Source organism: Pseudomonas sp. CAU 1711, assembly GCF_039888625.1.
Classification (GTDB): Bacteria; Pseudomonadota; Gammaproteobacteria; order Pseudomonadales; family Pseudomonadaceae; genus Aquipseudomonas.
Map to the genome: position 1 here is coordinate 1 of NZ_JBDQQT010000011.1, position 57671 is coordinate 57671.

41 protein-coding genes, 2 tRNA genes and 1 pseudogene (1 of these 44 running past the window's edge) are annotated in these 57671 nt (G+C 67.0%); 23 read left to right on the top strand and 21 right to left on the bottom strand.

Annotated elements, in window-relative coordinates; genetic code table 11:
- Nucleotides 1–545: 545 nt before the first annotated feature.
- Complete coding sequence (locus AAFN46_RS13500; protein ID WP_347809218.1) at nucleotides 546–803, bottom strand: hypothetical protein; 258 nt, start codon at nucleotides 801–803, stop codon at nucleotides 546–548.
- Between the two features lie 184 nt (nucleotides 804–987).
- Here AAFN46_RS13500 and AAFN46_RS13505 point away from each other — a divergent pair, with 184 nt between their 5' ends.
- The 16 genes from AAFN46_RS13505 (at nucleotide 988) to AAFN46_RS13580 (ending at nucleotide 16225) form a co-directional block, all read left to right on the top strand.
- Complete coding sequence (locus AAFN46_RS13505) at nucleotides 988–2976, top strand: conjugal transfer protein TraG (RefSeq protein ID WP_347809219.1); 1989 nt, start codon at nucleotides 988–990, stop codon at nucleotides 2974–2976.
- Nucleotides 2973–3407 carry a CopG family transcriptional regulator gene (locus tag AAFN46_RS13510; protein ID WP_347809220.1) on the top strand — a complete coding sequence of 145 codons (435 nt, stop codon included), beginning with the start codon at nucleotides 2973–2975 and terminating at the stop codon, nucleotides 3405–3407. Before AAFN46_RS13505 ends, AAFN46_RS13510 begins: the two co-directional genes overlap by 4 nt.
- Complete coding sequence (gene trbB / locus AAFN46_RS13515; RefSeq protein ID WP_347809221.1) at nucleotides 3404–4411, top strand: P-type conjugative transfer ATPase TrbB; 1008 nt, start codon at nucleotides 3404–3406, stop codon at nucleotides 4409–4411. Before AAFN46_RS13510 ends, trbB begins: the two co-directional genes overlap by 4 nt.
- Nucleotides 4408–4749 carry a TrbC/VirB2 family protein gene (locus tag AAFN46_RS13520; protein ID WP_347809222.1) on the top strand — a complete coding sequence of 114 codons (342 nt, stop codon included), beginning with the start codon at nucleotides 4408–4410 and terminating at the stop codon, nucleotides 4747–4749. Before trbB ends, AAFN46_RS13520 begins: the two co-directional genes overlap by 4 nt.
- Nucleotides 4746–5018 (top strand): VirB3 family type IV secretion system protein, encoded by a 273-nt coding sequence (locus AAFN46_RS13525; protein WP_347809223.1) that lies wholly within the window; start codon nucleotides 4746–4748, stop codon nucleotides 5016–5018. Before AAFN46_RS13520 ends, AAFN46_RS13525 begins: the two co-directional genes overlap by 4 nt.
- 10 nt (nucleotides 5019–5028) lie before the next feature.
- Nucleotides 5029–7458 carry a conjugal transfer protein TrbE gene (gene trbE, locus AAFN46_RS13530; RefSeq protein WP_347809224.1) on the top strand — a complete coding sequence of 810 codons (2430 nt, stop codon included), beginning with the start codon at nucleotides 5029–5031 and terminating at the stop codon, nucleotides 7456–7458.
- Complete coding sequence (gene trbJ / locus AAFN46_RS13535; RefSeq protein WP_347809225.1) at nucleotides 7455–8189, top strand: P-type conjugative transfer protein TrbJ; 735 nt, start codon at nucleotides 7455–7457, stop codon at nucleotides 8187–8189. The genes trbE and trbJ overlap by 4 nt, the downstream gene beginning before the upstream one ends.
- A gap of 12 nt (nucleotides 8190–8201) precedes the next feature.
- Entirely contained in the window at nucleotides 8202–8387 is a 186-nt protein-coding gene (locus AAFN46_RS13540; RefSeq protein ID WP_347809226.1) for a hypothetical protein, read from the top strand.
- A complete protein-coding gene (gene trbL / locus AAFN46_RS13545; protein WP_347809227.1) occupies nucleotides 8384–9544 on the top strand; it encodes a P-type conjugative transfer protein TrbL in 1161 nt (386 codons plus the stop codon). Before AAFN46_RS13540 ends, trbL begins: the two co-directional genes overlap by 4 nt.
- Nucleotides 9545–9556: 12 nt before the next feature.
- Complete coding sequence (gene trbF, locus AAFN46_RS13550; protein WP_347809228.1) at nucleotides 9557–10264, top strand: conjugal transfer protein TrbF; 708 nt, start codon at nucleotides 9557–9559, stop codon at nucleotides 10262–10264.
- Nucleotides 10261–11247 (top strand): P-type conjugative transfer protein TrbG, encoded by a 987-nt coding sequence (gene trbG, locus AAFN46_RS13555; RefSeq protein WP_347809229.1) that lies wholly within the window; start codon nucleotides 10261–10263, stop codon nucleotides 11245–11247. Before trbF ends, trbG begins: the two co-directional genes overlap by 4 nt.
- Nucleotides 11248–11249: 2 nt before the next feature.
- Nucleotides 11250–12512, top strand: a complete 1263-nt coding sequence (locus tag AAFN46_RS13560) for a TrbI/VirB10 family protein (RefSeq protein WP_347809230.1) — start codon at nucleotides 11250–11252, stop codon at nucleotides 12510–12512.
- A complete protein-coding gene (locus AAFN46_RS13565; RefSeq protein ID WP_347809231.1) occupies nucleotides 12509–12736 on the top strand; it encodes a DUF2274 domain-containing protein in 228 nt (75 codons plus the stop codon). The genes AAFN46_RS13560 and AAFN46_RS13565 overlap by 4 nt, the downstream gene beginning before the upstream one ends.
- Before the next feature lie 178 nt (nucleotides 12737–12914).
- Entirely contained in the window at nucleotides 12915–14240 is a 1326-nt protein-coding gene (locus AAFN46_RS13570) for a HipA domain-containing protein (RefSeq protein ID WP_347809232.1), read from the top strand.
- Nucleotides 14241–14510, top strand: coding sequence for a helix-turn-helix transcriptional regulator (locus AAFN46_RS13575; protein ID WP_160017776.1), 270 nt, complete (start codon nucleotides 14241–14243; stop codon nucleotides 14508–14510).
- Between the two features lie 515 nt (nucleotides 14511–15025).
- Nucleotides 15026–16225 (top strand): tyrosine-type recombinase/integrase, encoded by a 1200-nt coding sequence (locus AAFN46_RS13580; RefSeq protein ID WP_347809233.1) that lies wholly within the window; start codon nucleotides 15026–15028, stop codon nucleotides 16223–16225.
- Between the two features lie 95 nt (nucleotides 16226–16320).
- Here the strand turns inward: AAFN46_RS13580 and AAFN46_RS13585 are convergent.
- The 10 genes from AAFN46_RS13585 to AAFN46_RS13630 all read right to left on the bottom strand — a co-directional run bounded on the left by AAFN46_RS13585 (nucleotide 16321) and on the right by AAFN46_RS13630 (nucleotide 24074).
- Nucleotides 16321–16397: transfer RNA gene (locus AAFN46_RS13585), tRNA-Pro, on the bottom strand.
- An 82-nt stretch (nucleotides 16398–16479) separates the two neighbouring features.
- Nucleotides 16480–16836, bottom strand: coding sequence for a MerR family transcriptional regulator (locus AAFN46_RS13590; protein WP_277691760.1), 357 nt, complete (start codon nucleotides 16834–16836; stop codon nucleotides 16480–16482).
- Complete coding sequence (ihfA, locus tag AAFN46_RS13595) at nucleotides 16817–17119, bottom strand: integration host factor subunit alpha (RefSeq protein WP_002553164.1); 303 nt, start codon at nucleotides 17117–17119, stop codon at nucleotides 16817–16819. The genes AAFN46_RS13590 and ihfA overlap by 20 nt, the downstream gene beginning before the upstream one ends.
- 3 nt (nucleotides 17120–17122) lie before the next feature.
- On the bottom strand, nucleotides 17123–19501 hold the full coding sequence (pheT, locus tag AAFN46_RS13600; RefSeq protein WP_347809234.1) for a phenylalanine--tRNA ligase subunit beta: 2379 nt from the start codon (nucleotides 19499–19501) through the stop codon (nucleotides 17123–17125).
- Nucleotides 19502–19544: 43 nt separating this feature from the next.
- Nucleotides 19545–20561 (bottom strand): phenylalanine--tRNA ligase subunit alpha, encoded by a 1017-nt coding sequence (pheS, locus tag AAFN46_RS13605; RefSeq protein ID WP_347809235.1) that lies wholly within the window; start codon nucleotides 20559–20561, stop codon nucleotides 19545–19547.
- Between the two features lie 95 nt (nucleotides 20562–20656).
- Nucleotides 20657–21013: a 50S ribosomal protein L20 gene (gene rplT / locus AAFN46_RS13610; RefSeq protein WP_044874620.1), complete on the bottom strand. Its 357-nt coding sequence runs from the start codon at nucleotides 21011–21013 to the stop codon at nucleotides 20657–20659.
- 31 nt (nucleotides 21014–21044) lie between these two features.
- The gene (rpmI, locus tag AAFN46_RS13615) at nucleotides 21045–21239 is read right to left on the bottom strand and encodes a 50S ribosomal protein L35 (protein ID WP_021701550.1); all 195 of its coding nucleotides are present in this window, start codon (nucleotides 21237–21239) and stop codon (nucleotides 21045–21047) included.
- A gap of 60 nt (nucleotides 21240–21299) precedes the next feature.
- The gene (infC, locus tag AAFN46_RS13620; RefSeq protein WP_347809373.1) at nucleotides 21300–21851 is read right to left on the bottom strand and encodes a translation initiation factor IF-3; all 552 of its coding nucleotides are present in this window, start codon (nucleotides 21849–21851) and stop codon (nucleotides 21300–21302) included.
- Nucleotides 21851–23773, bottom strand: a complete 1923-nt coding sequence (gene thrS, locus AAFN46_RS13625; protein WP_347809236.1) for a threonine--tRNA ligase — start codon at nucleotides 23771–23773, stop codon at nucleotides 21851–21853. Before thrS ends, infC begins: the two co-directional genes overlap by 1 nt.
- 224 nt (nucleotides 23774–23997) lie before the next feature.
- A tRNA-Val gene (locus AAFN46_RS13630) sits at nucleotides 23998–24074 on the bottom strand.
- Nucleotides 24075–24259: 185 nt separating this feature from the next.
- Between AAFN46_RS13630 and AAFN46_RS13635 the strand changes: the two genes are divergently transcribed.
- Nucleotides 24260–25543, top strand: a complete 1284-nt coding sequence (locus AAFN46_RS13635) for an FAD-binding oxidoreductase (protein WP_347809237.1) — start codon at nucleotides 24260–24262, stop codon at nucleotides 25541–25543.
- Nucleotides 25544–25598: 55 nt separating this feature from the next.
- On the opposite strand, the gene AAFN46_RS13640 is transcribed toward AAFN46_RS13635, so the two are convergent.
- From AAFN46_RS13640 to AAFN46_RS13660, 5 genes and pseudogenes are all read right to left on the bottom strand, one after another.
- Nucleotides 25599–25904, bottom strand: a complete 306-nt coding sequence (locus AAFN46_RS13640; protein WP_347809238.1) for a DUF2388 domain-containing protein — start codon at nucleotides 25902–25904, stop codon at nucleotides 25599–25601.
- A gap of 147 nt (nucleotides 25905–26051) precedes the next feature.
- Complete coding sequence (locus tag AAFN46_RS13645; protein ID WP_347809374.1) at nucleotides 26052–27479, bottom strand: diaminobutyrate--2-oxoglutarate transaminase; 1428 nt, start codon at nucleotides 27477–27479, stop codon at nucleotides 26052–26054.
- Nucleotides 27480–27677: 198 nt separating this feature from the next.
- Nucleotides 27678–28190: pseudogene (locus AAFN46_RS13650) on the bottom strand (4'-phosphopantetheinyl transferase superfamily protein); the annotation flags it as partial.
- Nucleotides 28177–28953, bottom strand: a complete 777-nt coding sequence (locus AAFN46_RS13655; RefSeq protein ID WP_347809239.1) for an alpha/beta fold hydrolase — start codon at nucleotides 28951–28953, stop codon at nucleotides 28177–28179. The pseudogene AAFN46_RS13650 and the gene AAFN46_RS13655, both read right to left, overlap by 14 nt.
- Nucleotides 28953–29168, bottom strand: coding sequence for an MbtH family NRPS accessory protein (locus tag AAFN46_RS13660; protein WP_347809240.1), 216 nt, complete (start codon nucleotides 29166–29168; stop codon nucleotides 28953–28955). Before AAFN46_RS13660 ends, AAFN46_RS13655 begins: the two co-directional genes overlap by 1 nt.
- A gap of 179 nt (nucleotides 29169–29347) precedes the next feature.
- On the opposite strand from AAFN46_RS13660, the gene AAFN46_RS13665 reads away from it, so the two are divergent.
- The 6 genes from AAFN46_RS13665 to AAFN46_RS13690 are packed head-to-tail and all read left to right on the top strand — an operon-like array spanning nucleotide 29348 to nucleotide 52884.
- Nucleotides 29348–30334 (top strand): TauD/TfdA family dioxygenase, encoded by a 987-nt coding sequence (locus AAFN46_RS13665; protein ID WP_347809241.1) that lies wholly within the window; start codon nucleotides 29348–29350, stop codon nucleotides 30332–30334.
- A gap of 2 nt (nucleotides 30335–30336) precedes the next feature.
- Nucleotides 30337–39234 carry an amino acid adenylation domain-containing protein gene (locus tag AAFN46_RS13670; RefSeq protein WP_347809242.1) on the top strand — a complete coding sequence of 2966 codons (8898 nt, stop codon included), beginning with the start codon at nucleotides 30337–30339 and terminating at the stop codon, nucleotides 39232–39234.
- A gap of 53 nt (nucleotides 39235–39287) precedes the next feature.
- Nucleotides 39288–42401, top strand: a complete 3114-nt coding sequence (locus AAFN46_RS13675) for an amino acid adenylation domain-containing protein (RefSeq protein ID WP_347809243.1) — start codon at nucleotides 39288–39290, stop codon at nucleotides 42399–42401.
- Nucleotides 42398–47149 (top strand): amino acid adenylation domain-containing protein, encoded by a 4752-nt coding sequence (locus AAFN46_RS13680; RefSeq protein WP_347809244.1) that lies wholly within the window; start codon nucleotides 42398–42400, stop codon nucleotides 47147–47149. Before AAFN46_RS13675 ends, AAFN46_RS13680 begins: the two co-directional genes overlap by 4 nt.
- The gene (locus AAFN46_RS13685; RefSeq protein ID WP_347809245.1) at nucleotides 47146–48264 is read left to right on the top strand and encodes a TauD/TfdA family dioxygenase; all 1119 of its coding nucleotides are present in this window, start codon (nucleotides 47146–47148) and stop codon (nucleotides 48262–48264) included. The genes AAFN46_RS13680 and AAFN46_RS13685 overlap by 4 nt, the downstream gene beginning before the upstream one ends.
- Nucleotides 48265–48276: 12 nt before the next feature.
- Entirely contained in the window at nucleotides 48277–52884 is a 4608-nt protein-coding gene (locus AAFN46_RS13690) for an amino acid adenylation domain-containing protein (RefSeq protein ID WP_347809246.1), read from the top strand.
- Nucleotides 52885–52943: 59 nt separating this feature from the next.
- Here the strand turns inward: AAFN46_RS13690 and AAFN46_RS13695 are convergent, their stop codons facing one another.
- From AAFN46_RS13695 to AAFN46_RS13715, 5 genes are all read right to left on the bottom strand, one after another.
- A complete protein-coding gene (locus tag AAFN46_RS13695; protein ID WP_347809247.1) occupies nucleotides 52944–53087 on the bottom strand; it encodes a hypothetical protein in 144 nt (47 codons plus the stop codon).
- Between the two features lie 115 nt (nucleotides 53088–53202).
- On the bottom strand, nucleotides 53203–54735 hold the full coding sequence (locus AAFN46_RS13700; RefSeq protein WP_347809248.1) for a PepSY-associated TM helix domain-containing protein: 1533 nt from the start codon (nucleotides 54733–54735) through the stop codon (nucleotides 53203–53205).
- A complete protein-coding gene (locus tag AAFN46_RS13705; RefSeq protein WP_347809249.1) occupies nucleotides 54735–55034 on the bottom strand; it encodes a hypothetical protein in 300 nt (99 codons plus the stop codon). Before AAFN46_RS13705 ends, AAFN46_RS13700 begins: the two co-directional genes overlap by 1 nt.
- Before the next feature lie 126 nt (nucleotides 55035–55160).
- Nucleotides 55161–57323 carry a TonB-dependent siderophore receptor gene (locus tag AAFN46_RS13710; protein ID WP_347809250.1) on the bottom strand — a complete coding sequence of 721 codons (2163 nt, stop codon included), beginning with the start codon at nucleotides 57321–57323 and terminating at the stop codon, nucleotides 55161–55163.
- Between the two features lie 87 nt (nucleotides 57324–57410).
- A protein-coding gene (locus AAFN46_RS13715) for a cyclic peptide export ABC transporter (RefSeq protein ID WP_347809251.1) crosses the window boundary here: on the bottom strand, nucleotides 57411–57671 show its 3' end. It continues 1395 nt past the right edge of the window; the window shows 261 of its 1656 coding nt (coding positions 1396–1656); its start codon lies off the right edge, out of view; its stop codon occupies nucleotides 57411–57413.

The window sequence follows — 57671 nt, forward strand, 5'->3', positions numbered from 1 at the left end:
GGTCTGCTTGCGCTTGCCGGCGTACTCGGCATCGGCGAAGGTCATCTGCTTCATCGGGAAACTCGGGCAACGGGATCGGCGTATTTCACCAGATTCGGGAAGTCTTCTTCAGAATTTCCTTAGCAGCATATCCTTGGCGCGACGCCTCCCCTCCCACCGAGGTCCAGTACCAAGCCAAAACCTGCCCTACGGAAGAGTCAATTCGCCCCGCAGAATCTGTATCGTCCTCGACGCATCAATCGAAACGCGCACATTGCCGCGCTCCACGCGATTGATTTCGACGGTGATTCCATCGCGCAGGTCTTATGAAGGGCTTGCTCGGAGTCGGCTCCAGGGGCAACAGTGAGCACAATGGGTTGGCCGACACGGCGGGTGAGTAGGAGGTGGGACATGGCGATACCTTCCTTGGTAGTGAACTCAGCCTGAGCATAGTTGCTAACTCAGGAAACGCCCGCCTCCTTGTACACGCGCACCGAAGCAATCTCCAACTCCTCGACCAGAAACTCCCGTTCCTCCCGGCCGGCAATGCGTCCGATCAGTTCCCACTAATGATCCAGCTCTTCACTGATGGCCTGCATGCGCTCGATCATCTGCCGGGCAGGGGCTTGCAAAGCCTCGTCCTTGCACCTGAGTTGCTCGAACGCCTTGGCGGTAACAGACGCGGTCATACTGGTCGTGCTGCGGGCCATCAGGCCCAGCAGGTAGGTAAACTGCTCTTCCCTAGCAGACATAGGTTGCTCCTTTGATAGTGATTCTGAGCGTAGATTGACCTCCGCTGCGAGTTGGCCGATGCGGATCGACACCTACCGGTCGTGTACACCATACCCTGCTGAGCTTATCCGCCAACCGCCACAGCCTGCTGTGTTGTTCCATCCTCACTTAATCCCCCGCCGAAACGGTCTTTGACCCCTCGTCCCCCAGCACCGAACCTCTCGCCCGCGGCACCGCTACGTGCCGTGCGTTTTGCCAGGGAGGTTGGGTTCAGGGATGCAAGCGACGACGGTGCTGTACGGCCAGGTGCTGGTGGTGTTGGCCATTACCCTGTCCGGGGTGTGGGGTGCCACGCAGTGGACGGCGGCCGCGCTCGGCTATCAGGCTCGCCTGGGAGCACCTTGGTTCGAGTTGCTGGGTACACCGGTCTATCACCCCTGGCGTCTGTTCGAATGGTGGTTCGTCTTCGATGCCTATGCGCCGGACATTTTCAACGTTGGCGGCAGCATCGCCGCCTGCAGCAGCCTGCTGGCATTGGTGGTGTCCATCGGCATGGCTATCTGGCGGGCGCGCCAGGCACGCCGAGTTACCACCTACGGCTCAGCGCGCTGGGCCGATGCCGATGAGTTGCGTAAGGCTGGCCTGACCCGGCCTGCGGGTGTGTTCCTCGGCCAGTTCGACGCTCAGTACCTGCGTCACGAAGGCCCCGAGCATGTGCTGACCTTCGCTCCGACGCGCTCGGGCAAGGGCGTCGGCCTGGTGGTACCGACCCTGCTCTCCTGGCCGGCCTCGGCGGTCATCCACGACATCAAGGGCGAGAACTGGAGCCTGACCGCGGGATGGCGCTCGCGCTTCTCCCACTGCCTGTTGTTCAACCCCACCGACCTGGCCTCGGCCGCCTACAATCCGCTGCTTGAAGTGCGTCGCGGCGCCCATGAGGTGCGCGATGTGCAGAACATCGCCGACATCCTCGTCGACCCGGAGGGTGCGCTGGAGCGGCGCAACCACTGGGAGAAGACCAGCCACGCGCTGCTGGTCGGCGCCATCCTGCACGTGCTCTATGCCGGCCAGGACAAGACCCTGCGCGGCGTCGCCAACTTCCTCTCCGATCCGGCCTGCACATTCGAACTGACGCTGCACCGGATGATGACCACGCCGCACCTGGGCGATGCACCGCATCCGGTGGTGGCCTCGGCGGCGCGAGAAGTGCTGAACAAGAGCGACAACGAGCGCTCGGGCGTGCTGTCCACGGCCATGTCCTTCCTCGGCCTGTACCGCGATCCGACAGTGGCCGAAGTCACCTCGCGCTGCGACTGGCGCATCGCCGACCTGATCTCGGCCGAGCATCCTGTGTCGCTGTACCTGGTGGTGCCGCCCTCGGATATCAGCCGCACCAAGCCGCTTATCCGCCTGATCCTCAACCAGGTCGGCCGCCGCCTGACCGAGTCCCTCGACGGCTCCGACGGCATCGAGCGGAGGCACAAGCTGCTGCTGATGCTCGATGAGTTTCCGGCGCTGGGACGGCTGGATTTCTTCGAGACAGCACTGGCCTTCATGGCCGGCTATGGGCTGCGCGCCTTCCTGATCTCGCAGTCGCTGAACCAGATCGACAAGGCCTATGGCCAGAATCACTCGATCCTCGACAACTGCCATGTGCGGGTGACCTTCGCCACCAACGACGAACGCACCGCCAAGCGCATCTCCGAGACCCTGGGCACTGCCACCGAGTTGCGCGCGCAGCGCAACTACGCCGGCCACCGCCTGGCGCCCTGGCTGGGCCACCTGATGGTGTCGCGCCAGGAAACCGCACGCCCGCTGCTGACCCCGGGCGAGGTCATGCAACTGCCCAGCGACGAGGCCGTGGTGATGCTCTCGGGCCTGGCGCCGATCCGCGCGAAGAAGCTGCGCTACTTCACCGATGCCAACTTCCAGAACCGGGTACAGCCAGCGCCGCGCTTGCAGCCGGGCCGCTACGCCGACGCACCGGCGCCGCGCGCGGACGACTGGAGCGGCCTGGCCGTGCCTTCGGCCGCCGGCGCTGCGCCGGCTGGCCTGGCCGATGTCGAGAGCGCCGGGGACGGCGGCCCACGCCGTCAACCCGAACTGGCGGTGCTCGTCCAGTTGCCGGATCACGACGAGCTGGCCAGCGACCTGCTGCTCGACGAGGACGACATCCCCACTCCCTTCCCCACCCAGCCGGATCCACGCCTGCAGCGCGTGGCGCGGCTGGCCGCCCTCGACCCTGACGATGGAATAGCCCTATGAGCCGAGCCCGCCTGAACCTGTTTATCCAACCCGAGCACGCCAAGCGCCTGAACGAACTGGCGATCACCAAGGGCGTGTCGAAGTCCTCGATCATCGCCGCGGCGCTGGCCTCCTGGCTGTCGCCCGAGTCGGGCGAACAGCGCGAGGTGGCCATGGCCAAGCGCCTGGACCGGCTGTCGCGTCAGTTCGAGCGGCTGGAGCGCGACCAGCACATCCTGATCGAGACCGTGGCGCTGTACGTGCGCTACTACTTCACGGTCAGCACGCCGGTGCCCGAGGCACATCAGGAGGCGGCGCGGGCGCAAGGCAAACTGCGCTTCAGCCAGTTCGTCGAGCAACTGGGGCGTCACCTGCAGCGCGGGCGCAGCCTGGTCAGAGACGTACACGAGGAGGGTCAGGCAGAGGCTCAGGTCTCGGGAGAACGTCCATGACTGTCCCCTCCTCCCCAGTGCTGAGCGCAGCGGCAACTTCCCTGGATCGTCGCACCCGCATGCTGCGCACAGCGATGGGGCCACTGATCGCTGCCGCCCTGGATGACCCGGACGTGGTCGAGGTAATGCTCAACCCCGACGGCGTGCTTTGGCTGGATCGACTGTCCGCTGGCCGCTCCCGGTTGGGTACGCTGGCAGTTGGCGACGGCGAGCGGATCATCCGCCTGGTGGCCGCGCATGTCGGCGCGGAAGTGCATCGTGGCCGGCCGCTGTTGAGCGCCGAGTTGCCGGAGACCGGCGAACGCTTCGAGGGCGTGCTGCCGCCGTTGGTGGCCGGGCCGACCTTCGCCCTGCGTAAGCGCGCCGCTGGTGTCATCCCGCTGCAGCAATATGTCGCCGACGGCATCCTCAGCGACGCCCAGGCCGAGTACCTGCGCGTGGCCGTGCACGAGCGACAGAACATCCTTGTGGCCGGTGGCACCAGCAGCGGCAAGACCACCCTGGCCAATGCATTGCTGGCCGAGGTGGCCGGCAGCGGCGACCGCGTACTGGTGCTTGAGGACACGGTCGAGTTGCAGTGCCCGGCTCACGATCACGTCGCCCTGCGCACCAAGCCCGGGGTGGTGTCCATGGCCGACCTGGTGCGCAGCACGCTGCGCCTGCGTCCCGACCGCGTGGTGGTCGGCGAGGTGCGCGGCGGCGAGGCACTGGATCTGGTCAAGGCCTGGGGCACCGGCCATCCCGGCGGTATCGCCACGATTCACGCCGGCTCCGCTCAGGGCGCCCTGCTGCGCTTGGAGCAACTGATCCTGGAGGTCGCCCTAGCCGCGCCGCGGGCGCTGATCGCCGAGGCGGTCAACCTGGTGGTGTTCCTCGCCGGGCGCGGTCGCGCCCGCCATGTCCAGCAGATCGCCCGCGTCATCGGCCATGACGAGCGCGGCTACCAGCTCAGCTCCCTCGACACCCTCCTTCGCTCCTCCTCTGCTTCAGGAACTCAGCCATGACTGTCCTTCAGCTTTCCGCTGTTTATCGTCGCCGCAGCGCCTGCGCCTTGCTGCTCGGCACCCTATGCCTGGGCGCCTCCCTGCCCGTACTCGCCGCCGGTTCCGGCATGCCCTGGGAAGGGCCGCTGCAAGCGATCCTCGAATCCGTACAAGGCCCGGTGGCGCGCATCATCGCAGTGATCATCATCATTTCCACCGGCCTGACGCTGGCCTTCGGCGACACCAGCGGCGGCTTTCGCAAGCTGATCCAGATCGTCTTCGGTCTGTCGATCGCCTTCGCCGCGTCATCGTTCTTCCTCAGCTTCTTCAGCTTTGCCGGCGGGGCGGTGATCGCATGAACGGCGAGCGCGAACTCATCCCCGGTTTCGAGGTGCCACTGCACCGATCGCTGGCCGAGCCGATCCTGCTCGGTGGCGCACCACGCAACGTGGCGATCCTCAACGGCACTCTGGCGGCAGTGGTAGGCCTGGGCCTGCAACTCTGGCTGCCTGGCTTGGCGCTCTGGTTGGTCGGTCACTCGCTGGCGGTGTGGGGTGCCCGTTTGGACCCGCAGTTTCTGCAGGTTTTTGCCCGGCACATTAAGCAGCCGTCGCAGCTGGATGTGTGAGGAGGCCCCCATGCTGAACCTCAACGAATACCAGCGCCGCGCCGCCCAGCTCGCCGACTGGCTGCCCTGGGCCGGCCTGGTCGCACCCGGCGTCGTATTGAACAAGGACGGATCGTTCCAGCGCAGCTTGCGCTTTCGTGGGCCAGACCTGGACAGCGCCACCCAGGGCGAGCTGGTGGCCACCTCGGCACGCCTGAACAATGCCCTGCGTCGCCTTGGCTCGGGCTGGGCGCTGTTTGTTGAAGCCGAGCGTCTGGCGGCGGCGGACTACCCTGACAGCGATTTTCCAGAGCCGTTGTCCTGGCTGGTAGACGAGGAGCGCCGCGCCGCCTTCGCGGCCCAGGGCAGTCACTTCGAGAGTACCTACCACCTGACGCTGCTCTACCTGCCGCCGGAGGAGTCGCGCTCGCGCGCCGCCGGCCTGCTCTACGAACACCGGGCACAGCGTGGCGTCGACTGGCGCGAACGGCTGGCCACCTTCGTCGCCGAGACGGATCGCTTCTTCGATCTGCTGGACGGGGTGATGCCGGAACTCGCCTGGCTCGACGACAGCCAGACGCTGACCTACCTGCACGCCACGGTGTCGACCCACCGCCAGCGGCTGGCCGTGCCCGAGGTACCCTTCCACCTCGATGCCCTGCTGGCCGACAGCCCCCTTACTACCGGCCTGGCGCCGCGTTTGGGTGAGCAGCATCTGCGTGTGCTGTCGGTACGCGGCTTCCCCACTTCGACCTGGCCAGGCGTGCTGGACGATCTCAACCGTCTGGGCTTCGCCTATCGCTGGTCGACCCGCTTTATATGCCTGGACAAGGACGAGGCCGAGAAGGAACTGGTGCGCCTACGCCGGCAATGGTTCGCCAAGCGCAAGGGGGTCCTGGCACTACTGCGCGAAGCGATCTTCCAGCAGGAAAGCCCACTGCTCGACAGCGACGCCGCGAACAAGGCCAGCGACGCCGATGCGGCGCTGCAAGAACTCGGCGCCGACCAGGTCGTCTTCGGCTATGTGACCGCCACCGTGACGGTGAGCGATGCCGACGCCCAGGTCGCCGACGAGAAGCTGCGCCGGGTTGAACGTGTAATCCAGGGGCGCGGCTTCGTCGCCATCGCCGAGAGCCTCAACGCGGTGGAGGCCTGGCTCTCTTCGATCCCCGGCAACGCCTACGCCAATGTCCGCCAGCCGCTGATCTCCACGCTCAACCTGGCGCACCTGATGCCGGTCTCGGCAGTCTGGGCCGGCCCGGCGCGCAACGCGCACCTGGACGGTCCGCCACTGGTGATCACCCGCACCGATGGCGCAACACCGTTTCGCCTGATCACCCACGTCGGCGATGTCGGTCATACCCTGGTGGCCGGCCCTACCGGCATGGGCAAGTCGGTGTTGCTGGCGACCCTGGCCCTGCAGTTTCGCCGCTACCCGGGCTCACACCTGTTTCTCTTCGACATGGGGCGCTCGCTGCGCGCGACAGTGCTGGGCCTGGGTGGCGAGCACTACGACCTCGGAGGTGATGGCGACCTGGCCTTCCAGCCCCTGGCGCGAATCGACCAGCCTGGCTATCGCGCCTGGGCCGCCGAGTGGCTGGAAGCGCGCCTGCTACAGGAAGGCGTGGCCGTCGGCCCCGAGCAGAAGGCCGCACTGTGGACGGCGCTCGACAGCCTATCTGGCGCGCCGGAGGCGCAACGCACACTGACCGGTTTGTCCGTGCTGCTGCAGGACAACGCCCTACGCCAGGCACTGCAGCCCTACGTGCTGGGCGGTGCTCATGGCGCATTGCTAGATGCCGACCAGGATCGGCTGGGCACCGCCGATGTGCAGTGCTTCGAGATGGAGGAACTGATGCATAGCAAGGCGGCGGTGGCCGCCGTGCTGAGCTACCTGTTCGCCCGCTTCGAGGAACGCTTCGACGGCGCGCCGACGCTGCTGATCCTCGACGAGGCCTGGCTGTTCCTCGACGATCCGCTATTCGCCGCGCGCATCCGCCAGTGGCTCAAGACCCTGCGCAAGAAGAACGTCAGCGTCATCTTCGCCACCCAGTCACTGGCCGACATCAAGGACTCCAGCATCGCCACGGCAATCATCGAGAGCTGCGCCAGCCGCATCTTCTTGCCCAACCCGCAGGCGGGCGAGCCGCAGATCCGCGGCATCTACCAGGGCTTCGGCCTCAACGACCGACAGATCGAGATCGTCACCCAGGCCACGCCCAAGCGTGATTACTACTGCCAGTCGCGCCTGGGCAACCGCCTGTTCGACCTCGACCTGGGGCCGGTGGTGCTGGCCTTCGCAGCCTCGGCCAGTCCGGCCGAGCAGCGCGAGGTCGACCGAATTCTGCGAGCGTCCGGCCGAGCCAACTTCGCCCCTGCCTGGTTGCGTCATCGTGGCCTGGACTGGGCCGCCGACCTACTCACTGCCTATCCCTCGTCACGCAAGGAGTGCTTGCCATGAGATCCCCTGCCCACTGTTTCCCCTGCGCAACGCTGCTGGTACTTGGCTTGTTGGCTATGCAGCCAGCAAGCGCCTTCACAGTCATCGATCCGACCAATCTGGTGCAAAACATGCTGACCGCTGTGCGCACCCTGGAGATGGTCAACAACCAAGTCCGCCAGTTGCAGAACGAGACCCAGATGCTGCGGAACCAGGCCCGCCACCTTCAGCGCTTGGACTACAACGTGGTCAGCCAGTTGCGCGCGAGCTTGGCCAATACCGAGCGGCTGCTCGCCGAGGCACGCGGGCTGGCCTACGAAGTGCAGCGTCTGGATCAGGAGTTCAGCCGACTCTACCCGAACGAGTACACCGGCGACGTCAGCAGCCAGCGCATGGCAGAAGAAGCGCGCGAGCGCTGGCAGCAGGGCCTCGACGGACTGCATACGGCGCTACGTGTGCAGGCGCAGGTGACGCAGGGCCTGGCCGAGGATGAAAGCGCCCTGACCGCGCTGATACAGCAGAGCCAGTCGGCGGGTGGCGCCTTGCAGGCTGCCCAGGCCACCAACCAGTTGCTGGCCCTGCAGGCCAAGCAGTCGATCCAAGCGCAGCAACTGCAGATCACCCAGAACCGCGCCGTTGCCTTGGAGCTTGCCCGTCAGTCTGCAGCGGCCGAGGAGGCACGCGAACGGCGGCGGCGCTTTATGGGCAGTGGCACGCCCTATACCCCCTACCCCGTGCAGTTCTATCGGTAGGGAGGCGCCTTCATGAGATTCCTGACTCTGCTGCCGCTGCTGGTGCTGGCCGCCTGCGGACAGGGCGACAACGGCCTCATGGCTCGGCAACACGATTCGGCTGGGCGCTTCTACTCCGGCTGCGCACGCCCCGGTGAGTTTCTCCGGCCTACCGACTTGCCCGCAATCCCTGCGAGCTTCGACGAGGACGTGCAATGAACGACGTCAGCGTGATCGACCGTTTCCTTGAGGTGTTCGGGCTGTACATCGACACGGGCTTCGGCTTGCTCGGCGGCGAGGTGGCCTTTCTCACCATGACCCTGGTGGTGATCGACATGACCCTGGCCGGGCTGTTCTGGGCCATGGGAGGTGAGGACGTCAGCGCCAAGCTGATCCGCAAGACTCTCTATGTCGGTGCCTTCGCCTTCATCATCGGCAACTTCAACATGCTGGCCAAGATCGTCTTCAACTCCTTCGCCGGGTTGGGTCTGCTGGCCTCTGGTTCTGCGTTGAGTCATGCGGAGTTTCTGCAGCCAGGGCGGTTGGCCGCGATTGGGGTTGATGCCGGAGCCCCGCTGCTCGAGCAGATCAGCATGCTCAGCGGATTTCCGGAAGTCTTCGAAAACTTGCACAGCATCCTAGTGCTGTTCCTGGCCTGGCTGGTGGTGATCGTCAGTTTCTTCTTTCTGGCCATCCAGCTGTTCGTCACCTTGGTCGAATTCAAGCTGACCACCCTCGCCGGCTTCGTGCTGGTGCCCTTTGCGCTGTGGAACAAGACCGCCTTTCTTGCCGAGAAGGTGCTGGGCAACGTTGTGGCGGCTGGCATAAAGGTGCTGGTGCTAGCGGTGATCGTCGGTATCGGCAGCGGGTTGTTCGCCGAGTTCCAGCCCGTGCCGGACGAGTCCTCCATCGATCATGCACTGGTGGTCATGCTCGCCTCGCTGGCCTTGCTCGGCCTGGGGATCTTCGGGCCGGGCATTGCCACCGGGTTGGTCTCCGGCGCACCGCAACTGGGTGCTGGTGCAGCAGCCGGTACCGCGCTCGGCGCGGCTGGCATGGCAGCTGGTGCGGCTGCAGTCGCCACAGGTGTCGGCGGCGCGGTATTGGCCGGCGCGCGTATGGCACCCGGTGCAGCGCGCTGGGCGATGGGCCGCGCTCGCTCTCTGGCAGGAGCCTCTTCCGGCGCTACAGCAGGTGGCGCCCCCGCCGCTTCCGATCCTGCAACTGCCCCAGCCAAACAGCCCGACTGGGCCAGGCGCCTGCAGCGCAGGCAACAACTCTCACAGGCCACCAACACGGTCGCCCACACCCTGCGCGGTGGCGATGGCGGTGGTTCATCACCCGGGCCGCAGATTCGCGACCCATCGAATTCGTAAAGGAGGACGAGGATGCGATTCAGACGCCCACGGGTGCGCTACAGCGATACCCCACAACCTGTCACCCCCTACCAGGCAGCGGCACAGGCCTGGGACCGGCGCATGGGCAGCAGCCTGGCGCAGGCACGTAACTGGCGACTGATGGCCTTCGGTTGCCTGGCCCTGGCGCTGCTGATGGCCGGTGGGCTGGTCTGGCGTTCGTCGCAGTCGACGGTGACGCCTTACGTGGTGGAGGTCGACAGCCTCGGCCAGGTGCGCGCCGTTGGCGAAGCCGCCAGCCCTTACCAGCCCAAGGATGCGCAGATCGCCCACCACCTGGCGCGCTTTATCGAGCAGGTGCGTTCGCTATCGATTGATCCGGTGGTGGTGCGGCAGAACTGGCTGGAGGCCTATCACTCCACTACTGATCGCGGCGCCGCCACCCTCAACGACTATGCCCGCGCCAACGATCCCTTCACCCGAGTCGGCAAGGAGTCGGTGTCGGTGGAAGTCACCAGCGTGGTGCGCGCAAGCGACAGCTCATTCCAGGTGCGCTGGATAGAGCGTCGCTTCGTGAATGGTTCGGCCGCCGGCCAGGAGCGCTGGACTGCGGTGATCTCGCTGGTGCTGCAGCCTCCACGCACCGAGGAAAAGCTGCGCCGCAACCCGCTCGGCATCTACGTCAACGGTCTGTCCTGGAGCCGTGAGCTGGAGACTACGGAAGGAGCCAAGCAACCATGAAAACCGCCCTGAACCTCTGCATCTGCTCTTTGCTTCTGAGCATGCTGGCCGGCTGCGCCAGGCAGCAGCCGCCGGTGATCGCGCTAGATGAACCGGTAGAAGCACAGCGCCTGCCGGAGCCGCCCAAGCCCATCGAGGTGGTGGAAGTGCCCAAGCCCTTGGCCCTGCCGGCGCAGCTCAAACCGCTGCCGGAAACTCAACCCAGCAAACCGGCCAAGGAACCGGCCGATGAACGCGTGCGGGTCTCTCGCGCCAATCGCGACGCTCGGGTCGCGCCGAGCCGGGAGGGCTATATCAACGCCATCCAGGTCTGGCCCTACTCCGATGGCGCGCTGTATCAGGTGTACACCAGCCCGGGTCGGGTGACGGCAATCAACCTGCAGCCCGGCGAGGAGCTGGTCACCGTGGCCGCTGGCGACACCGTGCGCTGGATCGTTGGCGACACCACCAGTGGCAGCGGCGATGGGTTGCGCACCGCCGTGCTGATCAAACCGACGCGGGTCGATCTCAAGACCAACCTCGTGATCACCACCACACGCCGCACCTACCTGATCGAGCTGAGTTCCACCGAGCACGCCTGGATGGCTTCGGCGTCCTGGGACTATCCGAAGGATCGCATGCTCGCCCTACAGCGCCATTCCAACGCCGCCCAGGCCGCGGCATCGGTAGATGTTGGCCTCTCCTTGGAACGGCTGCGCTTTCGCTATGCGATCAGCGGCAGCAATCCACCCTGGAAGCCGCTGCGCGCCTTCGACGACGGCCGCAAGGTGTATATCCAGTTCCCCGCCGGTATCGCCCTGGGCGAGCTGCCTCCGCTGTTCGTGATCGGCCCGGAAGGCGACGGGCAACTGGTCAACTATCGCTTCCGCTCGCCCTACTACATCGTCGACCGCCTGTTCGGCGCAGCCGAGTTGCGTCTGGGTGCCGACAAGGGCGACGTGGTGCGGATCGAACGCACCGACGGCGTGGCACGGAGGCCCTGAGCATGAGGGGTAAGGACAACGACCAAAACGTGACAACCTCGCTACCGCCCAAGGAGGCGCCGGAGTCGCTGGAGCTGCGCGCCAAGCCTCGCCCGGTCACCCGCCTCAACCCACGCATGCTCGCGGTAGTGGTCGGAGGCCTATCGGCTGCGGTACTCGGCGCCATGCTGTGGTCGCTGCAACCGCAGCAGCGCCACCAGGGCGCCGAGCCGAACGAGCTATACAACGTCGACCGCGTGGCGCGCTCCGAGGGGCTGGATCAGTTGCCGGCAGACTACTCGCAGCTGCTGCCTCCACCTGCGCCCGAGGTACCGCAACTGGGGACGCCGCTGCCCGGCGATCTTGGCGGGCCAATCCTCAGGGCGGAGCAGCAGGCGCAAGGTTATGGACATGGGCCAGATGCCGCCGAAGCAGAGCGCCTGGCCCTGCTCAAGGAAGCCGAGGAAGCAGCGCAGTCCTCGGTGTTCTTCCAGACCGACAGCTCGCGGAAATCGAACGTCGCATCTGGTGGTGGCGCTCAACTCGATTACCCGGTTCTGAATACGGCTTCCTCAGGCGCAGTAGCCGCCGCAGGAGCCCCAACCCAGCAGGAACGGAACGAGGCGTTTCTCAGTAAATCCGTAAATGCACAAATCCGTAATTCCGGATTGCTGCAGATGCCTGAGTCGCCCTACCAGGTGATGGCCGGTACCGTCATCGCGGCGGCGCTTGTCACCGGTATCAAGTCGGATCTACCCGGGGACGTGATCGCCACAGTGACCGAGCCGGTCTATGACAGTGCCACCGGCCAGCATGTGCTGATTCCGCAAGGCGCGCGCCTGCTGGGCCGCTACAACAGCCAGGTGAGCTACGGGCAAAGCCGTGTGCAGGTAGTGTGGCAGCGGGTGATCTTGCCAGACACCTCGTCTTTCCAGCTCGACAACCTGGTCGGTACCGACGCCGCCGGCTATGCCGGTCTCGAGGATGGCGTCGACTGGCACTGGGACCGGATCGTCGCTGGTGCGGCCATGACCAGCCTGCTGGAAATCGGAGCCGAGCTGGCGGCACCAACCAGTCGCGCCGACGGCGACCGCATCATCATCGCCGGGCGCGACAGCCTGCAGGACACGGTGAGCCAGGTCGGCCAGGAAGTCACCCGCCGCAACCTCGATATCCAGCCCACGCTGACCCAGCGCCCTGGGTTACCACTCCGAGTGATCATCAACCGCGACCTGGTGCTGCGCCCCTATCAGCCTTTCTCCGCTCAACAGAGGAACCTGCAATGAGCACGACCAAGTTGCGTCTCGGCCCTTTGCCGAAAACCGAAAACCTGAAGCTGACCTTCACCTGCCCCGCCGGCCTGAAGGCCGACCTTGAGCGCTACGCGGCGTTGCACTCGCAGACCTACGGCGAAGAAGTCGACGCCCTGACGCTCATCCCGCACATGCTGGAAGCTTTCATGTCGAGGGACCGTGTGTTCAGGAGGGCCAACAGCAAGCCCACCGCCTGAATTGAACGCCTTGTCGCAAGCTAGCCCTTGCGATCAAGCATGGAAATCGCCATTGATCAGCCCCACAAATCGGCACTAAAGTGCTCTTTATATCTAGAATCGGAGTGATTTAAGGCATTTTATTGCCTTTATTCGCGGCAACCAGTAGCTTTAAAGGCATTAAAGTGCCGGAGCCCATATGCACTCTCTCACCCTGCAACTGTACAGTGGCCATGCCTGGCATGACGCCATGCACCTCAACTTCGAACAGCCCGAGGCGGGTCTGGCTGGGGTGTGTTCTTTTGGCTATGAGCAGACATATCTGCTCGAGACGCTGGAGCACATCGGCAGCCGCCTTGAGCAAGCAGTTAGCGCCACAGTGCCATTGGGTTGGGACTCCTATCGGGGCGCCACGGCTCCCGCATTCCTTTACGACATATTGCCCGCAGGGGCCGCACGTCGTTTCCTGCTCCAGCGTTTGGGCGAACAGAAACCCGAGAATCTGGAACTGGACCTATTCCTCCTGAGTCGGTGCGCTCCGGCGCCGGTGGGCAACCTGCGCATCAAGGAGGCGGCAGCAGCGCTTCAGGGAAGCCCGCTGCTGGGTTTTTCTCGCGAGGATGTAATCAACCGCGATTCGCGCTTTCTGGAATACGCCTACGAGCAGGGTGCGGCTATCGGTGGCGCCACAGGTGCGGGTGGGGAAGCCCCCAAACTGTTGCTGACCGAAGACCGAGAAGGTGCCTTGCACCCAGATGCGGCTCTTCCGGATGCCAATGCGACCTGCCACTGGTTCGTGAAGTTCGCGCGAAACCAGGCTAGGCAGACCGACCAAGACATCCTGCGTAGCGAGTTCTGCTTCTACAGGGCCATCCAGCGGCTTGGCCTGGATACTGTACCTACCGAAGGCCTGGCTCTAGAGGAAGGCCGTAAGCCTAGCCTGTGGATGCGTCGTTTTGACCGTCATCTCAGTGCCGCTGGTGTGGAGCGCAGCGCCATGGAGTCCCTGTACTCACTGGCAGGAGTGACCGTGCCAGGCAGCTACCTACTGCATACCGACGCCCTGAAGCACCTGGTCAGGCTGTGGCAGCAGACGGGGCAAGGCGCACAAGTTGGCGACATGATTTTTGAGTATCTACAGCGCGACTTACTCAACCAGATTCTTGGCAATTCAGACAACCATGGCCGCAATACTTCAATTTTGCGCAACAGCACGGGCCTGAAACTCGCCCCCATCTACGACCTTGCCCCCATGGTGATGGATGATGAAGGCATCACTCGCACTACAAAATGGCCTCAGCCTATCGAGATTGCCGGCGAGATCAATTGGCGCCAGGCCTGTGCCGCAGTAGGGCAATGGACCGACGCAGATGTTCTATATGAAAGGCTCAGAGGCGCATCGCACGATTTCCTCGCCCTTCCCGACCTGCTGAGCGATCAGGGGCTACCAAATTCCACCATGAATCATCCGCGTATTGCGCTGCGAAACCTCCAGCAGCGACTCAGCCGATGGGGGCTTGTCTAAGTGGACATCATCGAGCGCAACCGTATTCTGAACGAAATACAGACCCAACTGGCGTCGGGCGAGTTGAGCATCGGCCAAGCTGTGCGCAAGTTGCGGAAGGAAATCACCGGGTTGCAGCAGGCCCGTTTCGCGCAGATGTGCAAACTATCCCTGCGTGCCCTTCGTCAGCTGGAGCATGACGAGTCAAATCCAACCGTGCAGACCCTGAACAGCGTGTTCAATCCATTTGGCATGCAAGTTGGCATTGTACCGAAGACACGAAATCAATAGAGGCAGCCTGAGCACACCTCAAGAGGAATACTCCTGCCACCGCTACGATCCTGAAAACGGCGGCAACCCTCACCCTCGCCTGCTCCCTTGCCTCGCTCTGCCTCTGAATCCGCTCTCCGAGCCAAAACGGTTGTTGTACCAAACCCTCCGCAGCCCCCTCCACCACGTTGTTCGCCCAGCGAGCAGCGGACAGCATCTGCAGCACGGATCAGGGCCGATAAGGAGGCGACATTCATGCCCGCATCATCTGAACAGATAGCCGCACGCTTGATCACCAGCCCACCCCGAATCCTGCGAGCCAGTGCGGCTCCCGCCTATCTCGGCATGTGCCGCACAGAATTCAACAAAACCGTCCGGCCTCACGTGCGGGAATTCCGCATTGGAGTGCAAGGCATCGGCTTTGATCGCAAAGAACTAGATGCCTGGGCAGACGCCTACATCGACCAGGCCATCATTGAAAAGGAAGGTGCCAAGGGACATGATCACTCCCGCAGCGAGCGCCAAGGAGAAAAACCATGGCGCGAAAAACCATTAGCGGCCTCTACCAAAGGAACGGGATCTGGCACATCGACAAGGTCTTCAGAGGTCAGCGAATTCAGGAAAGCACTGGATCAAGCGATAGGAAGGAGGCAGAGCAGTACCTGATACACAAGCTGGAAAAGCTCCGGGAACAGAAGATCTACGGTGTCCGCACGATCAGAACCTGGCGGGAAGCCGCTACGCGTTACCTGATTGAGTACAAGGATCAACCGTCGATAGGCCTCACGGCCATCTATCTGGAGCAGTTGGATCCATATATTGGCGACCAGCCTCTGACTCATGTCGACGACGAGACCCTGGCTCCCTACATAAGGGATCGACTCAAGAGCAGCAGAACCAGCGATGGCAAGTTGAAGCCTGGTGTCTCGCACCGCACGGTGAACATCGCCCTGGAGCGCGTCATACGCATCCTGAACCTATGCGCCCGAAAATGGCGTGATGAGCAGAAGCGTCCCTGGCTCGACGTAGTGCCGATGATCACCAAGCTGGAAGAGAAGAAAACCAGACGCATGCCCTACCCGATGTCCTGGGAAGAGCAGTCGATTCTCTTCGCCGAACTGCCTGACCACCTGCGCCGCATGGCCCTGTATAAGGTGAACAGCGGCTCACGCGAGCAGGAAGTCGTGAAGCTTCGCTGGGATTGGGAAATACCAATCCCAGAGCTCAACACAAGCGTGTTTCTCATACCGGCGGATTTTGGTGGCCGACATGAGAGTTCAGGGGTCAAGAACGGCGACGAGCGGCTCGTGGTGCTCAACAACGTAGCCAAGTCGGTCATCGAGGGACAGCGTGGGCTTGATCCGGTCTGGGTATTTCCTTACGGACAACCCGATCGAAACGGCAAGGCCACTCCGGTTCACCGGATGAACGACTCGGCCTGGAAGAAAGCCAGGGTCAGAGCTGCGAAGAAATTCCAGGAGCGCTTCATGCGCCCTGCTCCACCTGGATTTGCTTCGATCCGCGTTCACGATCTGAAGCACACTTTCGGTCGAAGACTTCGGGCAGCTGGAGTAACGGAGGAAGACAGGAAGGCTCTGCTGGGCCACAAGAACGGCAGCATCACCAGTCACTACTCGGCCGCAGAGTTGGGCAAACTGATCGATGAAGCCAACAGGATTTCGGCCACCGACTCGCGTGGGCCGGCCCTGACAATTTTGAGGAGAATGGCAGGATGAAAGAAAGTCCCGCAAAAGTCCCTGCGCTTCGAGATGTGAAGCGCCCATAAAAAAATCCAGTCACCGCTAAGCAACTGGATTTTTTAGGGTTTTTTTGGTCGGGACGGAGTGATTCGAACACTCGACCCCTTGCACCCCATGCAAGTGCGCTACCGGGCTGCGCTACGCCCCGACGATGCTGCCGTGTTACCGGAAGCGGGGAGGACTTTACAATAAGCTGCTGAATTGTGGAAGTTTTTTTTGCTACTGCGGCGTTATTTACGTAACACCAGCAGGACCTCTTCCAGCTCGGCAATCATCTGCCGGATCAGCTGCTTGTACTGGGTGGTGTCGTCCTTGGCCTCGTCGCCGGAGAGGCGCTGGCGCGCGCCGCCGATGGTGAAACCCTGGTCGTACAGGAGCGCCCTGATCTGGCGAATCATCAGCACGTCCTGGCGCTGATAGTAGCGGCGGTTGCCCCGCCGCTTCACCGGATTGAGCTGGGGAAACTCCTGCTCCCAGTAACGCAAAACATGAGGCTTGACGGCGCAGAGGTCACTGACTTCGCCGATGGTGAAGTAGCGTTTGCCAGGTATGGGCGGCAGCTCGTCGTTATGACTTGGTTCCAGCATATGCCTCTACTCTGGCCTTGAGCTTCTGGCCCGGACGAAAGGTGACCACACGGCGAGCCGTGATCGGGATTTCTTCGCCTGTCTTGGGATTGCGGCCTGGGCGCTGACGCTTGTCGCGTAGGTCGAAATTGCCGAAACCGGACAATTTGACCTGCTCGTTGTCTTCCAGCGCGTGGCGGATTTCCTCGAAAAACAGCTCCACCAACTCCTTGGCTTCCCGCTTATTCAGGCCAAGCTCTTCATACAGACGTTCCGCCATTTCAGCTTTCGTCAGAGCCCCCATACGCTACTTCCTTAACGTGGCGTTGAACCTTTCTTCCAGCGAGGTGAGGATGTTTTGCGTAGTTGTATTCACCTCATCGTCGTTAAGAGTGCGCGATGGATGTTGCCAGGTCAAGCCGACGGCCAGGCTTTTTCTATGTGGATCAATGCCTTTACCGTGATACACGTCAAATAGCCTGAGGTCCGTCAGCCACTCGCCGGCGGCCTCGCGGATGCAGGCGAGCACGGCCTCGGCCGGCTGCTCGCGATCCACCAGCAGGGCCAGGTCGCGGCGCACCTCGGGGAAGCGCGACAGCTCACTGAACGCCGGCATACGCCCGGCAGCCACTTCGGCCAGTACCAGTTCGAAGAGGAACACCGGCTGATCCAGGCCGAGGGTCTTGGCCAGCTCCGGGTGCAGGGCGCCCATGAAGCCGACCAGGCGCCCTTCCCGCTCGATGCGCGCGGTCTGCCCCGGGTGCAGGGCCGGATGCTCACCCGGCACGAAGGCAAAGGCATCGGCGGCGCCGGCATAGCCCAGCAACGCCTCGACATCGGCCTTGAGGTCGTAGAAGTCGACGCTCTCGCGGCCGTTGGCCCAGCCTTCCGGCAGGCGGCTGCCACTGATCACGCCAGCCAGCATGGCCTCCTGCTTGAGGCCCTCAAGCTGGCCGACGAAACGCAGGCCGCTCTCGAACAGGCGCACGCGCGACTGCTGGCGATTGAGGTTGTGCTCCAGCGCCTTGATCAGGCCCGGCCACAGCGAGGAACGCATGGCGGCCATGTCGGCGGAGATCGGGTTGGCCAGCTGCAGCGGTGCCACGCCAGGGCTGAACAGCTCGAACAGCTTGGGATCGATGAAACTGTAGGTGATGGCTTCCTGATAGCCGCGCGCCACCAGCAGGCGACGCAGGGCCGGCAACTCGGCACGCGCCTCGGCCTTGGCCTGCGGCGCCAGGCGCGCCTGCGGGTAGCGCACCGGCAGGCGGTTGTAGCCATACAGGCGGCCCAGCTCTTCGATCAGGTCCACTTCCAGGCTGATGTCGAAGCGGTGGCTGGGCACGCTGACCTGCCACTGGCCGGCGCCCTGGGCGACGGTGCTCAGGCCCAGCGAATTGAGCAGGCGCTCGACCTCGGCGCCGTCCATGTCCATGCTCAGCATCTGGCTGATACGCTCGGCGCGCAGGGTGATCGGCGCGACGCTCGGCAGGTCGGCGGCGCTGGCCACCTCGCTGATCGGACCGGCCTCGCCGCCGACGATCTCCAGCAGCAGCGCGGTGGCACGCTCCATGGCGCCGCGCGCCAGCTGCGAGTCTACGCCGCGCTCGAAGCGGTGCGAGGAATCGGTGTGCAGGCCGTAGGAACGGGCCTTGCCGGCCACGGCGATAGTGTCGAAGAAAGCGCTTTCGAGGAACAGATCGCGGGTCTTGCCGCTCACGCCGCTGTGCTCGCCGCCCATCACGCCGGCGATGGCCAGGGCGCGATTGTGATCGGCGATCACCAGGGTGTCGGCGCGCAGGCTGACTTCCTGGCCGTCCAGCAGGACCAGTTTCTCGCCCTCTTCCGCCATGCGCACACGGATGCCGCCGTTGATCTCGGCGAGGTCGAAGGCATGCATCGGCTGGCCGAGTTCGAGCATCACGTAGTTGGTGATGTCGACGGCGGCGTCGATGCTGCGGATGTCGGAACGACGCAGGCGCTCGACCATCCACAGCGGGGTCGGCCGGGACAGGTCGACGTTGCGGATGACGCGGCCCAGGTAGCGCGGGCAGGCCTTGGGCGCCAGCACTTCGACCGGGCGCACTTCGTCATGGCTGGGCGCGACCGGAGCGGTGGAGACCGCCGCCACCGGCGCGCCGTAGATGGCGCCGACTTCGCGAGCCAGGCCGGCGAGCGACAGGCAGTCGCCACGGTTGGGAGTCAGGCCGATCTCGATGCTGGCGTCGTCCAGGCCCAGGTAGGCGCGGATGTCCTGGCCGAGCGGGGCATCGGCCGCCAGCTCCATCAGGCCATCGTTGTCGTTGCTGATCTGCAGCTCGGAGGCCGAGCAGAGCATGCCCTGGGACTCCACGCCGCGCAGCTTGGCCTGCTTGATCTTGAAGTCGCCCGGCAGCTCGGCGCCGATCATGGCGAAGGGAATCTTGATGCCGGCGCGGGCATTGGGCGCGCCGCAGACCACCTGGAAGCTGGCGCTGCCATTGCTGACCTGGCACACGCGCAGCTTGTCGGCGTCCGGATGCTGTTCGGCGCTGAGGATCTCGCCCACCACCACGCCGCTGAACTGGCCGGCGACCGGAGTCACCGCGTCCACTTCCAGACCGACCATGGACAGGCGGGCCACCAGTTCGTCGCGCGAGACCGCCGGGTTCACCCAGCCGCGCAGCCACTGTTCACTGAATTTCATGCTGTCTGTTCTCCTTAAGCGAATTCGATACGGGTCGGGCGGCCTAGCGGAATTGCGCCAGGAACCGCAGGTCGTTATCGAAGAACAGGCGCAAGTCGTTGACGCCGTAACGCAGCATGGCCAGGCGCTCGACGCCCATGCCGAAGGCGAAGCCCTGGTACTTCTCCGGGTCGATGCCGGACATGCGCAGCACGTTCGGGTGCACCATGCCGCAGCCCATCACTTCCAGCCAGCCGGTCTGCTTGCACACGCGGCAGCCCTTGCCCGAGCACATCACGCACTGCATGTCGACTTCGGCCGACGGTTCGGTGAAGGGGAAGAAGGAGGGACGGAAACGCACGCCCAGCGGCTTCTCGAAGAACACCCGGAGGAACTCCTCGATGGTGCCCTTGAGGTCGGCGAAACTGATGCCCTCGTCGACCAGCAGGCCTTCGACCTGGTGGAACATCGGCGAGTGGGTGATATCGGAGTCGCAGCGATAGACGCGGCCGGGGCAAACGATGCGGATCGGCGGCTGCTGCGATTCCATGGTGCGCACCTGCACCGGCGAAGTGTGGGTGCGCAGCAGCATGTTCGCATTGAAATAGAAGGTGTCGTGCATCGCCCGCGCCGGGTGGTGGCCGGGGATGTTGAGCGCCTCGAAGTTGTGGTAGTCGTCCTCGACTTCCGGGCCCTCGGCCACGTTGTAGCCGATATGGGTGAAGAACTGCTCGACGCGCTCCAAGGTGCGGGTGACCGGATGCAGGCCACCGGAGGCCTGGCCACGGCCCGGCAGGGTCACGTCGATGCGCTCGGACGCCAGCTTCTCGGCGAGCAGGGCCTGCTCAAGCACGGACTTGCGGGCGTTCAGGGCGTCCTGAACCTGGTTCTTGGCGGCATTGATCAGGGCGCCGGCCTGCGGACGCTCTTCGGCGGACAGCTTGCCGAGGGTCTGCATCAGGGCGGTCAGCTCGCCCTTCTTGCCGAGATACTGCACCCGGAGCTGCTCCAGGGCGTTGACGTCTGCGGTGTTTTGCACGGCCTCGAGCGCTTGCGAGACCAATGCATCCAGGTTTTCCATGTACGGACTCCAGATACGAAATAGGGGAAGAGCTCGAAGGCTCTTCCCCTATCTTTGACGTTGCCACCGGGCGAACCCGGTGATTGTCGGGGGACTTAAGCCAGAACGGCCTTAGCTTTCTCGACAATCGCAGCAAACGCCGCTTTTTCGTTCACTGCCAGATCGGCCAGAACCTTGCGATCGATCTCGATGGCCGCTTTTTTCAGGCCAGCGATCAGGCGGCTGTAGGACAGACCGTTCTGACGAGCACCGGCGTTGATACGAGCGATCCACAGAGCGCGGAACTGACGCTTGCGCTGACGGCGGTCACGGTAGGCGTATTGGCCTGCCTTGATCACGGCCTGCTTGGCAACGCGGAACACGCGCGAACGCGCGCCGTAGTAGCCTTTGGCGAGTTTCAGGATTTTCTTGTGACGGGCACGAGCGATGACGCCACGCTTAACACGAGCCATGAGTAATTACCTCTAAAGAATCTTGACCGAATTAACGAACGCGCAGCATGCGCTCGACTTTTGCCTTGTCCGACGGATGCATCAGCTCGCTACCGCGCAGTTGACGCTTACGCTTGGTGGACATTTTGGTCAGGATGTGGCTCTTGAAAGCGTGCTTGTGCTTGTAGCCGGCAGCGGTCTTGAGGAAACGCTTGGCTGCACCGCTCTTGGTTTTCATCTTTGGCATGTTTAGTACTCCGCATTCATTAACAACTGATAACCATCAGGCCTGCCAGTGCCCGGGAGGTTATTTACGCTTCTTGGGAGCGATGACCATCATCAGCTGGCGTCCTTCCAGCTTGGGATGCTGTTCGACGGTACCGATTTCGGCGAGGTCGGCTTCGACCCGCTTCAGCAGTTCCATCCCCAGCTCCTGGTGGGCCATCTCACGACCACGGAATCGCAAGGATACCTTGGCCTTGTCCCCTTCATTAAGGAAACGTACCAGGTTGCGTAGCTTTACCTGGTAATCCCCTTCTTCCGTCCCTGGACGAAACTTGATTTCTTTGATCTGTTGCTGGTGCTGGTTCTTCTTCGCAGCAGCAGCCTGCTTCTTCTTCTCGAACAGGTGCTTGCCGTAGTCCATGATCCGGCAAACCGGTGGTACCGCATCCGCGGAGATCTCCACCAGATCCAGCTTGGCCTCTTCGGCGGCGCGCAGCGCCTCGTCGATCGAAACCACACCAATCTGCTGGCCGTCCGCACCGATCAGACGAACTTCACGGGCGGTGATGTTCTCGTTGATCGGCGCCTTGGGGGCGGCCCGCTTATCCTGTCTCATTTCACGCTTAATAGTGATTACTCCGAATCTTGGCGACCACGCCGGGAAACCGCTTGCTTGAGCTGTTCGGCGAACTGTTCCAGGGGCATGGAGCCCAGGTCGACACCTTCGCGGGTACGCACAGCAACGGCACGAGTCTCAACTTCCCTGTCGCCAATAACCAGGAGATAGGGAACCTTGAGCAAAGTATGCTCGCGGATTTTAAAGCCGATTTTTTCGTTTCTCAAGTCGGACTTGGCACGGAACCCGCTTTGATTCAGGGCCCGTTCGACTTCCAGGGCGAAATCGGCCTGCTTGTCGGTGATGTTCATGACCACCGCCTGAGTCGGCGCCAGCCAGGCCGGGAAGGCTCCGGCGTAGTGCTCGATGAGCATGCCGATGAAGCGCTCGAAGGAGCCGAGGATGGCGCGGTGCAGCATAACCGGGCGCGTACGGCTGTTATCTTCGGCGATATAGCTGGCATCCAGGCGCTCCGGCAAGTTCGGATCGTACTGCAGGGTGCCGCACTGCCAGCTCCGCCCCAGGCAGTCCTTGAGGGTGAATTCGATCTTCGGACCGTAGAAGGCACCCTCGCCCGGCTGGTATTCCCAGGCCAGGCCGGACTCGTTCAGCGCATCGGCCAGCGCGGTCTCGGCGCGATCCCACAGCTCGTCGGAACCCACGCGTTTGGCCGGACGGGTCGACAGCTTCATGGAAATGTCGGAGAAGCCGAAGTCGGCGTAGACCTGCAGGGTCAGCTTGATGAAGTCGGAGGCCTCCTTCTTCACCTGATCCTCGGTGCAGAAGATGTGCGCGTCGTCCTGGGTGAAGCCGCGCACACGCATGATGCCATGCAACGCGCCGGAGGCCTCGTTGCGGTGGCAGGAGCCGAACTCGGCCATGCGCAGCGGCAGGTCGCGGTAGGACTTCAGGCCCTGGTTGAAGATCTGCACGTGGCACGGACAGTTCATCGGCTTCACCGCATAGTCGCGATTTTCCGAGGCGGTGGTGAACATGTTCTCGGCGTAATTGGACCAGTGCCCCGAGCGCTCCCAGAGGATGCGATCGACCACCTGCGGCGTGCGCACCTCGACATAGCCGTGCTCGCGCTGCACCTGGCGCATGTACTGCTCCAGCACCTGGTAGACGCTCCAGCCATTCGGATGCCAGAACACCATGCCCGGCGCCTCTTCCTGCAGGTGGAACAGGTCCAGCTGCTTGCCGATGCGGCGATGGTCGCGCTTCTCGGCTTCCTCGATGCGCTGGATGTAGGCGGCCAGCTGCTTCTTGTCCGCCCAGGCCGTGCCGTACACGCGCTGCAGCTGCTCGTTCTTCGAGTCGCCACGCCAGTACGCACCGGAAATCTTGGTCAGCTTGAAGGCCTTGAGGAAACGAGTGTTGGGCACGTGCGGACCGCGACACATGTCCACGTACTCCTCGTGGAAGTACAGACCCATGGCCGTCTCGTTCGGCATGTCGTCGATCAGGCGCAGCTTGTATTCCTCGCCGCGAGCCCTGAACAGCTCGATGACCTCGGCGCGCGGCGTCATCTTCTTGATGACATCGTAATCCTTGTCGATCAGTTCGGCCATGCGCTTCTCGATGGCCGCCAGGTCTTCCGGCGTGAAGGGACGATCGATGGCGATGTCGTAATAGAAGCCTTCGTCGATCACCGGGCCGATCACCATCTTGGCGTTCGGGTAGAGCTGCTTGACCGCGTGACCAACCAGGTGCGCGCAGGAGTGGCGAATGATCTCCATCCCCTCCTCGTCCTTCGGCGTGATGATCTGCAGGGTCGCGTCGCTCTCGATCAGATCGCAGGCATCCACCTGCTTGCCATTGACCTTGCCGGCCAGGGTGGCCTTGGCCAGGCCGGCGCCGATGGACTGCGCCACTTCGAGCACGGAAACGGGGCGATCGAACGAACGCTGACTGCCGTCGGGAAGAGTGATGATGGGCATGGCGCCTCCTCTCCTAGTGGTGACCCCTACCAAAGGCCACGTGGGTTGGGATGAGCCAGGAAGCGATCCGGCGGCATACCTGCCTGACGATGGCAGGAGCCTTGCGGCAAACCGGACAGACCGCAGTCACTGGAAGTAAACGGAATCACGGATGCTTTCAGAAAGCCTATGCTCTGACAAGCAGCCAATAAAAAAGGGGTCGTATCTACGACCCCTTTCTAATTTGGTAGGCACAATTGGACTCGAACCAACGACCCCCACCATGTCAAGGTGGTGCTCTAACCAACTGAGCTATGTGCCTGCAATGGCTGCGCATTTTAGGGATATCCGTCCGAGTGTCAACACCTTTTTTCTCTAACTCTCTGAAAAAGTGGATTTTTTGCTGCACAGCAGGACGTTAAAAATTTTGCACAGAGGCTAGCCGGCGAATTTTGCCTCGGGTAGCATTCGCTCACATCGTAAAAAATAAAGAACATAGGTTCAAATATGACGCACACTCCCTACCCCCAGTCCTATTACGCCGCCTCCGCCAACCCGGTACCGGAGCGCCCCGAGCTGCAAGGTGAGGTCGAGACCGACGTCTGCATCATCGGCGCCGGCTACACCGGTCTCTCCACCGGCCTGTTCCTACTGGAGAACGGCTTCAAGGTCACCATTCTCGAAGCCGCCAAGGTCGGTTTCGGCGCCTCCGGCCGCAATGGCGGCCAGATCGTCAACAGCTACAGCCGTGACATCGACGTGATCGAACGCACCGTCGGCCCGAAGCACGCCAAGCTGCTCGGCGACATGGCCTTCGAGGGCGGCCGCATCATCCGTGAGCGCATCGCCAAGTACGACATCCAGTGCGACCTGAAGGACGGCGGCGTGTTCGCCGCCAACACCACCAAGCACATGAAGCACCTGGAGTCGCAGAAGAAACTCTGGGAGCGCTACGGCCATACCCAGCTGGAGCTGATGGACGAGAAGCGCATCCGTGAAGTGGTGGACACCGACGCCTATGTCGGCGGCATGCTGGACATGAGCGGCGGCCATATCCATCCGCTCAACCTGGCCCTGGGCGAAGCCGCCGCCGTGGAATCGCTGGGCGGCGTCATTCATGAACAGAGTCCGGCCGTGCGTGTCGAACGCGGCGCCAATCCCGTGGTGCACACGCCGAAGGGCCGGGTTAAGGCCAAGTTCGTGGTAGTGGCCGGCAACGCCTACCTGGGCAACCTGCTGCCGGAACTGGCCAGCAAGTCCATGCCTTGCGGCACCCAGGTGATCACCACCGAGCCGCTGTCGGACGAACTGGCCAAGAGCCTGCTGCCGCAGGACTACTGCGTCGAGGACTGCAACTACCTGCTCGACTACTATCGCCTGTCCGCCGACAAGCGCCTGATCTTCGGCGGCGGCGTGGTCTACGGCGCCCGCGACCCGGCGAACATCGAGGCGATCATCCGCCCGAAGATGCTCAAGACCTTCCCCCAGCTGAAGGATGTGAAGATCGATTTCGCCTGGACCGGCAACTTCCTGCTGACCCTGTCGCGCCTGCCCCAGGTCGGCCGTATCGGCGACAACATCTACTATTCCCAGGGCTGCAGCGGCCATGGCGTGACCTACACCCACCTGGCCGGCAAGCTGATCGCCGAAACCCTGCGCGGCCAGGCCGAGCGTTTCGACGCCTTTGCCAGCCTGCCGCACTACCCCTTCCCGGGTGGCCGCCTGTTCCAGGTTCCGTTCAGCGCCATCGGCGCCTGGTACTACAGCCTGCGCGACAAGCTCGGCGTATAACGCCACGGCCAACGAAAACGGCGCCCTTGGGCGCCGTTTTTCATTCTTCTACCGCTCAGAGCGCGAGAATCGCCCTGGCCAGGCGCATATCATCCGCCTGCAACTCGGGCTGCTTGGCGCGGATATGCCGCAGAGCCGCTTCCAGACGAACGCCGCGGATGGCGCCATCGCTGGCGACGAAGCTGGCCGCGTCATCCCGGGCCTCGCGCACAATCTTGTCGTCACCGAAGGTGGAGGAGGTGGCATCGGTGGTGCTGTCCACCGTGTTCACTAGGCCGTCGGTCGTGACCACGAAACTGGTCGCCCCCGCCTGCACACAGAACCCCAAGGCCAGCGTCGCCAGCCAGTATTTGCCTTGCATGCTGTCATCTCCCTTTGCATGAGAACCGCCGGCAGCTTAGCAGCCGCCTCGGTCACCTGTCGCCAGGAGCGTCAGGCTCCAACGGAACCTCTCCTCTTATCCGCACTACTCCCTTACCAGCCATAGCCCCCATCCTTGGAGGCGAACTCAGGCGATATGCAATGCCTTACCGGTCAGCTCATGCAAGGCACTACGCAGCCCGTCCTGGAAGCGCTCCGCCAGTAAATCGATCTCCTCCGCCTGGATGATCAGCGGCGGCAGGAAGCGCACGACAGCACCATGTCGTCCTCCCAGCTCAAGGATGACACCAAGCCTCAGGCACTGCCGCTGCAGCGCCTGGGCCAGAGCAGTGAATGCCGCGGGCGCACCCACGCCAGGGGTTTCCGAAGCGACTATTTCCACACCGACCATCAGCCCGCGACCTCGTACCTGGCCAATGCATGGATAGTCTGCCTGGAGGCTGCGAAGGTGACGCATCAGGCGCTCGCCCATGGCTTCGGCATGGGTCGCCAGGTTCTCGCCGAGGATGTGCCGCAGGGTCGCCGCACCGGCGGCCATGGCCAACTGGTTACCGCGGAAAGTGCCGGCATGGGCGCCGGGCTTCCAGGTGTCCAGTTCTTCCCGGTACACCATCACCGCCATGGGCAGGCCGCCGCCGATGGCCTTGGACAACACCAGCACGTCCGGCTCGATGCCGGCATGCTCGAAGGCGAACAGTCGGCCGGTACGACCCAGGCCGGTCTGCACTTCGTCCAGAATCAGGGCGATGCCGTGTTTGCGAGTGATCTGCCGCAACCCCTGCAGCCAGCGCGCCGGCGCCGGAATCACCCCACCCTCGCCCTGCACCACCTCCACCACCACCGCCGCCGGCGGCAGCACGCCGGACTCCGGGTCGCTCAACATCTGCTCGATGTAGTGCAGCCCGGCATCGATGCCCGCCTCGCCGCCGAGGCCGAACGGGCAGCGATAGTCGTAGGGATAGGGCAGGAAGTGCACGTCGCTGACCGAGGAACCCAACCCCTGTTTCGGCCCCAGGTTGCCCATCAGGCTCAGGGAACCATGAGTCATGCCATGGTAGCCGCCGGCGAAGGCCAGGATGGACTTGCGCCCGCTGGCGATCTTCGCCAGCTTCAGCGCGGCTTCGATGGCGTCCGACCCGCTCGGCCCGCAGAACTGGATGCGCGCATGCCTGGCAAAGTTCTCCGGCAATGCGGCGAACAACTCTTCGACGAAACGGTCCTTCACCGGCGTGGTGAGATCGAGGGTATGCAGCGGCAAGCCTGTATCCAGCGCCTGGCGCATGGCGGCGATGGCGACCGGATGGTTATGCCCGAGCGCCAGGGTGCCGGCGCCGGCCAGACAGTCCATGAACAGCTGGCCCTGGGTGTCGCGCACGTAAATGCCGTGGGCCTCCTGCAGCGCCAGCGGAATGCGGCGCGGATACGAACGGGCATTCGATTCGCGGGCGCTCTGGCGTTGCAGGTAGGCGTTGCTGCCCAGCTCGCGCGGGCCCTGGCGGCGGAAATGCTCCAGCGTGAAGGTGCTGGCGGAATGGAGGTTCACAGGATGTTCCATGGTGCGGTTTCCCTTGGCGGAGAGGAACAAGGTGGTTGAAGGACCTGCATCCAGATCCAGCGATTGCAGGCAAATGAGTGGGTTCTCGATGGGCGTGGCGACGCTGCCCAGGTAGCCGGATGGGAGCGTCAGGGGGCGCAGACACCAATGGTCATCGCCTGCGACGGCCCAGGCATGGCCCCGACCGTCCAGGCGGATGCCGTCGAGCGGCACGCTCAAGCCCTCACCCGTCCCTTTCAGATAGGCTTCCTTGAGCGTCCACAGACGCAGCAGGCGAATGCGCGCCTCCCGCTCCGGCAAGGCCAGCAGCGTCTGCAGCTCTTGCGGGTGGCAGCAGGCCGGCGCCAACTCGCGCCAGTCCAGTTCTGGGTCGATGAGTTCCAAGTCGATGCCAAGCGGAACCTTGGACAGCGCGATCAGCGCCAGCTGGCCACTGTGGCTGACATTGAACTCGAGGCGCGGCAGGGCGGCGGCCAGGCGCGGCTTGCCGTGGCAGCCCTCCTCCAGCACGACGCCCTCCGGCGGCAGGCCGAGACAGCCGCCGAGCACCTGACGCAAGGCGGCGCGGGTCTGCACGAAGCAATGGCGGGCGCGCGAGCATTGGTAGCGCTGCGCCCGTGCCCGTTCGGCCGGACTGAGTCGATCCAGGGAGACCGGCGCGCCGTCGAGAGCGACCCGCCACACCTGGATGTTGCGCTCAGCCAGTCGCATGCCGAGCCTCGTTGGTCGCCAGCAAGCGCTGCAGGAGACCGAGCAACTCGGCCTCCTGCTCGAACAGATAGAAGTGGCCACCGGGAAACAGCCAGGTCCGACAGTCACCCGTGGTCTCCTCCGTCCAGCCGGCGAGCAGCGGCACGGGCACCCCGGCGTCGGCCTGCCCGGCCAGCACGTGAATGGGGCAGGACAGCGGCGGCGCGGCGCTGTAGCGGTAGTCTTCGCAGAGGGCGAAATCGTCGCGGATGATCGGCAGGAACAGGTCCAGCCATTCGGGATTGTCCAATACTTCCTGCGGCAGACCGTTCATGCCGCGGATCACCTCCAGGAACTGCGCCGCGGGCAGGTCGCAGACCCGCTCCCGCCAACCGTGGGCGGCCGGCGCGGTGCGTGCCGATACCAGCAAGGCCGAGGGCGCGAGACCTCGGCCGCGCAACGCCCTTGCCGTCTCGAAGGCGAGCAACGCGCCCATACTGTGACCGAACAAGGCGAATGGCTGGGTCGCCGACTGCCCCCCGGCGATCGCCTGCGCCAGGGCCTCGGCCAGTTCGGCCAGGGATTCGGCGCGGGGTTCGTTGAACCGCGCGCCGCGTCCCGGCAGCTTGACCAAAGCAACTTCCACGCCCTCGCCCAGACGGTCGCACCAGTGCTGGTAAACGGTGTGCCCGGCGCCGGCATAGGGGAAGCAATACAGGCGCAGACGGGCCGCCCCACCGAGCGGCACGGGCACAGAGAACCAGGGGTTGCTCGCCGCGCCCATCAGCCCTGCCCTTGTTCCTGCAGGGCCTGACGCAGGCTGAGTGGGCGCATGTCGGTCCACACCTCTTCGATGTAGGCCAGGCACTCTTCCTTGCTGCCCTGCTTGTCCAGCGCGCGCCAGCCAGCGGGAATCTCTTTGTAGTCCGGCCAGATGGAGTACTGCTCCTCGTGGTTGGCCACTACTACGAAACGGGTCTCGGGACTGTTCCAGCTCATCGTACTTCCTCGATCGGTTCACAGAGATGCTCGTCCCGGCGGGCAGCGAGCAGGATTAGCGTTGCTTTTTCAATGATAATTATTATTATTAAGCTTTACAAATAGCTATGACTAACAACTACTCAGAATGAGCAGCGGATCGCGGACCTGGGGTTTCGGTCCGCCCGCAAGAGGATTCCATGTTGATTCAAGCTGCACTGGGGGATGGGCTGATCGTGCGGGCACTGCGCACGGAAGGGGCGTTGCCACTGTTGGTCGAGCCGCCGGAGGGAGACGGCAACTGGCGGCACTGGCTGCCGGCCTTGCAGGAGCTCGCGCGAACTCGCCTGCCGGACGTGGGTGGTCTGTTATTGCGCGGCTTCGATGTGCTCGGCGAGCAGCCGTTCCAGCAATTGGCGCGCGCCTTCGGCCACGAGTTGCTCGGCTACGAGTTCGGCTCCACCCCGCGCCAGGCGGTGGAGCAAGGCGTGTACACCTCCACCGAATATCCCGCCCACCAGGTCATTCCTCTGCACAACGAGCAGTCCTATACCCTCGCCTGGCCGTTGAAGATCTGGTTCCACTGCGTGCAACCGAGCGTCGAGGGCGGCGAAACCCCTATCGCCGACAGCCGCCTGATCTACCGACGCCTCGACCCGGCACTGCGCGAGCGCTTCGCCGAGCGCCGCCTGATGTACGTGCGCAACTACGGCAACGGCCTGGACCTGCCCTGGGAGCAGGCGTTCAACACCGCCGACCGCGCCGAGGTGGAGCGCTTCTGCCGGGCGGGCCGCATCGAGTTCGAATGGAAGGCCGACGGCGAGCTGCGCACCCGCCAGGTCTGCCAGGCGGTGGCACGCCACCCCCGTACCGGTGACATGGTCTGGTTCAACCAGGCCCACCTGTTCCATGTCTCCAACCTCGCCCCCGCCGTGCGCGAGGGCCTCTTGGCGGTGGTCGAGGACCCGCTGGACCTACCGCGCAACGTCTACTACGGCGACGGCAGCCCGCTGGAAGAGGATGCCCTGGCGCAGATCCGCGACGTACTCGACGCCTGCACGGTGCGCTTCCCCTGGCAGCAAGGCGACGTGCTGATGCTCGACAACATGCTGGTGGCGCATGGCCGCGCCAGCTTCAAGGGATCGCGCAAGGTGATCGTGGCCATGGCCGAGCCGGCGCAGGAGTGAGCATGACGACCTTGCACAAACACCTCGCCAGTCATGGCCAGCGGGCGCTATGGACCTTCCACCGGCTGAATCCCGACAGCCCTGCCTACAACATGGTGCTAGCCCGCGAGCTGCGCGCCGACCTGGATACCGACCGGCTGTGCGCCGCCTTCGCCCTGGTGGTGGCCCACTTCGAGGCGCTGCATTGCGCCTACCGTGAGGAAGACGGCCAGTTGTGGATGGTTCAGCCCGAGCGCATCGCGGCGGATGTGCTGGTCGAACGCAGCGAACGTGACGAGTCCGGCGCCAAGGCGTGGCTGGAGCGGCATGCCGACCTGCCCTTCGACCTGGAGCAGGGGCGGGTCTGCCGCCTGCATCTGCTGTGCGGCCAGCAGCGGCTGTACATGTGTGCCGCCTTCCACCATATCGCCGGCGACTTCTTCAGCGTCGAGTGGATGCTGGAGCTGACTTTCGCCACTTATGAGGCGCTGGGTAACGGGCAGCCGCCCAGGCTGCCGGAGCCCGGCCTGTATTTCGCCTGGCTGGACGAGCAGCATGCACTATTGGGCGACGCCGAAGGGGAGAAGCTGGCGACGTTCTGGCGCGATCACCTGGCCGGTTCGCCGGCGCCCTTGGAGCTGACGCCCGACCACCCGCGCCCGCCTGCCCCGAGTCACACGGGCAGCGAGCTGGAGCAATGGTTCGAAGAAAGCGACAGCCTGGCGCTGAGGGCCCTGGCCGAACGCCTGAAGATCAGCCCCTTCGTGCTGCTCGCCGGCCTGACGCAGGTCTTCATGCACCGCTATGCCGATCAGGATGACTTCCTTATCGGCACGCCCGCCATGGACCGGCACAAGGCCAAGTACAAACAACTAATCGGCTACACCCTCAACTCCCTGCCGTTGCGCGCCCGCTTCGCCGGCAACCCACGGCTGATCGATTGTCTGCACGCGACCTCGGTGCAGCTACGCGAAGTGCTGCGCCATCGCCGCTATCCGCTGGCCCGCATGCCGCAGGGGGCCAGCCTGTTCCGCCATATGCTCACCTACCTGCCCAGCCGCCGCGAACGGGCGCTGGCCGACTACAGCCTGCACGAGTACTTCGCCACCCAGCGCGGCGCCGCCAACGAGCTGAACCTGCGCTGGCAGGACAATGGCCACCGACTGCTGGCGCAGTGGCGCTACCGTGACGACCTGTTCGGCGCCGAGCGCATAGCCCGCATGGCCGAGCATTTTCTCGCCTTCGCCCGCGCCGCCGTGGCCCACCCCGAGGCGCGCCTGAGCGAGCTGCCGATCTGCCCGCCGGCGCATGCCTCGCGGCTCACCGGGCCGCTCCAGGCGCCGACGCAGGCCAACGCCCTGGCGGCGTTCGAACGGCAGGCGGCTCTGCACCCGCGGCGCATCGCCCTGCAGGATGTCGAGGGCAGCCTCGATTACGCCGCCTTCGACCACGCCGCGCAGCGCCTGGCCGACCGCCTGTACGCCGCCGGCCTGCGCCAGGGCCAGGTGGCGGCCCTGGCCCTGCCCCGTGGCCGCGCGCTACTCACCGCCATGGTCGCCGCCTGGAAGCTGGGCGCCGCCTATCTCTGCCTCGATCCGGCGCTGCCCGCCGCGCGGCGCCGGCACATGCTGGACGACAGCCGCGCCGCGCTGCTGGTGGGCCAGGGACAAGCCCCCGGCGAATTCGCCGGCCACGTCTGGCTGGACCTGGACCATGCGCAGGAGGCGCCGCCCGCGCCCAGGGTCGTCGCCCATCCCGCGCAACCGGCCTACCTGATCTACACCTCCGGCTCCACCGGCCAGCCCAAGGGCGTGGTGGTCAGCCAGGGCAACCTGATCCATTACGTAGTGGGCGTACTGCAGGCCCTGCAGCTGCCGGAGCAGGCCAGCCTCGGTGCGCTCGCCACGGTGGCGGCGGACCTCGGCTACACCGCCTGGTTCGGCGCGCTGCTCAGCGGACGCACGCTGCGGCTGATCGACGACGCCCTGGCGAGCGACCCGCAGGCCCTGGCCGAAGACTTCGCCCGCCAGCCGCTGGACTGCCTGAAGATTGTGCCGTCGCACCTCAAGGCCCTGCTCGCCGCGAGCGACCCGGCCCGCCTGCTGCCGCGCCGCTGCCTGGTGCTCGGCGGCGAGGGGCTGGACCTGGCCCTGCTGCGCCGCCTGCGCGAGCTGGCGCCGGACTGCCGCATCGTCAATCACTACGGCCCGACCGAGACCACCGTCGGCTGCCTGACCCACGCGGTAGCGTCCGACGCTCCCACACTCTCCGGCTATGCGCCGGTCGGCACGCCGCTGGCCAACGTCAGCGTGCAGGTGCTGGACCGCTACCTCAATCCGCTGCCCATGGGCTCGGCCGGCGAGCTGTACATCGGCGGTCCAGGCGTCGCCAGCGGCTACCTGGGCCAGCCGTCGCTCACCGCCGAACGTTTCATCCCCGATCCCTTCGCCGCCGCTGGCGGCCGCCTGTACCGCACCGGCGACCGCGCCCGCCTGCTGCCGGGCGGGGCCATCGAGTTCCTCGGCCGCATCGACCATCAGGTGAAGATCCGCGGCTTCCGCGTCGAGCTGGGCGAGATCGAGGCCTGCCTGCAAACCTGCGCGCAACTGCGCGACGCGGTGGTGCTGGCGCAACCGAGCGGACAGGGTTCCGGACAGCGGCTGGTGGCCTATCTGGTGGCCGCCGGCACCCTGGACCTGGATGAGCTGCGCGAGCGACTGGCGGCCCGGCTCCCGGACTACATGATGCCCGCCGCCTTCGTCGAACTGGCCGAGCTGCCGCGCCTGGGCAACGGCAAGGTGGACCGCCAGCAGCTGCCGCAGGCGCCGGCCAAGGCCGCCCCGGCTTTAGCCGAAGGCGCGCCGCGCAATGCCGTGGAAAGCACCCTGGCCGAGCTGTGGTGCGCACTGCTCGGCCGCGACACGGTGTCCATACAAGACAACTTCTTCGCCCTCGGCGGCGACTCCATCCTGGCCCTGCAGCTGATCGCCAAGGCCCGCCAGCAGGGCCTGAAGTTCACCCCCAAACAGCTGTTCGCCGAGCCGACCATCGCCGCCCTCGCCGCTCGTCTCGATAGCCCGGCCAGCGAGCTGGAAAACCGCCTGCTGGCACTCTGGCGCGAGCTGCTGGGCAACCCGGCCATCGGCCGCGAGGATGACTTCTTCGCCCAGGGCGGCGACTCCATCCTCGCCCTGCAACTGATCGCCAAGGCCCGTCAGGCCGGCCTGCGCTTCACCCCCAAGGAGCTGTTCGAGCATCCCCGCGTGGCAGCCCTGGCCGCCTTGCTGGCCCAACGCAGCGCCGCGCCGGCTGCCGAAGCCGCGCCAGCGGCCAAGACACTGGCGCCCTTCGCGCTGTCGCCGCTGCCGGCCGAACGTCTGGGCGAGCTGACCAACACCGAGCTGGAAGACGCCTATCCCCTGTCCCCGCTGCAGAAGGGCCTGCTGTTCCACAGCCTGCTGGAAGACGGCAGCGGGGTTTACCACAACCAGCTGCAGGCCGAGCTGAACGGTCCCTTCGTGGCGCAGCGCCTCATCGAGGCCTGGCGGGCCGCGACGGCGGCCCATCCGCTGCTGCGCACCGGCATGCTCTGGCAGGGCCTGGACGAGCCGCTGCAATGCGTGCATCGCGACCTCGAGCTGCCGGTGCGCCTGCTCGACTGGCGCGGCCGCGACGAGGACGACTGCCGCCAGGCCCTGGCCGACTATTGCCGCGACGACCGCCGCCAGGGCTTCGACCCGGCCCGCCCCCCGCTGCAGCGCCTGGCCCTGATGCAGCTCGGCGAGCAACGCTGGTGGCTGGTGTGGAGCCGCCACCACCTGATCGCCGACGGCTGGAGCTCGGTATCGCTGCTCGACGAGATCCTCGCCCGCTACCAGGGCGAAACGCCGCCGCCGCGCCCGCCCTACCGCGACTATATCGGCTGGCTGGCCGCCCAGCCCGCGCGGGACTCCCTGCGCTTCTGGGCGGAGCGCCTGGCCGGCTTCGAAGGTGCCGGTTCGCTGCCGCAGCTGGCCGCGCCGCGCCCCGGCGAGGCGGTGGACCATCGCACCCACCACCTGCGCCTCGACGCCGGAGCCAGCGCCCGCCTGAACGGCGCCGCGCGGCGGACCGGTGTCACCCTCAATACCCTGGTCCAGGCCGCCTGGGCGCTGCTGCTGGCGCGCTACAACGACCAGCCCGAGGTGGTCTTCGGCATCACCAGCAGCGGCCGCCCCAGCGAACTGCCGGGGGCGGAACGGATGCTCGGGGTGTTCATCAACACCCTGCCACTGCGTCTGAAGATCGAGCCGCGACAGGACCCGGCGACCTTCCTCCAGGCCGTGCAGCGCGCCGCCGTGGCGCTGCGCGAGCACGAGCAGACGCCGCTGGCCGAGATTCTCCAGGCCAGCCCGCGCGGCGCCGCGCTGTTCGATACCCTGCTGGTGTTCCAGAACCTGCCGGCCGCCGCCGAACGCCGCCTACAGGCCGGCTCGCTGACCCTGCAGGCCCTGGATAACCTGGAGCAGACCAGCTATGGCCTGACCCTGGAAGTCCTGCCCGGCCGCGAACTGGAACTGCTGCTCAGCGCCGATGTCCGGCGCTTGCCGGTGGCCGCCTTGCAACGCCTGGCCGGGCACCTGCGCGAAGTGCTACTGGCGCTGGCCGAAGGCACAGGCAGGCTCGCCGACCTCCCGCTGCTCGGCGCCGCCGAACGCCAGCAACTGGACGCCTGGGGCAGCCACCCGGCGGACTACGCGCTGCAGCCCGACTGGGAGGCGCGGGTCGCCGCCCGCGTCGCCCTGCACCCCGAACGCAGCGTCGCCCGCTGCGGCGGCGAGCGCCTGAGCTACGCCCAGCTGTGGCAGCGCTCCGAACGCTTGGCCCGCGGCCTGAACGCCCTGGGCGTCGGCCCGGACCAGCCGGTGGCGCTGCTCGCCGAGCGCGGCCTGGATCTGCTCTGCCTGATGGTCGCCACCCTGCGCGCCGGCGCCGCCTGGCTGCCGCTGGAGCCCAGCCAGCCGCCGGCACGCTGGCAGCAGGTGCTGCAGCGCGCCGGCCGGCCGCTGGCGGTATGCGCCGAGGCGTATCGCGAGCGCCTGGCCGAGGGCTACGACGGCCCCGTCGCCACCCCGGCGCAGCTGCTGGAGCACAGCACCTCCGGACGCCTGCCGAGCGCGCCGGCCCGCCCGCAGCAGCTGGCCTACGTGCTGTTCACCTCCGGCTCCACCGGCCAACCCAAGGGCGTGATGGTCCCGCGCGCCGGCATGCTCAACAACATGCTGGCCAAGGTCGAGCCGCTGGGCCTCGGCGAGCACGACGTGATCGCCCAGACCGCGCCGGCCTGCTTCGATATCTCCGTCTGGCAGACCCTCAGCGCGCCGCTGTTCGGCGCCTGCGTGGAAATAGTGCCGGACGCGGTGGTGCGCGACCCGCTGGCGCTGCTCGACCTGCTCGCCAGCCGCCAGGTCAGCCTGCTGGAGCCGGTGCCCGCGCTGCTCCAGGCCATGCTCGAGGTACAGGGCGACAGCGCCATCGAGCTGCCGGCCCTGCGCTGGGTGCTGCCCACCGGCGAGGCGCTGCCGGCGCCGACCGCCCGCGCCTGGCTGGCCCGCTACCCGCACATCCCGCTGATGAACGCCTACGGCCCGGCCGAATGCTCCGACGACGTGGCCTTCCAGCCCCTGCACGAAGCGCCAGCGGACGGCGGCAGCGTGGCCATCGGCCGGCCCACCGCCGGCGCCGAGCTGTACGTGGTGGACAGCGCGCTCGATCCGCTGCCCATAGGGGTGCCCGGCGAACTGGCGATCGGCGGCATCGGCGTCAGCCGCGGCTACCTGGCGGACCCGGCGCGCACCGCCGCGGTGTTCGTGCCCAACCCGTTCGGCCCGGCGGGCAGCCGCCTGTACCTGAGCGGCGACCTGGCGCGCTGGCGCGAGGACGGCGTGCTGGAATACCTCGGCCGCAAGGACTTCCAGCTCAAGCTGCGCGGCTTCCGCATCGAGCCGGGCGAAATCGAGGCCTGCCTGGAACGCCATCCCGCCGTGCAGCGCGCGCTGGTCTGTCTGTGCCGCCTGGGCGACAGCGAGCTGCTGGTGGCCTATTGGCAAGGCACTGACGAGGCCAGCGACAGCGCCCTCGCCGAGCATCTGCGCGGCGAGCTGCCGGCCTACATGCTGCCCGCCGCCTGGGTACGCCTGGAGCAGTGGCCGCTCAACGCCAACGGCAAGGTGGAGCGCAAGGCCCTGCCGCTGCCGCAACTGGCCGAGCAGGCGCTGGAGCCGCTGCGCACGGCGACCGAACGGCGCCTCGCCGCGCTCTGGGCGGAGCTGCTGCCGCCCCAGGCGCTGGGCCGCCAGAGCCACTTCTTCGAGGCCGGCGGCCACTCGCTGCTGGCCACCCGGCTGCTCGCCCGCGTGCGCCGCGACCTCGCCGCCGAGTTACCCTTGCGCGCGCTGTTCGAGGCGCCGCGCCTGTGGCAGATGGCCGAGCGCATCGACGCCTGCGGCAGGGCCCCGGACAGCTTGCCGGCGCTGCGTCCGGTAGCGCGCCAGGCGCGCATGCCGCTGTCCCTCAGCCAGCAGCGTCTGTGGCTGGTGGACCGCCTGCAGGGCGCCTCCGCCGCCTACAACATGGCCGCCACCCTGCGCCTGCGCGGCGCGCTGGACGTCGAGGCCCTGCGCGCCACCTTCGCCGCGCTGCTGCAACGCCATGAGGTGCTGCGCAGCGCCTACCCGGAGATCGACGGCGAGCCCTGGGCGGTGATCGCCCCGGCGCTCGACGTCGCCCTGCCCTACCGCGACCTCAGTGCCCTGCCCGCCGCCGCGCGTGACGCCGAGGCCGCCCGCGACAGCCTGGAACACCTGCGCCGGCCCTTCGACCTGACCCAGGCGCCACTGCTGCGTGCCGCCCTGCTCAAGCTCGACGAGCAGCACCACCTGTTGCACCTGGCCCTGCACCACATGGTCGCCGACGGTTGGTCGGTGGGCGTACTGGTCGACGAGTTCAGTCGCCTCTACCAGAGTCTGCGCGACGGCGTTCCCGCCGCGCTGCCGCCCCTGCCGGTGCAGTACGCCGACTACGCCCTGTGGCAGCGCGACTGCCTGCAAGGCGAGCGCCTGCAGCGCCACATCGCCTTCTGGCGCCAGGCCCTGGCCGGCGCGCCCCAGGTGCTGGCGCTGCCGAGCGACTTGCCACGCCCGGCCCAGGCGAACAGCGCCGGTGCCGCCCATGCCTTCCGGGTGCCGGCCGCGCTGGTGGCGCGTCTGCAGGCGCTGGCCCAGGCCCAAGGGGCCAGCCTGTACATGGTGCTGCTGTCTGCCTTCCAGCTGTTGCTGCACCGCATTACCGGCAGCCGCGACCTGCTGCTCGGCACTGACGTGGCCGGCCGCGAGGCCGCCGAACTGGAGGGGCTGATCGGCTTCTTCGTCAACGTGCTGCCGCTGCGCTCGCAACTGGGCGAAGGCGCGCGTTTCGTCGACCTGCTGGAGCGCACCAAGCAGACCTGCCTGGCCGCCTTCGAACACCAGGCGCTGCCGTTCGACCGCATCGTCGAGGCGCTGGAGGTGCCCCGCGAGCGCAACCGCAACCCCTTGGTGCAGGCGCTGTTCGTCCTGCAGAACACCCCGCAGGGCCGCTTCGCCATCCCCGGCCTGGAGGTGGAGCTGCTGCCGCCCGCCGAACGCACCAGCAAGTTCGACATGGCCCTGTTCCTCGAACCGACCGCCGACGGCCTGCAGGGCGACTGGGTCTACGCCCGCGCCCTGTTCAAGCCCGAGCGCATCGCCGCACTGGCCGCCGACTGGCTGGCCATCCTCGAACAGGCTGCCGCACAGCCTGAAGCCGTGCTGGCCCCTCCCCCGACGCCACACCAGGAGTCCCCCGTCATGGGCAAGCGCCCGGACCTGAACGCCAAGCTGGACAAGCTGAAGAAACTGCCGGCCCGCGGCCCCGCCGCGCCGCGCCCGCTGATCAAGACCCGCCCGCTCAGCGCCGAGCGCGACTTCCCCCTGCTGGTGGAACCGGCGGTCGCCGATCTCGACCCCGTCGCCTGGGCCGAACGCGCCCGGGCGCAGGTCGACGAGCTGCTCTGCCGCCATGCCGGCCTGCTCTTCCGCGGCTTCGCCCTGAGCGGCATCGCCGACTTCGAGGCCTTCGCCGAGGCCCTCCACCCCGGGCTGTTCGGCGGCTACGGCGACCTGCCGAAGAAGGAAGGCGGGCGCAACATCTACCGTTCCACCCCCTACCCGGAGCGGCAGATGATCCTCTACCACAACGAGAGCGCCCACCTGCCGCGCTCGCCGCGCAAGCAGTGGTTCTACTGCGAGCAGCCGTCGCCGGTGGGCGGCGCCACGCCCATCGTCGACTGCCGCGAGTTGTACCGGCGCCTGCCCGCCGAACTGGCGGCGACCTTCGAGCGCAAGGGGCTGCTGTACGTGCGCACCTTCACCGAGCGCTTCGACGTGAGCTGGCAGGAATTCTTCAAGACCGACGAGCGCGCCGTGGTGGAAGCCCAGTGCCGGGCCAGCGGCACCGAGTTCGTCTGGCTGGCGGGCGACGAGCTGCAGACCCGCACCCGCTGCCCGGCGGTGATCCGCCACCCCATCAGCGGCGAGCGCAGCTTCTTCAACCAGGTGCAGCTGCACCACGTGTTCTGCCTGGAGCCGGAAGTGCGCGAGGACCTGCTCACCCGCCTCGGCCTGGAGCGCATGCCGCGCCACGTCTACTACGGCGACGGCAGCCCGATCGAGGACGCGACCATGGAGCTGCTCGGCCACCTCTACGAGCAGTGCGCCGTGCGGTTCGACTGGCAGCGCGGCGACGTGGTGATGCTCGACAACCTGCTCGCCGCCCACGCCCGCGACCCCTATGAGGGGCCGCGCAAGATCGTGGTGGCCATGGGCGATTTGCATGCGCCCGCGGACCTCGTTATCGAGCCGTGATGGAAACGGACAAGCTGCTCGCATTAATTCCACCCACGTTTTGGATTGAACCGATGATCGACGAAGGATTGCCCCTGAGCCCCGAACAACAGGCCGCGCTCAACGCCGGACTGGCCGCGCCGCAGATGCGCCTGGGGCTCAGCGGCGCGCTGGAGGAAACACGCCTGCGCATGGCCCTGGAGCAGGTGCTGGCGCGTCATGACGGCCTGCGCATGGCCCTGCGCCCCTCCACCCTGTACCGCGGCCTGCGCCAACTGCCGAGTGCCGCCGCCGCGGACTGGCACGATCTGGATCTGCGCGGCGCCGTCGATGCGGACGCCCGGTTGCGCGAGCGCCACGAGGCCCTGCGCGGCCAGCCGTTCGACCTGGAGAACGGCCAGCTCGTGCGCGTCCTCTTGGCCCGCCTGGACGAGCAGGCATGGCGCCTTGCGTTGTATGTCGCCCCTTGCGCCGGCGACCGGGAGACCCTAATCGCCCTGCTGCTGGAGTGGCAGAGCGCCTATGCCGACCCCGCGCAGCTCGCCGATGAAGTCTTCCAGTACTCGCAATTCATCGACTGGCGCAGCGAGCTGGATGCCGACGACAGTGCCGCGGCGGGCCGCGCCTACTGGGCCGGACTGGACCAGCCGGCGGCCCTGCGCCTGCCTTACCGGATGGCGGCCGACACCGCCGACGCGGTGCCAGCCGGCATCCAGCGCGCGGAACTACCCGCCGAACTGAGCAGCCGCCTCGGCGCACTGGCCGAAGCCCGCCAGACCTCCATCGCCACCCTGCTGCAGGCCGCCTGGTGGGCCCTGCTCGCCCGCATCGCCGGCCAGACGCACTACCTGGGCGGCTGGCAACATGACTGCCGGCAGGACTACGAGGCCCTGGCCGGCAGCCTCGGCCGCTACGAGAAATGCTTGCCGCTACCGCTGCGCCTGGAGCTCGCCCAGCCCTTCGCGCACTGGCTCGACACCCTCGGCGAACTGCTGGCCAGCCACGTTGGCTGGCAGGAATACGCGCCGCTGGACGAGGCCGGCGACGCTCCAGGCATCGGCTACGCCTTCGCCCGCCAGCCCGCCGACCGCCAGGTGGCGGGCGTCGACTGGCACCTCGAGGCGCTGCCCGGCCCGGACAGCCGCTTCGAACTGGCCCTGCAGGTGCTTGAGGACGACGCCGGAACCTTGACCCTGCACCTGCACCACGACAGCGCGTGCTATGACGCACTCGCCGCCCGGGTGCTGCTCGGGCAATACGCCCGACTGCTGGAGCGGCTCGCGACCGGTCTCGACCAGCCGATCCTCGCGCTCGATCTCTGCGGCGCGGAAGATCACCGCGTCCAGCAGGGCCTGATCGGTCCGCGACGGGACTTCGGCGATACCCTGCTGCCCGCCCGCCTCGCCCAGTGGGCGGCCCGCCAGCCACAGGCCGACGCCTTGCAGGCCGCCGACCTGAGCCTCAGCTACGGCCAACTGCACGCCCATGTCGAGCGCCTGGCCGCCGCCCTGCAACGCCGCGGCATCGGTGCCGAAGGCCGGGTGGCGCTGCTGATGCCGCGTTGCGGCCGGCTGGTGCTGGCTCTGCTCGCCGTGCTGCGCGCCGGTGGCGCCTACCTGCCGCTGGACCCGGCCTGGCCGGCCGCGCGCCTGCGCAAGGTGCTGGCCGACGCGCAACCCGACCTGCTGCTGAGCCTGGAACCCCAGGCGCTGGAAGGCCAACCGAGCCTGACCCTGGCCGAGCTGGAGGCCGACAGCGGCGCACTCACTGCGCCGGAGCAGATTCGTCCCGAGCAGGCCGCCTATCTGCTGTACACCTCCGGCAGCACCGGCGAACCCAAGGGCGTGGTCATCGAACACCGCCAGCTGCTCAACTACAGCGCCGCCGTCAGCGAGGCCCTCGGCCTCGACGCCTGCCGGCGCTTCGCCCTGACCTCCTCGGTGGCCGCCGACCTCGGCAACACCACGCTATTCGGCGCGCTATGGAACGGCGGCTGCCTGGTGGTGGCCAGCGACGGCGACAGCAAGGATGCCGCCGCCTTCTCCCGTTTCATCCGCGAACAGCGCATCGACTGCCTGAAGATGGTGCCGTCGCACCTCGCCGCCCTGCTGGAGGACGACCATGCCAGCCTGCCGGCGACCCTGGTGCTGGGCGGCGAAGCCACGCCGACCCGCCTGGTGCAGCGCATCCGCAGGCTGGCGCCGGGCTGCCGCCTGCACAACCACTACGGGCCGACCGAGACCTGCGTGGGCGTACTGGTGCACAGCCTGCCGGCCGACGACTGCAGCGCCGGCGAACGCCTGCCCCTGCAGCGCGCCCTGGCCAATACTTACGCCTACGTCCTGGATGAGGCCCTGCGCCCCGTGCCGCTGGGCGCCGAGGGCGAACTCTACCTGGGCGGCGCCCAGGTCGGCCGCGGCTACCTGAATCGCGACTCGGATGCCTTCCTCGACGACCCGCTGCGCCCCGGCCAGCGCCTGTACCGCAGCGGCGACCGTGCCCGCCTGCTGCCGGACGGCCGCCTGCTGCTGCTCGGTCGCCGCGACGAGCAGCTGAAGATCCGTGGTTTCCGCGTCGAGCCGGGCGAGCTGGAAAGCGCCCTGCTGGCCCGACCGGGCGTGCGGCAGGCGGCGGTCAAGGTGCTGGACGGCCAGCTGCTCGCCTATTGGGTCGGCGAAAGCCAGACCGACGAGCTGCTCGCCGCGCTCAGGCACGAATTGCCGGATTACCTGCAACCGGCCCGCCTGATCCAACTGGGCAGCCTGCCGCGCCTGGCCAACGGAAAGATCGACCGCCAGGCCCTGCCCGCGCCACAGGCCCTGGCCAGCCAGGCCCTACAGCCACCGCGCGACGCCCTCGAAGCGCTGCTCGCCGAGCTGTTCGCCGAGCTGCTGGAGCGCGGCCCGGTAAGCATCGCCGACAGCCTGTTCGACCTGGGCGGCCACTCCCTGCTGGTGATCAAGCTGTGCGCGCGCCTGCGCAAGCTGCTGCAGGCCGACGTCGCTCCCGGCCTGGTGTTCGACCACCCCAGCGTGGCCGCCCTGGCCGCCGCCCTGCGCGAGCAGGAGAGCACGCCCGGGCGCCTGCTGAAGATCGCCGAACTGCGCCGTCAACTGGCCGCCATGAGCCCGGAACAGCGTGCCGCATTGGAAGCCAAGGCACGGGCGGCACAAGGAGTGACGGGGTGAACGCAGCCGCCATGAATATCGACGCCCAAGCCCTGGCCGAGCGCATCGCCCGGCTGGCCCCGGAAAAGCGCGCCGCCTTCATCCGCCTGCTGAGCGAGAAAGGCATCGAGCTGGACCTTCTGCCCATCGTGCCCGTGCCGCGCGACGCGGCCCTGCCGCTGTCCTACGCCCAGCGCCGCCTGTGGTTCCTGCAACAACTGGAGCCGCACAGCGGCGCCTACAACATGCCCGCCGCCCTGCGCCTGCGCGGCCCGCTGGATGTGGCCGCGCTGCGCGCCGGCCTGCGCGGCCTGCTGCAGCGCCATGAGGTGCTGCGCAGCACCTTCCTGGCCCATCCGCAGCTGGAAGTGGAGCAACGGGTAGGGGAAGCCGACCCGGGCTTGCCGGTGGAGGACCTGAGCGCGCAGTCCGAGGACGAGCGCGAACAGGCGCTGCGCAACCGTATCGACGCCGAGGCCGCCGCCCCCTTCGATCTCGGCATCGCCCCGCTGCGCCTGCGCCTGCTGCGCCTGGCGCAAGACGAGCATGTGCTGCTGCTCACCGCGCACCACATAGTCGCCGATGCCTGGTCGCTGGGCATCCTCACCCGCGAGCTGGCCGCCGGCTACGCCGCCGCGCTCGAGGGCCGCCCGCTGGAGCTTGCGGCACTGCCGATCCAGTATGCCGACTACGCCCAGTGGCAGCGCCAGTGCCAGGCCCAGGAAAAGGAGCTGGCCTACTGGACCGCCCAGCTCGGCGGCGAACAGCCGGTGCTGGAGCTGCCTGGCGACCGCCCCAGGCCCAAGCAGCCCAGCGGCCGGGGTGGCCGCTATCAGCTGAACCTGCCCGGCGATCTGCGCGACGCGCTGCAGCGCCTGGCCCGCGCACAGGGCACCACCCTGTTCTGCGTGCTGCTGGCGGCCTACCAGGTGCTGCTCTACCGCCTCAGCGGGCAGACCGACCTGCGCGTCGGCGTGCCGGTGGCCGGGCGCACCCGGCTCGAAACGGAGGCCCTGATCGGCTGCTTCGTCAACACCCTGGTGCTGCGCGCCGAGCTGGACGGGCCACTGCCGTTCGAGCAGCTGCTGGCGACCGTCCACAGCACCCATCTGGACGCCCAGGCCCACCAGCAACTGCCCTTCGAGCGACTGGTGGAAGTGCTGCAACCGCAGCGCGACCTGGCCCATGCGCCGCTGTTCCAGGTGCTGTTCAACCTGGTGGACGGCAAGACCAGCCGCCTGCCGCAGCTCCCGGGCCTGGTGGTCAGCGAGATCGAACGCGAGCAGAGCGCCGCGCAATTCGACCTGAGCCTCGATGCGATCGAGCGTCAGGATGGCCTGGAACTCTGCTTCGGCTACAGCCGCGACCTGTTCGACGAGGCCAGCATCGCCCGTTACGCCGCCGGCCTGCAGCGCCTGCTGCGGGCCATCGTCGCCGAGCCGCAGCGCGCCATCGGCGCCCTGCCGTTGCAGGACGACGCGCCGCAGCTCGCCGAGTGCCAGGCGCAGATGCAGCTCGAGCCCTGGCCGCCGCTGGCCCACCTGCGCTTCGCCGCCCAGGCCGCCGCCACGCCGCAGGCCCCGGCCCTGGTGCTGGACGACCAGTGCCTCAGCTACGCCGAGCTGAACCGCCGCGCCAACCGCATCGCCCACCACCTGCTCGGCCTCGGCCTGCCTGGCGAGGCGCGCATCGGCCTGTGCCTGCCGCGCGGGCTGGAGATGGTCGCGGCGATCTACGGCGTGCTCAAGGCCGGGCTGGCCTTCGTGCCGCTGGACCCGGACTACCCGGCCGAACGCCTCGCCCACATGATCGAGGACGCCGGCATCCGCCTGCTGCTGGTCAGTCAGGCGACGGCCGACTGCCAGACCGGCAGTGGTACGCCAGCGCGCCTGGACGTGGCCGCGATCCACGGCGAACGTGAGGACGATCCCGCCGTCGCCGTGCACCCGGCGCAGCTGGCCTACCTGATGTACACCTCCGGCTCCACCGGCAAGCCCAAGGGGGTGGCCATCGAGCAACGCGCCCTGGCCGGGCACACCGAGGTGGCCCGCCGCTTCTTCGCGCTCACCCCGGCGGATCGGGTGTTGCAATTCTCCACCTTCAACTTCGATGGTTTCGTCGACCAGCTCTTCCCCACCCTGACCTGCGGCGCCTGCGTCGTCCTGCGTGGCCCGGAGCTGTGGGACAGCCGGGAATTCCACCGCCGCCTGCTGCGCCACCGCATCAGCGTCGCCGACCTGGCCACCGCCTACTGGTTCCAGTTGGCCCAGGACCTGGCCCTGGAGCCCCAGGCCGACTACGGCGACCTGCGCCTGGTCAGCGCCACCGGCGAGGCCATGCCACCGGAGGGCATCGCCGCCTGGCGCCAGGCCGGCCTGGGCCAGGTGCGCCTGCTCAACACCTACGGCCCCACCGAAGCCACGGTGACCGCCAGCGTGCAGGACTGCCGGGCGCTGCTGACCGGGGAGCAGCCGCTGCCCCTGCAACTGCCCATCGGCCTGCCGCTGGCCGGTCGCGCCTTCTACCTGCTGGATCGCGACGGCAACCTCACCCCGCCCGGCGTGCCCGGCGAACTGTGCATCGGCGGCGAACTGCTGGCCCGCGGTTACCACGGCCGCCCGGCATTGTCGGCCGAGCGCTTCGTGCCCGACCCGTTCGGCCCGCCCGGCGCGCGCCTGTACCGCACCGGCGACCTGGCGCGGCGACTGGCCGACGGCAGCTTCGAATACCTCGGGCGCATCGACCAGCAGGTCAAGCTGCGCGGTTTCCGCATCGAGCTGGGCGAGATCGAGGCGCGCCTGCAGAGCCACCCGCAGGTGCGCCAGGCGCTGGCCCTGGTGCGCGAGGACAGCCCCGGCGACAAGCGCCTGGTCGCCTACCTGGTGGCCCAGGGCGAGCCGCCGCACGATGACGCGCTGCGCGCCCACCTCAAGCAGAGCCTGCCGGACTACATGCTGCCGGCCGCGCTGGTCTGGCTCGACACCCTGCCGCTGACCCCCGGCGGCAAGCTGGAGCGCAAGGCCCTGCCGGCCCCGCTGTACGCGGCGGAAGCCGAGGTGCAAGGCCCGCGCAATGCCGGCGAGCGCCTGCTGGCGGAAATCTGGTGCGAGCTGTTGCAGCGTCCGGCGCTGGGTATCCACGACAACTTCTTCGCCCTCGGCGGTCACTCGCTGCTGGCCACCCGGCTGGTGGCGCGGCTGCGCCGCGAGCAGGGCATCGAGTTGCCGCTGCGCGCGCTGTTCGAGGCCCCGACCATCGCCCAGCTGGCCGAACGCCTACCGGCCGCCGGCGAACCGCAGGAATCCATCGCCCCCGTGCCCCGCGACCGCCCGCTGCCGCTGTCACACGCCCAGCAGGGCCTGTGGCTGGTGCAGCAACTACAGCCGGACAGCGCCGCCTATCACATCCCCAGCGTGGCGCGGTTGCGCGGCAAGCTGGACCGCAGCGCGCTGCTCGGCGCCTTCCAGACGCTGACCGAGCGGCACGAGGCGCTGCGCACCGTCTTCGTCGAGCGCGACGGCGAGCCGCTGCAAGAGATCCTGCCGCGAGTGGAACTGACGCTGCCGCTGTTCGATCTGCGCCAGCATCCGGAGGCCGAGCGCGATGGCGAAGCCCACCGGCTGCTGATCGCCGAAGCCACCCGCCCCTTCGATCTGCGCCGCGCCCCGCTGCTGCGCCTGGCACTGGTGCAGTTGGGCGAGGACGAACATCTGTTGCTGCTGGTGCTGCACCACATCGTCGCCGACGGCTGGTCCACCGGCATCCTGGTGCGCGAGCTGGGGGCGCTCTACCGCGCGGCGCTGGAACGCCGCCCGGCCGACCTGCCGGCGCTGCCGATTCAGTACGCCGACTACGCCTGCTGGCAGCGCCAGCGCCTGGACCAGGCCGCCCTGGCGCGACAACTGGCCTACTGGCGCGGCCAGCTCGGCGAGGTGCACGAGCCGCTGGAGCTGCCCGATGCCCGCCCGCGCCCGGCGCTCATGAGCGGGCACGGCGGCCGCCAGCGCTTCCGCGTCTCGGCGCAGGTCGCCGGCGACCTCAAGCGGCTCTGCCAGGAACGCGGCGCCACCCTGTTCATGGGCCTGCTCGGCGTCCTGCAGGTCTGGGTCCATGCCCATACCGGCCGCACCGACCCGGTGATCGGCACCGACGTGGCCAATCGCGGCCGCGCCGAAACGGAAGGGGTGATCGGCTTCTTCCTCAACCAGCTGGCACTGCGCGCAGACCTGACCGGCAACCCGGATTTCCCTGCGCTGCTCGAGCGCCTGCGGGCCCGGGTGTTGGACGCCTACGCCCACCAGGAACTGCCGTTCGACAAGCTGGTGGAGGCGCTCAACCCGCGCCGCAGCCTGGCCCACGCGCCGCTGTTCCAGATCAAGCTGGTATTGCAGAACCAGCCGGAGGACGCGCCGGACATGCCCGGCCTGGAGGTGCTGCCCGAGCCCATCGAGCACGGCCAGGCGCAACTGGACCTGCATCTGTCCATCGAGGAAGACGCCGACGGCCTGGACTGCACCCTGAAATACAACGGCGACCTGTTCGACGCCGCCACCGTCGCGACCTTCGCCGAGGAGTGGAACGGCCTGCTCGCCGCCTGGGTCGCGGCGCCCGCTCAACCCGTCGCCAGCCTGGCCGCCGAGCTGGCCGAACGCGCCCGACTGCGGCGCCTGGCCGCCCAGCAGGCGCGCAGCCAGCAGGGCCTGTCCCGCCTCGGCGGCGCACGGCGCAAATCCCTACTCACTTCTTCCCAGGAGGTCACCTCGCCATGACCACGACCCTTGGCGGCATGCGCCGCAAACCCATCCGCTTGGCGGACGACGCCCTGGTGCGCTTCGCCCCGCTGCACGACGGCCAGCACTTCACCCTGCTCTGCCAGCCGACCACCGCGGGCGTCAGCCTGTCCAGTTGGGCCGCCGGCCAGCGCGAGCTGCTGGAGGCCAAGCTGCTGGAGCACGGCGCCATCCTCTTTCGCGGCTTCGCCGTGGAGGACGCCGCCGAGTTCGACCGCTGCACCAGCGCGCTGTCGGGCGGCGCCCTGGAGTACCGCTTCCGCGCCTCGCCACGCACCCAGGTCAATCCAGGGCTGAACATCTACACCTCGACCGACTACCCGCAGGATCAGAAAATCTTCCCCCACAACGAGCACTCCTACTCGCCGGTGTTCCCGCTCAAGCTGTTCTTCTGGTGCGACATCGCCCCCGAATGGCGCGGCGAAACGCCGATCGGCGACAGCCGGGCGATCACCCGCGAGATCGACCCGGCGATTCGCGAGCGCTTCGCTCGCAAGGGCATCATGTACGTGCGCAACTACGGCGACGGCTTCGGCCTGCCCTGGCAGACGGTGTTCCAGACCGAAGACCGCGCCCAGGTGGAAGCCTACTGCGCCAGCGTCGGCATCCGCCCGGAATGGAAGGCGAACAACCGCCTGCGCACCCGCCAGGTCGGCCCGGCGCTGGTGCGCCACCCGCGCAACGGCGAAGTCCTCTGGTTTAACCACGCCACCTTCTTCCACATCAGCACCCTGCCGCCGAGCGTGCGCGACACCCTGAGCGCCGACTTCGCCGATGCCGACCTGCCGCAGAACACCTTCTACGGCGACGGCAGCCCCATCGAGCCGGAAGTGCTGGAGCACCTGCGCGGGCTCTACCGCAAGCACATGATCGAGTTCCCCTGGCAACGCGGCGACGTGCTGCTGCTGGACAACATGCTGGCGGTGCACGCGCGCAACGAATACAGCGGCCCGCGCCGCATCCTGGTGTCCATGGCCGAGGCGCTGAACAGCAGCGACGTGGCCCTAAACGGCCTGCTCCCCTCTCCCGCCGGGAGAGGGGCCGGGGGTGAGGGCAACGCCCCCTCGTCCGCCACTGATCAACAGCCCGAGTAAAGGCCCAAGGACATGTCCCAGCTCCCCGTAGAAGGCTTCCGCCCCTCGCTGCAACAGGTTCGCCACTGGCGTTCAAATCAAGGCGGCGAATGCGCCTGGCTGTGCATCGCCCCGCCTGCCGAGATTGGCGCAGAGGCGTTGCGCCACGCCCTGCAACAGCTGCTCGCCCGCCATGAAATCCTGCGCACCCGGCTCACCGCCGTGCCCGGCCTGCAACTGCCGGTGCAGGTGATCGCCGAGCACCTGGACTTCGCCTGGCTGGAGGTCGAAAGCCGCGACAGACCATCCGTGCTCGCCGAACTCGGCGACCGCGTACGTCAGGCGGACGGCCCAACCCTGGCCGCCGCGCTGCTCGGCGCCGGTGCGCAACGCCAGTTGCTGGTCGTGCTGCCCGCCGCGAATGTCGACGGCGCCAGCCTGGAGCGTTTCACCAGCGAACTGGCCCAACTTTGCCAAGGCCAGCCGCTGGACGACGAGCCGGTGCAGCACGCCGACTTCGCCGAATGGCAGCACGAACTCAGCGAAGACCCGGAAAGCGCCGTGGGCCGCGGCTTCTGGCAGCGCCAGTGGGCCGAGGAGCTGCGCGTGGTCGCGCATCCCTTCGAAAACGGACGCAGCGACCAACCCTGCCAGCCGGCCCGGATCGACCACACCTTGCCCGACGCCGAGCAGGACCGCCTGCTCAGCGCCCTCGCCGCTCTCGGCCTGCCGCCCGCCCGCCTGTTCGGCCTGTGCTGGGCGGCATTGCTGCAACGCCACCTGGGCCTGCCGCGCCTGCTGCTCGGCTGGAGCCAAGACGGTCGCAACGAGGCCACCCGCACGGCGCTCGGCCCCTACGCCAAGCAACTGCCCTTGCAGCTCGCCTTCGACGAAAACAAATCCCTGCCAGCCCTGGCCAAGGCGCTCGCCGCCCTGCTCGACGAAGCCGAGGCCTATCAGGAGAGCTGGCCAGGCAACGCCGGAACCCTGCCTTTCGCCTTCGACTATCGCACGGTAGCGACGGGCCCCTGGCAGGAGCTGGAAATCGGCCTGCCCGGCCGCCCCGGCACCCTGCAGCTGGAGGTACGCGAACAGGCCGGCTGCTTCGAATTCCGCCTGCACTACGACGCCGCCCGCCTGGACGAGCGCGCCGCCCGCCTCGTCCTCGATCAGTTCCTGACCCTGACCGACCAGGCGCTGGCCGCCCCCCAGCGGCCGCTGCGCGAGGCGGATGCCCTCGGCGCGGCCCAGCGCGCCTGGCTCGCCGAGCTGAACCGCACGCAAGCCGACCTGCCCGGGCCGGCCCTGTTGCACCAGCTGTTCGAGGCCCAGGCCGAGCGCCATCCCGATGCCCTGGCCCTGGTTGCCGGCGCCACTCGCCTCGGCTACCGGGAACTGAACGTCCGCGCCAACCGCCTGGCCCATCGCCTGCTCGCCGAGGGGCTGCAACCTGGCCAGCCGGTGGGCCTGTTCCTCGGTCGCGGCGCCGAGGCGATCGTCGCCATCCTGGCCATCCTCAAGGCCGGCGGCGCCTACCTGCCGCTGGACCCGGGCTACCCCGGCGAGCGCCTGGCGGACATGCTGGCGCAGACCCGCGCGCCGCTGCTGCTGAGCCTGCGCGCCCTGCAAGACAAGCTGCCCGCCGGCGACTACCGGCCGCTGTGGCTGGACGAGCCGGACAACGGGGCCGAACACAACCCGAACCTGGCGCTGCATCCCGAGCAACTCGCCTATCTGATCTTCACCTCCGGTTCCACCGGCCGGCCCAAGGGCGTGATGGTCGCCCACCGCAACGCCGTGCACTCCACCCGCGCCCGCTGGCAGGGCTACCGCGAGGCGCTGGACGCCTTCCTGCTGGTCTCCGGGCTGTCCTTCGACAGTTCGGTGGCCGGGCTCTTCTGGACCCTGAGCCAGGGCGGCACCCTCTGCCTGCCGCAGGACGGCGAAGTGCAGGACGCCGCCGCCCTGGCCCGGCTGATCGCCGGCCAAGGCATCAGCCACACGCTGATGCTGCCGTCGCTCTACGCGCAATTGCTGGAGCAGCCGGACGCCCTGGCCAGCCTGCGTTGCACCATAGTCGCCGGCGAGGCCTGCCAGGCCGCCGTCGCCGCCCGGCATGCCCAGGCCTGCCCGCAGGCGGCGCTGCACAACGAGTACGGCCCCACCGAAGGCAGCGTCTGGTGCAGCCTGTACCGCGCCCATGGCGAGGAGCGCGGCGTGCTGCCCATCGGCCGGCCCATCGCCAACATGCAGCTGTGGGTGCTGGACGAGCGGCTACGGCCGCTGGCCCCCGGCGTGGCCGGGGAGATCTACCTGAGCGGCGCCGGCATCACCCAGGGCTACCTGGATCGCCCGGCGCTGACCGCCGAGCGCTTCCTGCCCGACCCCTTCGGCGGCGACGGCGGGCGCCTGTACCGCAGCGGCGACATCGGCCGCTGGAATGCCCGCGGGGAACTGGAATTCCTCGGGCGGGTGGACCACCAGGTGAAGATCCGCGGCTTCCGCATCGAGCTGGGCGAGATCGAGGCGTGCCTGCTCGAACACCCGGCGCTGCGCGAGGCGGCGGTGGTCGCCCGTCCCGATCCCGGCGGCGACGCCCAGCTGGTGGCCTATGTGGTGGCCTGCGACGCCTGTCCGGGCGGCCAGGCACTGGGCGAGCACCTGGCCGCGCGGCTGCCGGCGCACATGCTGCCGGCGGCCTATGTGATGCTGCCGGCCCTGCCGCTGACGCCCAACGGCAAGCTGGACCGCTACGCCCTGCCCGCCCCCGAGCGCGCCAGCCAGCGTCCCTACCGGGAGCCGCGCAGCGCTCGCGAGGCGCAGGTGGCGGCACTCTGGGCGGAAGTCCTGGGCGTCGAGCGGGTCGGCCTGGACGACCACTTCTTCGAACTGGGCGGCCACTCGCTGACCGCCACCCGGCTGATCTCCCGCCTGCGATCCGCGCTGGGCCTGGAAGTGCCGGTGCGCGCGCTGTTCCAGCAGCCGACCCTGCAGGCCTTCCTCGACCGGGCGCTGCCCGCCGCAGGCGCCCCGGCCCTGCCGGCCATCCAGCCGGCCCCACGCGACGGCGCCCTGCCGCTGTCCCATGCCCAGCAACGCCTGTGGCTGTTCGACCGCCTGCACCCCGGCAGCACGGCCTATCACGTGGCCGAGGCCGTGCAGCTGAGCGGCGCGCTCGACCAGCAGGCGCTGCAGCGCAGCTTCACCGAACTGCTGCGCCGCCATGAGAGCCTGCGCACCACCTTCCACCTCGAGGGCGACCGGCCGCTGCAGCGCATCCAGCCGCCGCGTCCCGTGTCGCTGCCGCTGCTCGACCTGAGCCCCCTGGACGAGGCCGCACGCGAACGGGAGCTGCGCAGCCAACTGGATGCGCTCGCCCTGCAGCCCTTCGACCTGGCGCGTGGCCCGCTGCTGCGCGCCGGGCTGATCCGACTTGGCGCCGAGAGGCACGTGCTGTGGCTGTGCCTGCACCATATCGTCACCGACGGCTGGTCCATGCGCGTGCTGGTCCGCGAGCTGGAAGCGCTCTACCTGGCGTTCAGCCAGGGCCAACCCTCGCCGCTGGCGGAGCCCAGCCTGCAATACGCCGACTATGCCCACTGGCAACGCAGCCGGCTGGATGCCGAGGCGCTCAAGCCGCAGCTGGACTTCTGGCTCGCCCACCTGGGCGAATCCCGCCAGCCACTACGACTGCCAGGCATGCGGCCGCGCCCGGCACTGCTCGACCATCGCGGCGCGCAGCATGAGTTCCTGCTCGACGCGCAGCTGCTGGAGCGCCTGCGCGCCTTCTGCCAGGCTCGCGGGCTGACCCTGTACATGGCCACCCTGGCCGCCTTCCAGGTACTGCTCGGCGCGCACAGCGGCCAGCGGGAACTGCGCATCGGCATCCCGGTCGCCGGCCGTCAGCGCCAGGAACTGGAGGGGCTGGTGGGCTTCTTCGTCAACACCCTGGCGCTGCGCGCCGACCTTTCCGGCGACCCCAGCGGCGACAGCCTGCTGGAGCAGGTACGGGACAATCTGCTGGCCGCCCAGGCCCATCAGGAGCTGCCCTACGAACAGTTGCTGCAGGCGCTGCCGGCGGCGCAAGGCGTGCCTCTTGTGCAGGTGATGTTCGATCTGCACCAGGAGCGTATCCTCGGCTCCCGCCAGTTCGCCGGCCTCGCTATCGAGCCGCTGGAGGAAGGCAGCACCCAGGGCACCCTGTTCGATCTGATGCTGGACATCGGCGAGCGCGAGCACGGGTTGGTATGCACCTTCACCTACAGCACCCAGCTGTTCGAGGCGGGCTATATCGCCCGCCTGGCGGAGGATTACCGACTGCTGCTGCAGGCCCTGCTGGCCGAACCGCAGGCCCGCCTGAGCGCACTGTGCGAACGCCTGCCCCCGCTGCCGCCAGCCCTGGCGACCTCCCAGGTGGACGTCGAGGCCGTACTGCGGGAACTGCTCGAGCGCGAACGACTGGACCTGGGCGCCAGCTTCTTCGAGCTGGGCGGCACCTCGCTCAAGGCCGTGCAGCTCTGCGCACGCCTGGAACGCCTGTGGGGCACGGCGGTGCCGGCGCGGTTGGTGTTCCTGCATCCACGCCTGGACCAGCTGCTGCAGGCGCTGCAGCCCTATGTGGCAAACGCGCCGCACCCGTGAGCCCGCGCCGGCGCCGATCCGGGACTGCGCGTCCCGGATCGCGCCGCGCTCCGGGGTCGCTAAGCGCCGGCGCGGCGCCGCACCCTGGCCATGCCCAGCGCCACGACCAATCCATTGACCGGCCAGAGCAGCAGCCAGATAAGCCCCCCGAAGGCGGCGCCCTGCAGCAGCACCGCCAGCCCCAGGCTGCATGCCAGTCCCATTCCTCCAGCCCCCCGCACTAGCCTTCGAAACCTTAGCCCGCGCCGCTCCTGCGCCAGCGCCAGACACGCCAGCGCCAGCCCATGCAGCAGCACCAGCGCCAGATGAAGACCGTACTCAAGCATTCGCGCCCACCTCCAGCGCCGGGCGTGCGGCGGCCGGACGCGCCAGCCGCCGGCCGTTCCAGCTCGCGAGCAAGGCCGTCAGCAGCAGCAGCAGATCCACGCCCGCCACCGCCCACTGCCCGGAAGTCAGGCTGCGCAGCAGGTGATCGCCGGTACTCCAGCCATTCAGCCCAAGCGCGAGCAGCGCCAGGGCGGCGATGGCAAACGACTGCTGCATCCACAGCCCGCGCTCGTCGGCCGCGCGCCAGACATGCCACAGGGCATGCAGCGCAGCCAGCGACCAGCTCGCCACGAACACTGCCACCTCCCAGCTTGCTCGTGGCTCCAGGGTGGCCGGCAGTAGCCGGTTGGCCACCAGCATTCCCAGCGTCGCCAGCGGCAGGCCACCGATCAGCGCCCCGTTGAACGCCGCCATCGCCCGCACCGGCTGGCCCTTGGCACGGCGCTTCGCGACCCAGTAGAGCAGCCCGCTGGCGAGCATCAGGCAACCGCTGAGGCCAGCCAGGAAGTACAGCACGCGCAGCAACGGATGCTGGAAGTGCGCCACGTGCAGCCCCGCCAGCAGACTGTAGGTAGAAGCCGCGGGAGCGAGCCGGGAGCGGTGCAGCAATTCGCCATCGGCGGCGCCGAAGTACAGGGTATCGCCATCCAGGTTGAGGCGATCGTCCAGCGAGCGACTGATCTCCACATAGGCATTGGCATCCCCCGGATGCCAGACCCGCAGGAAGGCCGGCTCGCCAGCCTGCCACAGCGCCTTGGCACGTTGCGCCATGGCGTCCAGCGAGGCCAGCGCCCCCGGCTCGCCCAGCGCCGGGCGCGCATAGGCCGCCCGCGCTTCCGCCTCGAACTCTCCGGCCTGGTCCTGGTACACCGCCAGGATGCCGGCCGGCAGCAGCAGCGGGAATTGGATCACCAGGCCGGTCAGCAGGATGCCCAGGTGGAACGGCAGCGCCAGGACTCCGGACAGGTTGTGCAGATCCAGCAGCCGGCGTAGCGGCTTCTCCGGGCGCAGGGTGAAGAAGTCCTTGAACAGCCGGGCATGGATCATCACGCCGGCGACAATCGCCAGCAGCCCGGCCAGGGCGGCCAGGCCAACCAGCAGCATGCCGCTGCGCCCCACCTCCAGGTACAGGCTGTAATGCAGGCGATAGAAGAAGTCCCCGCCCAGGCTGCCGTCGGTCTTCAGCACACGGCCGTCGCGAGGGTCGAGGAAGTGGCTGCGCCCTTCCCCCTCGAGATCCCAGGATTGCAGACGCAGCGCCGGCACGCGGGCGCTGGGCAGCTCCACATACCACTGCTCCAGCGCCTGGCCGGCGGTCAGGCGCTGCACCACCGGCAGCACCTGGCGATCCAGGGAGGCCACGGGTGCCGGGGGCAGCCGGGTCTCCGGCAGCATCCAGCGGTCCAGCTCGCTGTCGTACAGCGCCAGCGAGCCCATGAAGAACACCAGCAGCAGCAGGCCGGCGAAAGCCAGCCCGAGGGTGCCATGCAGCCAGAGCATGGCTTGGCGCAGGGTGCCGAACATCAAGCGCCTCCCTGGCTGAGCAGCAGCATCGCCGTGCCGCCCGCCAGCAGCGCCGCGAGCGCGCGCCACGGCCGCCGCCTGGGCAAGACCCAGAGCACCAGGGCGACCAAGAGCGGAAAGCCGGACAGGGTGCAGGCCAGCACCGCCTCGCTGCGTGGCATGCCCAAGCGATACAGCTGCACGGCGGCGAGCCCGGACAGCGCCCAGGTGAAGAAATAGGCGCCTACCAACACCGCAAGGAGGTAAGCGCCCCGCTTCCGGGGCGGTTGTACATGACGTTGTCGGGCGACGCCGCGCATCATCCTCTACCCATACATTCGCGTTACGCCCCATATCGGGCGACTGCATCCTGCCGCATAGCAGGCCGCCTTAACGACAAAAGCCCAGCCCTCGAAAGGGCCAGGCTCTGCGCTACCCGCGCCGCCTCAGAACTTGGCGCGCAGGGTCAGGGTGGCGGCACGTGGGTCGCCCCAGATATTGCCGTCCTGCATGGTGTTGATGCGCTGGTAATACTTCTTATCGGTCAGGTTGGTGACCAACACATCGGCCGACAGCTCCGGCGTGATCTGATAACCAACGCCTGCATCGAACAGGGTGTAACCGCTTTGCTGCAGCTTGGCGTCGCCCAGCGGGGTGATGGTGTTGTAGGTCTTGCTGACGCTGTTCATGCCGGCCTGCAGATGCCAACGCTGTAGCTCACCCGGAAGCTGGTAGCGGGTCCATACGCGCAGGATATGCTTGGGGGTATAGCTCTTGACCGAATCGGTGCTATTCAGATAGTCCTTGTGGGTGTAGGTGTAGTTGGCGTTCAGGCTCCAGTCGGCGGTCAGTTGACCGTTCAACTCCAGCTCGTAACCGCGACTGCGCGCCTTACCACCGGCCACCGAGGCGTTCCCGGCAGGATCGTTGAGATCGGCGATCGCGCGGTTTTCTTCCTCGACCTGGAACAGGGCGAAGGAGGCTGCCAGGGCACCATCCAGATACTCGCCCTTGATCCCGGCTTCCCACTGTTCGCCCTGCAGCGGCTCGAGCATGTCACCGGCGATGTCGCGGGTACGCGCGTCATGCGGTTGGAACACCTCGGCATAACTGGCGTACAGGGAATAGGTCGGGTCGAGCTCGTAGACCAGCCCAACGTAGGGAGTGAACTTGCCGTCTATGTCCTTGTTGCTTTCATCGCTACGAGTACCGGCAGGGGTGTAGGTTGTGTTGCTGAAGTCCCACCAGGAGAGGCGGCCGCCCAGAACCAGGGTCAGGGGATCGGCCAGGCTCAGGCGCAGATTGCTGTAGATGCCATGTTGACGGGTGTCGGCGAAGACATTTTGCTGCGGTACAAAATTGGGCTTGTCCGATGCCAGCCGTGGATCGAACAGATCCACCTCTTCGAGAAACTCGGAATCGTAGTCCCCTTTGTTGTGGAACTCCGAGCGCGAATAGTTCGCGCCGATCAGCAGCTTGTGCTCACGTCCCAGCAGGCTGAAAGGTCCGTCGATATAGGCATCTACCTCGTTCTGCTCTTCCCGGTAGTCGAAGCGGATGGCATTCATGTCCACCAGATTGAGTTCGGGATCGATGCCAAGGCCGTTACGTGCATAGGCCTGAGTCAGGTCGAAGTTGTTCTGCGCATGACGCAGGGAGAGCTTGGCCGTCCAGTCGCCACCCAGTTGCTGTTCCAGCTCCACGAAGGCGCTGTCGCTCCAGAAGTAATCACGGTTCCATTTGGCGCCGTAGAAGTTGTCGCGCGAGACATCGACCAGCTTCAGCTTGAAATCACCGTTGGCGTCTGTGGAAAGATAGGAAGGCAGGGAGCGCTGTGCACCGCGCGCATCCACTTCCTGATGGCTGACGCCCAAGGTCAGCAGCGTTTCCGCTGTCAGGTCGACCTCCAGCACGCCGTAGAAGAGGTTGCTCTGCTCATCGCCACCATCGTAGTAATACTGGCGGTCACGCTTGCTGGCCACCGCACGACCGCGGATATTGCCGCTCTCGGTCAACGGGCCGGTGACATCGATCATGCCCCGGTAATCATCCCAGGAGCCGGCGCTTAGTTCCCCGGCAACGAAAGGAGTCGCCTGCGGGCGCTTGCGCACCAGGTTGATGCTGCCACCGGTACCACCGGTGCCATTGAAGATGCCGGCCGGCCCCTTGAGCACTTCCACCCGCTCGTACATCGCCAGGCTCGGCGAGAGGAAGATGCGGCTGTCCATGGTCGTGGGGGTGCCGTCCAGCGACAGCGAGGTCATCTCGAAACCACGCGACATGAAGGTCATGCGATTGGCGTCGATGCGCTGCACCGTGACCCCGCCGACCTGCTTCATGGCCTGTTCCAGGGTGTAGAGGTTTTGCTCCTCGATGCGCTCCTGGCCGACGACATTCACGGTCTGCGGAATCTCGCGCAGCTTGACCGGGACTTTCGAGGCCACGGCTACCTGCTCTTCCTGAGCCTCCTCCCCAACGACCGTATGCGCCGGCAGATCTATGGTCTCCTCCTGCGCCCATGTCGCACCTGTTGCTGCCATGCCTGCCGCCATCAGCGGCACCCACAGCGCCTGGCCTGGACGCTTGCCCTGCTTGTTGCGATTGCGCATCTACCCTCCCCTAGGGTTGCTAATATAAAAACTGTAACGAATGATAATAATTCACAGCAGCAAATGCACTAATTTTACTTGCTTCTCTCACGCCCTTTCTCGGGCCGGGAGCAAAGTGCCGAAGGCATCTTCGTCGAGCTCTCGCAGAAGGCCGGAATCGCAGCGGATCACTCTATCGGCGGCGTCGAAATAACGATCATCGTGGCTGATGGCGATCACCGTCTTGCCTAGCGCTTTCAACTCCGGCAGCAGCTCAAGGTAGAAGAAGTGGCGAAAGGCCGGGTCCTGATCGGCCGCCCATTCATCGAGCAACAGGATCGGCCGCTCCTCCACCAGCGCCATCAGCAG

Coding starts and splice junctions, on each gene's coding strand:
- AAFN46_RS13505 (WP_347809219.1), top strand. CDS start 988: ATGCAAGCGACGACGGTGCTGTACGGCCAGGTGCTGGTGGTGTTGGCC.
- AAFN46_RS13510 (WP_347809220.1), top strand. CDS start 2,973: ATGAGCCGAGCCCGCCTGAACCTGTTTATCCAACCCGAGCACGCCAAG.
- trbB (WP_347809221.1), top strand. CDS start 3,404: ATGACTGTCCCCTCCTCCCCAGTGCTGAGCGCAGCGGCAACTTCCCTG.
- AAFN46_RS13520 (WP_347809222.1), top strand. CDS start 4,408: ATGACTGTCCTTCAGCTTTCCGCTGTTTATCGTCGCCGCAGCGCCTGC.
- AAFN46_RS13525 (WP_347809223.1), top strand. CDS start 4,746: ATGAACGGCGAGCGCGAACTCATCCCCGGTTTCGAGGTGCCACTGCAC.
- trbE (WP_347809224.1), top strand. CDS start 5,029: ATGCTGAACCTCAACGAATACCAGCGCCGCGCCGCCCAGCTCGCCGAC.
- trbJ (WP_347809225.1), top strand. CDS start 7,455: ATGAGATCCCCTGCCCACTGTTTCCCCTGCGCAACGCTGCTGGTACTT.
- AAFN46_RS13540 (WP_347809226.1), top strand. CDS start 8,202: ATGAGATTCCTGACTCTGCTGCCGCTGCTGGTGCTGGCCGCCTGCGGA.
- trbL (WP_347809227.1), top strand. CDS start 8,384: ATGAACGACGTCAGCGTGATCGACCGTTTCCTTGAGGTGTTCGGGCTG.
- trbF (WP_347809228.1), top strand. CDS start 9,557: ATGCGATTCAGACGCCCACGGGTGCGCTACAGCGATACCCCACAACCT.
- trbG (WP_347809229.1), top strand. CDS start 10,261: ATGAAAACCGCCCTGAACCTCTGCATCTGCTCTTTGCTTCTGAGCATG.
- AAFN46_RS13560 (WP_347809230.1), top strand. CDS start 11,250: ATGAGGGGTAAGGACAACGACCAAAACGTGACAACCTCGCTACCGCCC.
- AAFN46_RS13565 (WP_347809231.1), top strand. CDS start 12,509: ATGAGCACGACCAAGTTGCGTCTCGGCCCTTTGCCGAAAACCGAAAAC.
- AAFN46_RS13570 (WP_347809232.1), top strand. CDS start 12,915: ATGCACTCTCTCACCCTGCAACTGTACAGTGGCCATGCCTGGCATGAC.
- AAFN46_RS13580 (WP_347809233.1), top strand. CDS start 15,026: ATGGCGCGAAAAACCATTAGCGGCCTCTACCAAAGGAACGGGATCTGG.
- AAFN46_RS13590 (WP_277691760.1), bottom strand. CDS start 16,836: ATGCTGGAACCAAGTCATAACGACGAGCTGCCGCCCATACCTGGCAAA.
- ihfA (WP_002553164.1), bottom strand. CDS start 17,119: ATGGGGGCTCTGACGAAAGCTGAAATGGCGGAACGTCTGTATGAAGAG.
- pheT (WP_347809234.1), bottom strand. CDS start 19,501: ATGAAATTCAGTGAACAGTGGCTGCGCGGCTGGGTGAACCCGGCGGTC.
- pheS (WP_347809235.1), bottom strand. CDS start 20,561: ATGGAAAACCTGGATGCATTGGTCTCGCAAGCGCTCGAGGCCGTGCAA.
- rplT (WP_044874620.1), bottom strand. CDS start 21,013: ATGGCTCGTGTTAAGCGTGGCGTCATCGCTCGTGCCCGTCACAAGAAA.
- rpmI (WP_021701550.1), bottom strand. CDS start 21,239: ATGCCAAAGATGAAAACCAAGAGCGGTGCAGCCAAGCGTTTCCTCAAG.
- thrS (WP_347809236.1), bottom strand. CDS start 23,773: ATGCCCATCATCACTCTTCCCGACGGCAGTCAGCGTTCGTTCGATCGC.
- AAFN46_RS13635 (WP_347809237.1), top strand. CDS start 24,260: ATGACGCACACTCCCTACCCCCAGTCCTATTACGCCGCCTCCGCCAAC.
- AAFN46_RS13640 (WP_347809238.1), bottom strand. CDS start 25,904: ATGCAAGGCAAATACTGGCTGGCGACGCTGGCCTTGGGGTTCTGTGTG.
- AAFN46_RS13645 (WP_347809374.1), bottom strand. CDS start 27,479: ATGGAACATCCTGTGAACCTCCATTCCGCCAGCACCTTCACGCTGGAG.
- AAFN46_RS13655 (WP_347809239.1), bottom strand. CDS start 28,953: ATGGGCGCGGCGAGCAACCCCTGGTTCTCTGTGCCCGTGCCGCTCGGT.
- AAFN46_RS13660 (WP_347809240.1), bottom strand. CDS start 29,168: ATGAGCTGGAACAGTCCCGAGACCCGTTTCGTAGTAGTGGCCAACCAC.
- AAFN46_RS13665 (WP_347809241.1), top strand. CDS start 29,348: ATGTTGATTCAAGCTGCACTGGGGGATGGGCTGATCGTGCGGGCACTG.
- AAFN46_RS13670 (WP_347809242.1), top strand. CDS start 30,337: ATGACGACCTTGCACAAACACCTCGCCAGTCATGGCCAGCGGGCGCTA.
- AAFN46_RS13675 (WP_347809243.1), top strand. CDS start 39,288: ATGATCGACGAAGGATTGCCCCTGAGCCCCGAACAACAGGCCGCGCTC.
- AAFN46_RS13685 (WP_347809245.1), top strand. CDS start 47,146: ATGACCACGACCCTTGGCGGCATGCGCCGCAAACCCATCCGCTTGGCG.
- AAFN46_RS13690 (WP_347809246.1), top strand. CDS start 48,277: ATGTCCCAGCTCCCCGTAGAAGGCTTCCGCCCCTCGCTGCAACAGGTT.
- AAFN46_RS13695 (WP_347809247.1), bottom strand. CDS start 53,087: ATGGGACTGGCATGCAGCCTGGGGCTGGCGGTGCTGCTGCAGGGCGCC.
- AAFN46_RS13700 (WP_347809248.1), bottom strand. CDS start 54,735: ATGTTCGGCACCCTGCGCCAAGCCATGCTCTGGCTGCATGGCACCCTC.
- AAFN46_RS13705 (WP_347809249.1), bottom strand. CDS start 55,034: ATGCGCGGCGTCGCCCGACAACGTCATGTACAACCGCCCCGGAAGCGG.
- AAFN46_RS13710 (WP_347809250.1), bottom strand. CDS start 57,323: ATGCGCAATCGCAACAAGCAGGGCAAGCGTCCAGGCCAGGCGCTGTGG.